This is a genomic window from Clostridioides sp. ES-S-0001-03, assembly GCF_020676075.1.
Taxonomy (GTDB): domain Bacteria; phylum Bacillota; class Clostridia; order Peptostreptococcales; family Peptostreptococcaceae; genus Clostridioides.
This window is the reverse complement of the sequence record NZ_JACVWJ010000010.1, coordinates 1-56,126: the sequence shown is the minus strand read 5'-3', so window position 1 is coordinate 56,126 and position 56,126 is coordinate 1. Positions and strand designations below refer to the sequence as shown.

74 protein-coding genes, 1 pseudogene and 1 riboswitch (1 of these 76 running past the window's edge) are annotated in these 56,126 nt (G+C 28.1%); of the genes and pseudogenes, 65 read left to right on the top strand and 10 right to left on the bottom strand.

The window, feature by feature from the left end:
• A protein-coding gene (locus IC174_RS17220; RefSeq protein WP_227483542.1) for a sigma 54-interacting transcriptional regulator crosses the window boundary here: on the bottom strand, positions 1-919 show its start. It extends 1,094 nt beyond the left edge of the window; the window shows 919 of its 2,013 coding nt (coding positions 1-919); the start codon lies at positions 917-919; its stop codon lies off the left edge, out of view.
• A gap of 612 nt (positions 920-1,531) precedes the next feature.
• On the opposite strand from IC174_RS17220, the gene IC174_RS17215 reads away from it, so the two are divergent.
• A complete protein-coding gene (locus tag IC174_RS17215) occupies positions 1,532-2,182 on the top strand; it encodes a Crp/Fnr family transcriptional regulator (protein WP_227434583.1) in 651 nt (216 codons plus the stop codon).
• 149 nt (positions 2,183-2,331) lie between these two features.
• On the opposite strand, the gene IC174_RS17210 is transcribed toward IC174_RS17215, so the two are convergent.
• On the bottom strand, positions 2,332-3,708 hold the full coding sequence (locus IC174_RS17210; RefSeq protein WP_227483541.1) for an MATE family efflux transporter: 1,377 nt from the start codon (positions 3,706-3,708) through the stop codon (positions 2,332-2,334).
• A 15-nt stretch (positions 3,709-3,723) separates the two neighbouring features.
• A complete protein-coding gene (locus IC174_RS17205) occupies positions 3,724-5,637 on the bottom strand; it encodes an ABC-F family ATP-binding cassette domain-containing protein (protein WP_227483540.1) in 1,914 nt (637 codons plus the stop codon).
• 135 nt (positions 5,638-5,772) lie between these two features.
• Here IC174_RS17205 and IC174_RS17200 point away from each other — a divergent pair, with 135 nt between their 5' ends.
• The gene (locus tag IC174_RS17200; protein WP_227434586.1) at positions 5,773-6,405 is read left to right on the top strand and encodes a redox-sensing transcriptional repressor Rex; all 633 of its coding nucleotides are present in this window, start codon (positions 5,773-5,775) and stop codon (positions 6,403-6,405) included.
• A gap of 147 nt (positions 6,406-6,552) precedes the next feature.
• Positions 6,553-7,098, top strand: a complete 546-nt coding sequence (locus IC174_RS17195) for an FmdE family protein (RefSeq protein ID WP_413926949.1) — start codon at positions 6,553-6,555, stop codon at positions 7,096-7,098.
• Positions 7,099-7,311: 213 nt separating this feature from the next.
• Here the strand turns inward: IC174_RS17195 and IC174_RS17190 are convergent, their stop codons facing one another.
• Positions 7,312-7,482, bottom strand: coding sequence for a DUF362 domain-containing protein (locus IC174_RS17190; RefSeq protein ID WP_009888017.1), 171 nt, complete (start codon positions 7,480-7,482; stop codon positions 7,312-7,314).
• Positions 7,483-7,766: 284 nt separating this feature from the next.
• On the opposite strand from IC174_RS17190, the gene IC174_RS17185 reads away from it, so the two are divergent.
• The 4 genes from IC174_RS17185 to IC174_RS17170 all read left to right on the top strand — a co-directional run bounded on the left by IC174_RS17185 (position 7,767) and on the right by IC174_RS17170 (position 12,573).
• Positions 7,767-8,834: a CapA family protein gene (locus IC174_RS17185; RefSeq protein WP_227483538.1), complete on the top strand. Its 1,068-nt coding sequence runs from the start codon at positions 7,767-7,769 to the stop codon at positions 8,832-8,834.
• Positions 8,835-9,004: 170 nt separating this feature from the next.
• Complete coding sequence (gene cooS, locus IC174_RS17180) at positions 9,005-10,906, top strand: anaerobic carbon-monoxide dehydrogenase catalytic subunit (RefSeq protein ID WP_227434598.1); 1,902 nt, start codon at positions 9,005-9,007, stop codon at positions 10,904-10,906.
• The gene (locus tag IC174_RS17175) at positions 10,899-11,372 is read left to right on the top strand and encodes a 4Fe-4S dicluster domain-containing protein (protein WP_227434599.1); all 474 of its coding nucleotides are present in this window, start codon (positions 10,899-10,901) and stop codon (positions 11,370-11,372) included. The genes cooS and IC174_RS17175 overlap by 8 nt, the downstream gene beginning before the upstream one ends.
• On the top strand, positions 11,347-12,573 hold the full coding sequence (locus IC174_RS17170) for an NAD(P)/FAD-dependent oxidoreductase (protein ID WP_227434600.1): 1,227 nt from the start codon (positions 11,347-11,349) through the stop codon (positions 12,571-12,573). Before IC174_RS17175 ends, IC174_RS17170 begins: the two co-directional genes overlap by 26 nt.
• Positions 12,574-12,716: 143 nt before the next feature.
• Here IC174_RS17170 and IC174_RS17165 read toward each other — a convergent pair whose 3' ends face one another.
• A complete protein-coding gene (locus IC174_RS17165; protein WP_227434601.1) occupies positions 12,717-13,904 on the bottom strand; it encodes an SAM-dependent methyltransferase in 1,188 nt (395 codons plus the stop codon).
• Positions 13,905-14,174: 270 nt separating this feature from the next.
• Here IC174_RS17165 and IC174_RS17160 point away from each other — a divergent pair, with 270 nt between their 5' ends.
• The 11 genes from IC174_RS17160 to IC174_RS17110 all read left to right on the top strand — a co-directional run bounded on the left by IC174_RS17160 (position 14,175) and on the right by IC174_RS17110 (position 25,844).
• Positions 14,175-14,999, top strand: a complete 825-nt coding sequence (locus tag IC174_RS17160) for an ATP-binding protein (RefSeq protein ID WP_227483537.1) — start codon at positions 14,175-14,177, stop codon at positions 14,997-14,999.
• Positions 15,000-15,126: 127 nt separating this feature from the next.
• Entirely contained in the window at positions 15,127-16,392 is a 1,266-nt protein-coding gene (gluD, locus tag IC174_RS17155) for a Glu/Leu/Phe/Val family dehydrogenase (protein ID WP_227434603.1), read from the top strand.
• 574 nt (positions 16,393-16,966) lie between these two features.
• On the top strand, positions 16,967-18,097 hold the full coding sequence (locus IC174_RS17150) for a M56 family metallopeptidase (protein WP_227483536.1): 1,131 nt from the start codon (positions 16,967-16,969) through the stop codon (positions 18,095-18,097).
• A gap of 440 nt (positions 18,098-18,537) precedes the next feature.
• Positions 18,538-19,566 (top strand): NlpC/P60 family protein, encoded by a 1,029-nt coding sequence (locus tag IC174_RS17145; RefSeq protein ID WP_227483535.1) that lies wholly within the window; start codon positions 18,538-18,540, stop codon positions 19,564-19,566.
• A gap of 291 nt (positions 19,567-19,857) precedes the next feature.
• Positions 19,858-20,778: an aspartate carbamoyltransferase gene (pyrB, locus tag IC174_RS17140; RefSeq protein ID WP_227434607.1), complete on the top strand. Its 921-nt coding sequence runs from the start codon at positions 19,858-19,860 to the stop codon at positions 20,776-20,778.
• A gap of 40 nt (positions 20,779-20,818) precedes the next feature.
• The gene (locus tag IC174_RS17135; protein WP_227434608.1) at positions 20,819-21,511 is read left to right on the top strand and encodes a dihydroorotate dehydrogenase electron transfer subunit; all 693 of its coding nucleotides are present in this window, start codon (positions 20,819-20,821) and stop codon (positions 21,509-21,511) included.
• Positions 21,504-22,406 carry a dihydroorotate dehydrogenase gene (locus tag IC174_RS17130; RefSeq protein WP_227434609.1) on the top strand — a complete coding sequence of 301 codons (903 nt, stop codon included), beginning with the start codon at positions 21,504-21,506 and terminating at the stop codon, positions 22,404-22,406. The genes IC174_RS17135 and IC174_RS17130 overlap by 8 nt, the downstream gene beginning before the upstream one ends.
• Positions 22,407-22,499: 93 nt before the next feature.
• Entirely contained in the window at positions 22,500-23,084 is a 585-nt protein-coding gene (gene pyrE / locus IC174_RS17125; RefSeq protein WP_227434610.1) for an orotate phosphoribosyltransferase, read from the top strand.
• 219 nt (positions 23,085-23,303) lie between these two features.
• Entirely contained in the window at positions 23,304-24,230 is a 927-nt protein-coding gene (locus IC174_RS17120) for a ketopantoate reductase family protein (protein ID WP_227434611.1), read from the top strand.
• Positions 24,231-24,308: 78 nt separating this feature from the next.
• Positions 24,309-24,737 (top strand): hypothetical protein, encoded by a 429-nt coding sequence (locus tag IC174_RS17115; protein WP_227483534.1) that lies wholly within the window; start codon positions 24,309-24,311, stop codon positions 24,735-24,737.
• A 372-nt stretch (positions 24,738-25,109) separates the two neighbouring features.
• Positions 25,110-25,844, top strand: a complete 735-nt coding sequence (locus IC174_RS17110; protein WP_227434613.1) for an MBL fold metallo-hydrolase — start codon at positions 25,110-25,112, stop codon at positions 25,842-25,844.
• A gap of 236 nt (positions 25,845-26,080) precedes the next feature.
• Here IC174_RS17110 and IC174_RS17105 read toward each other — a convergent pair whose 3' ends face one another.
• Positions 26,081-26,977: a LysR family transcriptional regulator gene (locus IC174_RS17105; protein ID WP_227483533.1), complete on the bottom strand. Its 897-nt coding sequence runs from the start codon at positions 26,975-26,977 to the stop codon at positions 26,081-26,083.
• Positions 26,978-27,167: 190 nt separating this feature from the next.
• On the opposite strand from IC174_RS17105, the gene IC174_RS17100 reads away from it, so the two are divergent.
• The 8 genes and pseudogenes from IC174_RS17100 to guaA all read left to right on the top strand — a co-directional run bounded on the left by IC174_RS17100 (position 27,168) and on the right by guaA (position 37,221).
• Positions 27,168-28,199 (top strand): YeiH family protein, encoded by a 1,032-nt coding sequence (locus IC174_RS17100; RefSeq protein ID WP_227434615.1) that lies wholly within the window; start codon positions 27,168-27,170, stop codon positions 28,197-28,199.
• A 293-nt stretch (positions 28,200-28,492) separates the two neighbouring features.
• Positions 28,493-29,368 carry a DNA glycosylase gene (locus tag IC174_RS17095; protein ID WP_227434616.1) on the top strand — a complete coding sequence of 292 codons (876 nt, stop codon included), beginning with the start codon at positions 28,493-28,495 and terminating at the stop codon, positions 29,366-29,368.
• A gap of 19 nt (positions 29,369-29,387) precedes the next feature.
• Positions 29,388-30,878, top strand: a complete 1,491-nt coding sequence (gene cls, locus IC174_RS17090) for a cardiolipin synthase (RefSeq protein WP_227483532.1) — start codon at positions 29,388-29,390, stop codon at positions 30,876-30,878.
• Between the two features lie 192 nt (positions 30,879-31,070).
• Positions 31,071-31,355 carry a co-chaperone GroES gene (gene groES, locus IC174_RS17085; protein WP_227434618.1) on the top strand — a complete coding sequence of 95 codons (285 nt, stop codon included), beginning with the start codon at positions 31,071-31,073 and terminating at the stop codon, positions 31,353-31,355.
• A gap of 32 nt (positions 31,356-31,387) precedes the next feature.
• Positions 31,388-33,016 carry a chaperonin GroEL gene (groL, locus tag IC174_RS17080; RefSeq protein ID WP_227434619.1) on the top strand — a complete coding sequence of 543 codons (1,629 nt, stop codon included), beginning with the start codon at positions 31,388-31,390 and terminating at the stop codon, positions 33,014-33,016.
• Between the two features lie 268 nt (positions 33,017-33,284).
• Positions 33,285-34,025 (top strand): nickel pincer cofactor biosynthesis protein LarB, encoded by a 741-nt coding sequence (larB, locus tag IC174_RS17075; RefSeq protein ID WP_227434620.1) that lies wholly within the window; start codon positions 33,285-33,287, stop codon positions 34,023-34,025.
• Between the two features lie 47 nt (positions 34,026-34,072).
• Positions 34,073-35,298 (top strand): annotated as a pseudogene (larC, locus tag IC174_RS21470) (nickel pincer cofactor biosynthesis protein LarC).
• A 59-nt stretch (positions 35,299-35,357) separates the two neighbouring features.
• A riboswitch (purine riboswitch) is annotated at positions 35,358-35,459 on the top strand.
• A gap of 223 nt (positions 35,460-35,682) precedes the next feature.
• Positions 35,683-37,221 carry a glutamine-hydrolyzing GMP synthase gene (guaA, locus tag IC174_RS17065; RefSeq protein ID WP_227434621.1) on the top strand — a complete coding sequence of 513 codons (1,539 nt, stop codon included), beginning with the start codon at positions 35,683-35,685 and terminating at the stop codon, positions 37,219-37,221.
• A gap of 76 nt (positions 37,222-37,297) precedes the next feature.
• Here guaA and IC174_RS17060 read toward each other — a convergent pair whose 3' ends face one another.
• Together IC174_RS17060 and IC174_RS17055 are read right to left on the bottom strand one after the other, a co-directional pair.
• A complete protein-coding gene (locus IC174_RS17060) occupies positions 37,298-38,353 on the bottom strand; it encodes a tyrosine-type recombinase/integrase (RefSeq protein ID WP_413927204.1) in 1,056 nt (351 codons plus the stop codon).
• Positions 38,354-38,410: 57 nt separating this feature from the next.
• Positions 38,411-38,632, bottom strand: coding sequence for a helix-turn-helix domain-containing protein (locus tag IC174_RS17055; protein WP_227483531.1), 222 nt, complete (start codon positions 38,630-38,632; stop codon positions 38,411-38,413).
• 656 nt (positions 38,633-39,288) lie between these two features.
• Here IC174_RS17055 and IC174_RS17050 point away from each other — a divergent pair.
• Entirely contained in the window at positions 39,289-39,426 is a 138-nt protein-coding gene (locus IC174_RS17050; protein ID WP_227483530.1) for a hypothetical protein, read from the top strand.
• Between the two features lie 28 nt (positions 39,427-39,454).
• On the opposite strand, the gene IC174_RS17045 is transcribed toward IC174_RS17050, so the two are convergent.
• On the bottom strand, positions 39,455-39,847 hold the full coding sequence (locus IC174_RS17045; RefSeq protein WP_227483529.1) for a helix-turn-helix domain-containing protein: 393 nt from the start codon (positions 39,845-39,847) through the stop codon (positions 39,455-39,457).
• Positions 39,848-40,034: 187 nt separating this feature from the next.
• Here IC174_RS17045 and IC174_RS17040 point away from each other — a divergent pair, with 187 nt between their 5' ends.
• The 3 genes from IC174_RS17040 (at position 40,035) to IC174_RS17030 (ending at position 40,730) form a co-directional block, all read left to right on the top strand.
• Complete coding sequence (locus tag IC174_RS17040; RefSeq protein WP_021359705.1) at positions 40,035-40,229, top strand: helix-turn-helix transcriptional regulator; 195 nt, start codon at positions 40,035-40,037, stop codon at positions 40,227-40,229.
• 35 nt (positions 40,230-40,264) lie between these two features.
• Positions 40,265-40,471 carry a Rha family transcriptional regulator gene (locus IC174_RS17035; protein ID WP_227483528.1) on the top strand — a complete coding sequence of 69 codons (207 nt, stop codon included), beginning with the start codon at positions 40,265-40,267 and terminating at the stop codon, positions 40,469-40,471.
• A gap of 112 nt (positions 40,472-40,583) precedes the next feature.
• The gene (locus tag IC174_RS17030; RefSeq protein WP_161803432.1) at positions 40,584-40,730 is read left to right on the top strand and encodes a ribbon-helix-helix domain-containing protein; all 147 of its coding nucleotides are present in this window, start codon (positions 40,584-40,586) and stop codon (positions 40,728-40,730) included.
• Here the strand turns inward: IC174_RS17030 and IC174_RS17025 are convergent.
• Positions 40,704-41,021, bottom strand: a complete 318-nt coding sequence (locus IC174_RS17025; RefSeq protein ID WP_227483527.1) for a hypothetical protein — start codon at positions 41,019-41,021, stop codon at positions 40,704-40,706. The two genes, IC174_RS17030 and IC174_RS17025, sit on opposite strands and share 27 nt — an antisense overlap.
• A gap of 125 nt (positions 41,022-41,146) precedes the next feature.
• On the opposite strand from IC174_RS17025, the gene IC174_RS17020 reads away from it, so the two are divergent.
• The 35 genes from IC174_RS17020 to IC174_RS16855 form a co-directional block, all read left to right on the top strand.
• Positions 41,147-41,317 carry a hypothetical protein gene (locus IC174_RS17020; protein WP_227483526.1) on the top strand — a complete coding sequence of 57 codons (171 nt, stop codon included), beginning with the start codon at positions 41,147-41,149 and terminating at the stop codon, positions 41,315-41,317.
• A gap of 2 nt (positions 41,318-41,319) precedes the next feature.
• Entirely contained in the window at positions 41,320-42,111 is a 792-nt protein-coding gene (locus tag IC174_RS17015) for a phage antirepressor (RefSeq protein ID WP_227483525.1), read from the top strand.
• A 35-nt stretch (positions 42,112-42,146) separates the two neighbouring features.
• Positions 42,147-42,404 (top strand): hypothetical protein, encoded by a 258-nt coding sequence (locus IC174_RS17010; RefSeq protein WP_227483524.1) that lies wholly within the window; start codon positions 42,147-42,149, stop codon positions 42,402-42,404.
• 32 nt (positions 42,405-42,436) lie between these two features.
• Positions 42,437-42,661 carry a hypothetical protein gene (locus tag IC174_RS17005; protein WP_227483523.1) on the top strand — a complete coding sequence of 75 codons (225 nt, stop codon included), beginning with the start codon at positions 42,437-42,439 and terminating at the stop codon, positions 42,659-42,661.
• A gap of 127 nt (positions 42,662-42,788) precedes the next feature.
• Positions 42,789-42,977, top strand: a complete 189-nt coding sequence (locus IC174_RS17000; protein ID WP_227483522.1) for a hypothetical protein — start codon at positions 42,789-42,791, stop codon at positions 42,975-42,977.
• A gap of 11 nt (positions 42,978-42,988) precedes the next feature.
• A complete protein-coding gene (locus IC174_RS16995) occupies positions 42,989-43,204 on the top strand; it encodes a hypothetical protein (protein WP_227483521.1) in 216 nt (71 codons plus the stop codon).
• Between the two features lie 11 nt (positions 43,205-43,215).
• A complete protein-coding gene (locus tag IC174_RS16990) occupies positions 43,216-43,530 on the top strand; it encodes a hypothetical protein (RefSeq protein WP_227483520.1) in 315 nt (104 codons plus the stop codon).
• 80 nt (positions 43,531-43,610) lie between these two features.
• Positions 43,611-43,886: a hypothetical protein gene (locus IC174_RS16985; RefSeq protein WP_227483519.1), complete on the top strand. Its 276-nt coding sequence runs from the start codon at positions 43,611-43,613 to the stop codon at positions 43,884-43,886.
• Positions 43,879-44,781 (top strand): phage recombination protein Bet, encoded by a 903-nt coding sequence (gene bet, locus IC174_RS16980; RefSeq protein WP_227483518.1) that lies wholly within the window; start codon positions 43,879-43,881, stop codon positions 44,779-44,781. The genes IC174_RS16985 and bet overlap by 8 nt, the downstream gene beginning before the upstream one ends.
• Positions 44,782-44,795: 14 nt before the next feature.
• A complete protein-coding gene (locus IC174_RS16975; protein ID WP_227483517.1) occupies positions 44,796-45,725 on the top strand; it encodes a DnaD domain protein in 930 nt (309 codons plus the stop codon).
• Between the two features lie 64 nt (positions 45,726-45,789).
• Positions 45,790-46,239 carry a hypothetical protein gene (locus IC174_RS16970; RefSeq protein ID WP_227483516.1) on the top strand — a complete coding sequence of 150 codons (450 nt, stop codon included), beginning with the start codon at positions 45,790-45,792 and terminating at the stop codon, positions 46,237-46,239.
• Positions 46,240-46,357: 118 nt separating this feature from the next.
• Entirely contained in the window at positions 46,358-46,615 is a 258-nt protein-coding gene (locus IC174_RS16965; protein ID WP_227483515.1) for a hypothetical protein, read from the top strand.
• 12 nt (positions 46,616-46,627) lie between these two features.
• Complete coding sequence (locus IC174_RS16960) at positions 46,628-47,002, top strand: hypothetical protein (RefSeq protein ID WP_227483514.1); 375 nt, start codon at positions 46,628-46,630, stop codon at positions 47,000-47,002.
• A 9-nt stretch (positions 47,003-47,011) separates the two neighbouring features.
• Positions 47,012-47,152 carry a hypothetical protein gene (locus IC174_RS16955; protein ID WP_021382013.1) on the top strand — a complete coding sequence of 47 codons (141 nt, stop codon included), beginning with the start codon at positions 47,012-47,014 and terminating at the stop codon, positions 47,150-47,152.
• Complete coding sequence (locus IC174_RS16950) at positions 47,149-47,322, top strand: DUF3797 domain-containing protein (RefSeq protein ID WP_227483513.1); 174 nt, start codon at positions 47,149-47,151, stop codon at positions 47,320-47,322. The genes IC174_RS16955 and IC174_RS16950 overlap by 4 nt, the downstream gene beginning before the upstream one ends.
• Positions 47,322-47,447, top strand: a complete 126-nt coding sequence (locus tag IC174_RS21180; RefSeq protein WP_255625531.1) for a hypothetical protein — start codon at positions 47,322-47,324, stop codon at positions 47,445-47,447. Before IC174_RS16950 ends, IC174_RS21180 begins: the two co-directional genes overlap by 1 nt.
• A complete protein-coding gene (locus IC174_RS16945) occupies positions 47,440-47,763 on the top strand; it encodes a hypothetical protein (RefSeq protein ID WP_227483512.1) in 324 nt (107 codons plus the stop codon). The genes IC174_RS21180 and IC174_RS16945 overlap by 8 nt, the downstream gene beginning before the upstream one ends.
• Positions 47,763-47,951 (top strand): hypothetical protein, encoded by a 189-nt coding sequence (locus IC174_RS16940; protein ID WP_227483511.1) that lies wholly within the window; start codon positions 47,763-47,765, stop codon positions 47,949-47,951. The genes IC174_RS16945 and IC174_RS16940 overlap by 1 nt, the downstream gene beginning before the upstream one ends.
• Entirely contained in the window at positions 47,944-48,117 is a 174-nt protein-coding gene (locus IC174_RS16935; protein ID WP_227483510.1) for a hypothetical protein, read from the top strand. The genes IC174_RS16940 and IC174_RS16935 overlap by 8 nt, the downstream gene beginning before the upstream one ends.
• Entirely contained in the window at positions 48,117-48,365 is a 249-nt protein-coding gene (locus tag IC174_RS16930; protein WP_227483509.1) for a hypothetical protein, read from the top strand. Before IC174_RS16935 ends, IC174_RS16930 begins: the two co-directional genes overlap by 1 nt.
• Before the next feature lie 95 nt (positions 48,366-48,460).
• The gene (locus IC174_RS16925) at positions 48,461-48,751 is read left to right on the top strand and encodes a hypothetical protein (protein WP_227483508.1); all 291 of its coding nucleotides are present in this window, start codon (positions 48,461-48,463) and stop codon (positions 48,749-48,751) included.
• 19 nt (positions 48,752-48,770) lie between these two features.
• The gene (locus IC174_RS16920; RefSeq protein WP_227437387.1) at positions 48,771-48,932 is read left to right on the top strand and encodes a hypothetical protein; all 162 of its coding nucleotides are present in this window, start codon (positions 48,771-48,773) and stop codon (positions 48,930-48,932) included.
• A 2-nt stretch (positions 48,933-48,934) separates the two neighbouring features.
• The gene (locus tag IC174_RS16915; protein WP_227437389.1) at positions 48,935-49,243 is read left to right on the top strand and encodes a hypothetical protein; all 309 of its coding nucleotides are present in this window, start codon (positions 48,935-48,937) and stop codon (positions 49,241-49,243) included.
• Positions 49,244-49,336: 93 nt separating this feature from the next.
• On the top strand, positions 49,337-49,522 hold the full coding sequence (locus IC174_RS16910; RefSeq protein WP_074105478.1) for a hypothetical protein: 186 nt from the start codon (positions 49,337-49,339) through the stop codon (positions 49,520-49,522).
• Positions 49,523-49,535: 13 nt separating this feature from the next.
• Positions 49,536-49,775, top strand: a complete 240-nt coding sequence (locus IC174_RS16905) for a zinc-ribbon domain-containing protein (protein ID WP_227437391.1) — start codon at positions 49,536-49,538, stop codon at positions 49,773-49,775.
• 72 nt (positions 49,776-49,847) lie between these two features.
• The gene (locus tag IC174_RS16900) at positions 49,848-50,063 is read left to right on the top strand and encodes a DUF3850 domain-containing protein (protein WP_227483507.1); all 216 of its coding nucleotides are present in this window, start codon (positions 49,848-49,850) and stop codon (positions 50,061-50,063) included.
• Between the two features lie 12 nt (positions 50,064-50,075).
• The gene (locus IC174_RS16895; protein ID WP_054270882.1) at positions 50,076-50,489 is read left to right on the top strand and encodes a DUF1064 domain-containing protein; all 414 of its coding nucleotides are present in this window, start codon (positions 50,076-50,078) and stop codon (positions 50,487-50,489) included.
• A gap of 56 nt (positions 50,490-50,545) precedes the next feature.
• Positions 50,546-50,842, top strand: coding sequence for a hypothetical protein (locus IC174_RS16890; protein ID WP_227483506.1), 297 nt, complete (start codon positions 50,546-50,548; stop codon positions 50,840-50,842).
• Positions 50,843-50,949: 107 nt separating this feature from the next.
• Positions 50,950-51,456, top strand: a complete 507-nt coding sequence (locus IC174_RS16885; protein ID WP_227483505.1) for a hypothetical protein — start codon at positions 50,950-50,952, stop codon at positions 51,454-51,456.
• 167 nt (positions 51,457-51,623) lie between these two features.
• A complete protein-coding gene (locus IC174_RS16880; protein WP_227483504.1) occupies positions 51,624-52,766 on the top strand; it encodes an ImmA/IrrE family metallo-endopeptidase in 1,143 nt (380 codons plus the stop codon).
• 328 nt (positions 52,767-53,094) lie between these two features.
• A complete protein-coding gene (locus IC174_RS16875; RefSeq protein WP_227483503.1) occupies positions 53,095-53,586 on the top strand; it encodes a ParB N-terminal domain-containing protein in 492 nt (163 codons plus the stop codon).
• On the top strand, positions 53,586-54,353 hold the full coding sequence (locus tag IC174_RS16870; RefSeq protein ID WP_227483502.1) for a hypothetical protein: 768 nt from the start codon (positions 53,586-53,588) through the stop codon (positions 54,351-54,353). The genes IC174_RS16875 and IC174_RS16870 overlap by 1 nt, the downstream gene beginning before the upstream one ends.
• Positions 54,347-54,985 carry a queuosine precursor transporter gene (locus IC174_RS16865; RefSeq protein ID WP_227483501.1) on the top strand — a complete coding sequence of 213 codons (639 nt, stop codon included), beginning with the start codon at positions 54,347-54,349 and terminating at the stop codon, positions 54,983-54,985. Before IC174_RS16870 ends, IC174_RS16865 begins: the two co-directional genes overlap by 7 nt.
• Before the next feature lie 44 nt (positions 54,986-55,029).
• Positions 55,030-55,767: a phage terminase small subunit gene (terS, locus tag IC174_RS16860; RefSeq protein ID WP_227483500.1), complete on the top strand. Its 738-nt coding sequence runs from the start codon at positions 55,030-55,032 to the stop codon at positions 55,765-55,767.
• Positions 55,760-56,126, top strand: a 367-nt coding sequence (locus IC174_RS16855) for a DEAD/DEAH box helicase family protein (RefSeq protein WP_227483499.1), incomplete at its 3' end; no start/stop codon positions are given. The genes terS and IC174_RS16855, both read left to right, overlap by 8 nt.

Sequence of the window (56,126 nt, the reverse complement as noted above, 5' to 3'; positions counted from 1 at the left end):
CTTGTAAACTGTAATATGTACCCATTTTTTCATCTTTATTGTATATGTTTTTTTTATTTACATTTATATACTTTTTATCAAATATAATAACCTTGTCCAATATCTCTTTTTCACTTAATAAAACCTTTAAACTATCTATAAACACTTCTTGAATATATTTACCATAGATATCCTCTTTTATGTTTAAGATGTCTTTTACTTTACTATTATATGTATTTATTACACCATCTTTTGAAGTAAATAATATTCCATCTTTTGATAAGTTCAATATTGTATCTAATTCTTCTATCTTTAAAAACAGTTCTTTATATTTATCTTTTATACCTGTGTCTAAACTTATTATTTCTTCTGAGTATTTAACCAGATTAGACTGTATTTCTTTTGAGTCTATTTGTAATAAGTTTATTATTTCTATAAAGGTAGAAATATCTATATATCTATGACCTAAATCAAAAATATCTGAGATAGAACTAGGGACTTTTTCTGGAACTCCTGGAGTTATAGCTATCTTTATATCTTTATAATTATTTTCGTTCATATATGGAACTGGTCTAATATTAGTTACTCCAATCTTATAAAATAAGCTTATAGTCTCTAAAGTAGTTTCATCAGAATCATTTACAATTAAAGCATTTGTACCTTGTGGTAAGGATAATAAATCATATACTTTATCTTCCTTAAAAGTTCTTCTTATTACAATAACTTTTTTCTTGTCTAATATATTATTTATAATTTTTTCTAATCTTTCTACAGACATTACCAATATTACATCATCATTTATAATATCATCATTATTTATTTCATCTATAAAGTATCTGTTAATTTTTATGTAATCTCCAAAAACTAACTTTAAGTTATTTTCCAAAAAATCTATTAAATCTTTTCTGCTATCATTTACTAAAGCTACTGATTTTTTCATTGATTTCTCCTTATTTATATAATAAATAGTTTTTAATAATATTTACAGGAAGGTTATTTCCATAATCAATATATCTTATTGTATCTAAAATTGTACAAAACTTATATAATATTAACACTTAAACTATTAAACATTATTAATACTATAAAATAATTTAATTTTAATATCTTTTTTATATAACATCAATAACTTTATATCTAACCTTTTAAATTTAATAGCGTTTTATACAAAAAAGAAGGTGCCTAGATATGATTTTTTGAGAATCATACATAGAAACCTTCTTCCTTATAATTAAATCTTGTCACCAAATCCCCCTAATTGTTGCTTAAAATTCAAAATGTATGTATATTTTTCATTTCTATTCGATTAAATTATAATATACATCTAAAAAATTTATTTTAACAAATTCTATTGATAATACAATTTCATAAATATAGAATTATATTAAAATAAATAATATATGAAAATATATATGTATAAGTTTATTCTGCTTGAGTAGAATAGATTTGTCAAGATTAATTTAATTGTTATATTATCTTTTGTTAAAAATTAATCTAAATTAAAATATATAAATAGAATATTTTATACAATATATCATAAAAGGAGAATTTAATGAAAGCAGAAGAGACGAGCATATACCCAATTATTAAAAATAATTTAAATCAAGTATCCATTGTTGAATATAAAAAAGGGCAAAGATTTGTAGCATCAGATGAAGATTTGCAAGAAGTCTTTTTTATAATAGAGGGAGTTGCATTAGTAGAATGTTCCACTAGAGGAGGAAATAAATTTCTTGTTGATATTGTACCAGAAAATGAATTTATAGGTAAAATTAGTTATATATATGAACATAACTTGAAATGTGATATATTTGCAAAAACTAATATAAGATTATTTAGATTTAAAAAAGATGTATTTGATGAGTTATATCTTAAAAGAGATTTTATTGAATTATTTCACAGTAAATGTACAAGAAGAATATATGAGTTGTACAAAACTAGAATGGTAAGAGAATTATTTTCTTGTACGGAAGTTATTGCTTATTGTATCTTAAAAAAACAAGAGCATAGTATATGTAAAGCAAAGCATATTCGTAATTTTAGTGAAATTTATTCAATCAGTAGAAAAAGTAGATACCACTCCCTATTGAATTTAATTGAAAAGGGTATAATTAAAAAAATAGATAGCACATATGAAGTTTTGAATTATGATAAATTACATAGATTAGCCTTTGAAGTAAAGGAATTTTTAGAAGATAAATAGTTATTAATATTATTATTATTTAATTAAAATATAATATAATAATTTATATAAAAAATAAAAAATAGCTTCACTGAAAACTAGAAATAATTTAGCTGTTTTCAGTGATACTATTTTAAAGTATTATATACTACTAAAATACACTATTGTTATTAATCAATTTCCTTAACTATGTTAATAGCCCATTTTTTAGATAATGCTCTAGGTACCCCAAATATAAATTTTACAACTTCTTCACTGTAAGTGAGTAGAACAAGGATGAATATAGGTGCACCTTTAAATGCAGCTATAAAAGTTAAAGGAAGTGAAGCTAACCACATACATCCTAATTCTAAAAATAGAGCATATTTAGTATCTCCACCACTTCTCAAAATACCAATTATAATTAATGTATTAAATGATTTTAGAGCCATTAGTATACCCATTATAAAAAATATTTTAGTTATATCAGAAGACAAGCTATCAGAAACACTGAACATCTTTAATAATAATGGGATATTTAAAATTAAAATAACTCCAAGTATTAAACCAGCTAAAAACACTAGTATAGAAAATTTCTTAGCATATTCAATGGCTCTTTTGATATGGTCAGCACCAAGTTCATTACCAAGCATAATAGATGCACCAGATGCAATACATACAGCAGTCATTATAAAGAAGTTACCTGTACTAGTTGCTATTTGACTTGCTGCTATAGCAGATGTACCTGCTCTTGAATAAGCAACAGAATACAGGACAGTTCCAACTGCCCATGCAGAGTCATTTACAAATATAGGGAAACTCTTTGATGAAAAAGATTTGATAAAAATCTTATCGATAGCCTTTAGATTTTTCAACCCAAATTTTAATATATAGTCTTTTTTATAAAAATACACATAAGTAAGTATTAAAATTAATTCGCATATTCTTGCAATTACAGTTGCTAAAGCAGCTCCTTTTACACCTAATGCAGGAAGCCCTAAATTACCAAATATAAATCCATAATTTAAAATAACATTTGTTACAAGAGCAAATGCACTGCAAATCATACCCAACTTAGGATTCCTAACACCTCTAGAACCAGTACTAAATACTGTACTTATAGCTATCAATGGATAACTAAATACTGCGATACTAAAATAGTCTATACAAAGTCTTACAACCTCTGAATCATAAGAAAATATGTGTATTATTGGTTTTGGTGTTAGTAGAGCAGGGATAACAAATACAAAGCTTAAAGCAAGTGCTAATATACAGGTAAGACCTGTAACCTTTCTTATATTACTAATATCTTTTTTTCCATAAAACTGTGAAATAAAAACTCCAGCCCCGCCTGTAATACCAGACAGAGACATATTAAAAAGAAAGAAAAATTGGTTTGCAACTCCAACTGAAGCTACAGATACTTCACCTAAACTACTTATCATAACTGTATCTATTACATTTACAGATGTAGAAATTAAGTTTTGTATGATAATAGGTATACATAAAGATAGAAGTATCTTGTAAAACCTTTTATTTTCATCCTTTAAAGAAAACAATGCTTGCAAATAATCCTCTCCTTTTTACATAAACTCTTCCCACTCATCATATAGAGAGGAAAGTTCATTTTCTAAACTGATTTTTTCTTGACTGACTTCTTTAGCTTTCTCAGGATTAGAGTATACTTCTTCTTGACACAATAGCACATCTAATTCTTCAATTTTAAGTTCTAGTTTTTCAATTTCTTTTTCTATACTTTGCCTTTTTATCCTATTTTTCTTTTCTGATTCTCTTTGTTCTCTTTCTTTTCTTTTTTCATCTTTTATTTGAGTCCTTGTTTTTTCTTCTTTCTCTTCAACAATACTCATTTCTTGAACTTGTCTTTTCTTATCAATATAATAATCATAGTTACCTAAATATTCAGTAACTCCATCTTCATCTAAAACAAGAATCTTATCTACAACAGTATTTAGAAAATATCTATCATGTGATATTGTAAATATAGTACCATCATAATTAGTTAATGCTTCCTCAAGAACCTCTTTAGAATCAATATCTAGATGGTTAGTAGGCTCATCTAACAATAAGAAATTTGCATTTGATAATATAAGTTTAAGTATAGCCACTCTAGCTCTTTCTCCACCACTTAATGTAGAAATTTTCTTGAAAACTTCTTCATCAACAAATAAAAATGCTCCTAACATATTTCTTAAAGTGGTTTGAGTAAGATGATTATTGTTTTCCCAAATTTCATCAATTATAGTGTTATCCAAATTAAGAGTTTTTTGTTCCTGATGGAAGTAAGAAACATGGACATTAGTTCCAAATTTAATATTACCATTAATAGGTTGTAGCTCATTAGTTATTATTTTAAATAATGTAGACTTACCAATGCCATTTGCACCTATGAGAGCAACTTTCTCTCCTCTATATATGTCTAAGTTTAAATCTTTAAAAAGTATTCTTTTTCCATATCCCATAGAGACGTCTCTAATTTGAAGGACATCATTCCCACTTTGAACAGATGGAGTAAATTGTATACGAGCTTTTTTTCTATAAGCTTCTGGCTTATCTAAAACATCCACTTTATCCAATGCTTTTTCTTTGCTTCTTGCACGTTTTAGGTGCTTTTCCCGACCATACGCCTTTAGTCTTTCAATAGATTCTTCTTGTTTTTTTATTTCTTTTTGTTGGTCTTCGAATTTTTTTAGTTCTAGTTCTTTTTCTATTTTAGACAGTTCAACAAATTTAGAATAGTTACCATTATATACTCTAAGTCTTTTATTGTGAATTTCAAAAATTCTATTTACAGCTTGGTCTAAGAAATATCTATCATGAGATATTAGCATAACAGTACCTTTGTATTGTTTTAAAAATACTTCTAACCATTCTATTGCTTCAGAATCTAAGTGGTTAGTAGGCTCGTCAAGTAATAATAAAGTTGGTTTTTTAAGAAGTAATTTTCCTAAAAGAACCCTAGTTTTTTCACCACCAGAAAGTATACTTATTGGTTTATCCATATCATTGTCACTAAATCCTAATCCTTTTAAAACTCCCTTAGCTTCAGACTTATATCCATATCCATTTAAATCTGAAAATAATTCCAACTTATGTGAATATTCATCCATGATTTTTTCTAAAATTGGAGAGTTTGTTTTTGTGCTTTCCTCAGATATTTTAACTTCCAATTCTCTTAAATAGGACTCCATATCTATCAAATCTTTAAAAACTTCCAACACTTCTTCTAAAATGGTATTATCCGAATAAAAATTGGTATTTTGTTCTAAATATCCGATTTCACAATCTTTAGAAGTGTAAATATCTCCACTATCATAGCCATAAATTCCTGATATTATTTTAAATAAAGTAGTTTTTCCAGTACCATTAATGCCAATTATACCAATTTTATCGCCTTCATTTACTGTAAAACTAATATTTTCCAATATAGAATCTATACCAAAACTTTTATTTAAGTTGTTACATGACAAAACAATCATAAATTTCTACCTCCTTGAACTATCTAAAATTATAATGTTTTGATATAATATAATCAAGGTTATATGTATTAGTTTTGAAAAAGAAATATTTTATTGTGAATCAAACAAAAAAGAGGACACTTTTAGGAGGTGAAAATGTTGGGAAATAAAAATATATCAATGGCAGTTATAAGAAGGCTCCCAAAATATCATAGATATCTTGGAGACTTATTAGATAGGGATATACAAAGAATATCTTCTAAAGAATTGAGTGATATAATAGGTTTTACTGCTTCTCAAATAAGACAAGATTTGAACAACTTTGGTGGATTTGGACAACAAGGGTATGGTTATAATGTAGAGGCCCTTCATACTGAGATAGGTAAAATACTTGGATTAGACCGACCATATAATGCAGTTCTTGTAGGAGCAGGTAACTTAGGACAAGCTATAGCCAATTATGCAGGATTTAGAAAAGCTGGATTCGAGATAAAAGCTTTATTTGATGCAAATCCTAGAATGATAGGTTTAAAGATAAGAGAATTTGAAGTGTTAGATTCAGACACTTTAGAAGAGTTTATAAAAAACAATGATATAGATATTGCTGTATTATGTATACCTAAAAATGGAGCACAAGAAGTTATTAATAGAGTTGTAAAAGCTGGAATAAAAGGTGTATGGAATTTTGCACCATTAGATTTAGAAGTTCCGAAAGGTGTTATAGTTGAAAATGTAAACCTAACAGAAAGCTTATTTACTTTATCATATTTGATGAAAGAAGGAAAGTAGACAACTTAAACATATTAATAATAAGTAACTATGAAGAGTATTGAGAAAGTCAGAAGATTTAATATTAAATCATCTGGCTTTTTAAAATATTAGGATAAAAGTTTAAATAATGTATGCAAATAAATAATATTAGGGAGCGTGAGTTTTGTGGAGGAATTATGGAAAAAAGCAATTGAATTTCATGGTCATGAATGTCCAGGTTTAGCTATAGGATTTAAAGCGGCACTTGCAGCAAGAGAATATTTAGGATGTAAACAATCAGGAGATGAGGAAATTGTATGTATTTCTGAAAATGATGCATGTGGAATAGATGGTATACAAGTTGTATTAAGTTGTACAATGGGTAAAGGGAATTTGCTGCTTAGAATGACAGGGAAATCAGTATACCATTTTTTTAATAGGGAAAATGGAAAGTCTATAAGAATATATGTAAAGTCAAAACCATTTGATATGGATAGAGAAGGGTATAAAAAATACTTATTGGAAAGTGAATTTGAAGATATATTTGAAATTACAGACACAAAATTAAGACTTCCAGAAAAGGCAAGAATATTTAAGTCTCTTAAATGTGAAGTGTGTGGAGAGTTTGCACCTGAGCAATATATAAGAATTCAAGATAGTAAGAAGGTATGTCTTGATTGCTTTAGCAAATACGAAAGATTTTATGAAGAGGGAAAAGAAACATCAAATTAAAGATATTAGGTTTATACATAACAATAAAAGAGTCAAAGAAAAGGATTATATACAATACTATTAAATTTATACAATAGAAATAAATGCTTTATTTCAATGGAGTAAAGTAATGATATTTAAAAGTAAATATTATTTAATTTATATATAATAAAAAGAGACTGATTAATATTGATAAAATCAAATTAAGCCAGTCTCTTTATGAATAACCAATTATTATTCTGGTTGAGGTGCATCTACAGGACAAGCTCCTGCACAAGAACCACAGTCTATACAAGAACCAGCATCTATAACATATGCGTCGTCTCCAGCTGATATACAGCTAACAGGGCATTCAGCCTCACAAGCACCACAGCTTATACAAGCGTCAGTAATTTTATATGCCATTTTGAAATCCTCCCTTTTATATGTATTGTAATTCAATAACATTATAACAAATATTATTGAATATAACAATTAAATTAATTCTACAACAAAAACTTTATTATGATATTCTTATTTTAAAGTTTTACAATAAAGTTTAATCTGCTTATATTTTTATTTATCTTAGAGAAGTTTACCTTAAAAATAAAATTAAAGTTTAAAAGCTATGTATGGAGTACATTTAAAAATGTTATACTTTTAAAAGAGTATATTTTATTAAGAATTTATTGCTTTAAAGGAGATTTAACATGAAAAATAAGTTAGTTTACATATGTATTATGAGTTTATTGTTATTTGTAGTAGGGTGTTCTAATAATTCTGAGAAGGAAAATAACATTAAAAAAGATTCTAATAATAATCAAAGTCAGGTTGAAGAACAAAAAAGAGAGCCTGTAAAACAAGATATAACTATAAGTTTTGCTGGTGATGTAACTATGGGAAACTATAAAGGTTCATCATACTATGGTAGTTTCGACCATGAATTTGAAAGACAAGGAAAAGATTATGATTATTTTCTTAAAAATGTAAAATCTATATTTGAAAAAGATGATTTAACAGTAGTTAACTTAGAAGGTCCTCTTACTAATGCATCAAAGGCGAAAGAGAAGAAGTTTGCATTTAAAGGCAAACCAGAATATATAAACATTTTGAAGTCTGGAAGTGTAGAGGCAGTAAGTGTTGCAAATAACCATTCAGAGGATTATTTTGAAGAAGGTATGAAAGATACAAAGTTCATACTGGATGAAAATAAGATAAATTATTTTGGTTTAGGTAAAGACGCAGTAATAGATGTTAATGGAATTAAAGTAGGTTTATTGGGATATAATGGATTGTCAACTGAATACAATGAAAAAAACTTAAAACAAATGGAAGATGATATTAAAGCCATAAAGGAGAAGTCAGATGTTGTTATGGTTTATTTTCACTGGGGAATAGAACTGGAATATTCTCCAGATAAAAAACAAAAAGATTTTGCTCATTATGCAATAGATAAGGGTGCAGACCTGGTTATAGGTTCTCATCCTCATGTAGTTCAAGGGATAGAAAAGTATAAAGATAAGTATATAGCTTACAGTTTAGGAAATTTTTGTTTTGGAGGAAATAAGAATCCTTCTGATACAGATAGCTATATATATCAACAAACTTTTACCTTCTCAGATAATAAACTATCTTCAATTAAAGAGCCAAATATAATACCAACAGCAATAACATCTAGTAGTTCTAGGAATAATTATCAACCAAAAGTACTAGATGGAAGTGAGAAAGATAGAGTTTTAAATAAGCTAGAAAAAATAAGTAAAGATTTAAATAATTAAAAGTGTAAAAAAAAATAAATATATATATTTATTTTAATAATTTATATTTTGTTTTAAAGTTGGGAAAACGTGGTATTAAATAAGTAGATTTTAATAGTTAAATTATAGTCAATTGCTATAATACTATCAAATCTACTTTTTTAATATAAAAATATAAGGGGGAATTTGTAATGGCTTGTAACACTTGTAAAATGTGCGAAAGTGCGGACAAGAAATTAGAAAGTTTTGTAGCTTCAAAGGATGTTGAAACAGCATTTCATAGAACAGAAGATCAAAAGGTTAAATGTGGTTTTGGACTTCAAGGAGTCTGTTGTAGACTCTGTTCAAATGGACCATGTAGAGTAACTCCAAAATCACCAAGAGGTGTATGTGGAGCAGATGCAGATACTATAGTAGCAAGAAACTTTTTAAGAGCAGTAGCATCAGGAGCAGCTTGTTATTTACATGTGGTAGAAAATACAGCTAAGAATTTAAAAAATGTTGGAATAACTAAAGGTGTTATTAAGGGAGAAAAAACATTAAATCAATTAGCAGAGATGTTTGGAATAGAAAGTGATGAAAAATACGATAAATGTATAAAAGTAGCTGATAAAGTTATAAATGATTTATATAAATCAAGAGATGACAAGATGGAATTAGTAGAAAAAATAGCTTATGCACCTAGAGTAAAAAAATGGAAAGAGTTAGGCATAATGCCTGGTGGTGCAAAATCAGAAGTATTTGATGCAATAGTAAAATCATCAACAAACTTAAACAGTGACCCAGTAGACATGTTAGTTAACTGTTTAAATTTAGGAATATCAACAGGGTTATATGGTCTTACTCTAACGAATCTTTTAAATGATGTTATGTTAGGAGAACCAGTTATAAGAATGGCTCCTGTAGGATTTAATGTAATAGATCCAGACTACATAAATATAATGATAACAGGTCATCAACATTCAACATTTGCAAATTTCCAAGATAGATTAAAAGATGAAGATGTTATAAAGTTAGCTCAATCTGTTGGGGCAAAAGGATTTAAGTTAGTAGGATGTACATGTGTTGGTCAAGACTTACAATTAAGAGGAGAACATTATCAAGAAGTATTTGCTGGTCATGCGGGTAATAACTTTACAAGTGAAGCTGTTTTATCAACTGGAGCAATAGATATAGTTCTTTCTGAATTTAACTGTACTATACCTGGACTTGAGCCAATAGCAGATAAGTATAAAGTAAAAATGGTTTGCTTAGATGATGTTGCTAAAAAAGCAAATGCAGAATATATAGAATTAGATAGAAGTAATTTAGATGAACTTAGTAATTCATTAATACAAAAATCACTAGAATCTTATAAGGAGAGAAGAGGAAGTGTTGAAATAGATATACCAAAAGACCATGGATTTGAGCAGTCTTTAACTGGTGTAAGTGAAAAGAATTTAAAAGCATTTTTAGGAGATTCATGGAAACCTCTTATTAATTTAATTGCAGAAGGAAAAATTAAAGGGGTTGCAGCTGTTGTAGGATGTTCAAATATGACAGCAGGAGGTCATGATATAAATACTGTTGAATTGACTAAGGAGTTAATTAAAAAAGATATTATAGTACTTTCAGCAGGATGTTCTACTGGAGGATTAGAAAATGTTGGTCTTATGTCACCTGGAGCAGAAGAATTAGCAGGGGAAAACTTAAAAGAAGTATGTAAGACTTTAGGAATACCACCAGTATTAAATTTCGGGCCATGTTTAGCTATAGGTAGACTTGAAATAGTAGCAACAGAGTTAGCGGCTGAGCTTGGAATAGATTTACCACAATTACCATTAGTGCTTTCAGCTCCACAATGGTTGGAAGAACAAGCATTAGCTGATGGAGCTTTTGGACTTGCTCTTGGTTTACCTCTTCATTTAGCATTACCTCCATTTATAACAGGAGGAAAGTTAGTAACAGAGGTATTAACAGAAAAATTAAAAGACTTAACAGGAGGACATGTTATAGTGAATCCAGATCCTAAATCTTCAGCTGATCAATTAGAACAAATAATAATAGACAGAAGAAAAAATTTAGGGTTAAAGGATGTGGAATGTAATGCATAGAATTTTTATAAATAAAGATTTATGTACAGGCTGTAAAAGTTGTGTATTAGCTTGTATGTTAAAGCATAATAAAGATTATAACATGTATACTCTTGATTTAGAAAATGTAGATAATGATAGTAGAGGGCATATAGAACTAGATAGCAAACATAATAATCCAGTTCCAATTCTTTGCAGACACTGTGATGAGCCAGAATGTGCTTTAGCATGTATGAGTGGTGCAATGCATAAAGATAGTCAGAGTGGAATCGTTTCATATGATGAAGAAAAATGTGGTTCATGTTATATGTGTGTAATGTCTTGTCCATATGGATTATTAAAACCAGATGATAGAAGCAAGCAAAACATACTTAAATGTGATTTATGTAAAGATGAAGAATATCCTAGATGTGTAGCTAATTGTCCAAGTGGTGCAATTGAATTACAGAAGGAGGAAAATGATGAATTATGTAGTGTTAGGGGCTAGTGCTGCTGGTATAAATGCAGCAAAAACATTGAGAGAATTAGATAAAGATTCTAATATAGTGGTAATTTCTAAAGATGAAAATATATACTCAAGATGTATGCTACATCATGTTATATCTGAACACAGAACTTTAAAGCAAATAAACTTTGTTGATGAAGACTTTATGGAGAAAAACAACATAAACTGGATTTCAGGTAAAACGGTTAAAGGAATAGATACAGATAAAAAACTAGTTCAAATGGAAGACATCGCTGTAAATTATGATAAGCTTTTAATAGCTACAGGTGCATCTTCTGCTATTCCTCCTATAAAGAATTTAAGAGAAGGAAATTTTGTATACTCTGTAAGAAACATAGATGATATTTATAAAATAAAAGAGAAGGCAGAAAAATCAAAGAAAGTTGTTATAATAGGGGCAGGATTAGTTGGAATAGATGCTTTAATTGGTCTATTTAAATATGAACAGCTGGATATTTCAGTGGCCTTTATGGAAAAATATATTCTAGATAGACAATTAGATGAATATACAGCATCAGTATACGAAAATAAATTTAAAGAAAAAGGCGTAAAATTTTATCCAAGTGCATCAATACAAGAAATTGTTTTAGATGATAGTAAAGATGTTAAAGGTGTTGCATTTTCAAATGGAGAAATTCTTGATGCAGACATGGTAATCGTAGCTACAGGAGTGAAACCTAATGCTGACTTTTTAGATGAAACAGGAATAGAATATGATAGAGGCATAATAATAGATGATAGATGCCAAACAACGCAAAAAGATATCTATGCAGCAGGGGATGTTGTAGGTAAAAATGCTATCTGGCCTATAGCTGTAAAACAAGGAATTATAGCTGCACACAATATGGTTGGAAAAGATAAAAAGGTAGAAGATGAATTTGCTTTTAAAAATAGTATGAATTTTATGGATATACCAACCATTTCTATAGGCATGAATACACCTGTAGATGATAGTTATAAAGTATTAACTAGACATGGAAATGATTGTTATAAAAAGTTTATTTTTAAAGATAATATAATCTATGGAGCAGTTATACAAGGAGATATTTCATATGTAGGTGTATTAACTTATTTGATAAAAAATAAGGTTGAAATATCTGATTTAGAAAATAGGATATTTGATGTGTGTTATGCAGACTTCTTTAACATAAAAGAAAATGGAGAGTTTTGTTATAGTGTATAATACATAGCTGAATAGAAGCTTATAAAGAATATAATAAATAGAGCTATTTTAATATAGAGAATTTTTACTTTATAAAAATCTTTACTTAAAGATAGCTCTATTTTTATAATTAAGTTCAAAATTTGATTAATTTATAAAAATATCTATTTTGAACAAGAATACATGTAATCTCTAGTTAGAGGTAAATCATTTTTTATGCCTTTAGTGAAAAGTATTTGATGTATATCTATAATGCCAGTATTAAAAGCAGCAGCACAAGAACAAAGATATAAATCCCACATTCTTATAAATTTATCATCAAACATTTCTTTAATCTTAGGAAGATTATCATAGAAATTTTCATGCCAAGATAATAAAGTTTTTACATAATGTAATCTTAAACTTTCAACATCTATAGTATGATAGTTATAATCGCTACAAATATGTATCATTTCTCTTAAGCTAGGGATAACTCCACCTGGGAAAATATATTTTTTTATCCAAGGGTCTCCATAAGATTCTTTTAAGCCACTTATATAGTGAAGCAAAAATAATCCACTATCTTTTAGGACAGCATTTACATTTTTAATAAAAAGTTCATAGTTTTCTCTGCCAACATGTTCAAGCATACCAACGCTAACAACTCTATCAAATGTAAGGTTTGATTCTTTAAGTTCTCGATAGTCCATAAGTTTTACTTCAAGGTAATCTTGAAGATTCTCTTCTTTAATTCTAGTATTAAACTCTTTAAATTGTTCTTCGCTAAGTGTAATTCCCACACCATGAATTTTATATTTTTTTGCAGCTTCTATTAATAGAAATCCCCATCCACAACCAATATCAAGAAGACTCATACCTTCTTCTAAATTTAGTTTAGTTAATATGTGATGAACTTTATTAACCTGAGCCTCGTAAAGATTATCATTATCATCTTTAAAATATGCACAAGAATAACTAAGTGTTTTGTCTAGCCATAAACTATAAAAATCATTTCCAATGTCATAATGAGCGTGTATTTCCTTCTTTTGATGTCTCATCGAATTAGATGAATGTAGCAAATGTTTTACAGCTGAGTTATCAATACTAAATTTGTCTATTTGTTTTAGAAGTAGATTTAAGGTTAAAAATAAATCTCCTTCAATTTCAATGTCTCTATTTATATAGGCCTCTCCAAGTGCTAAAGATGTACTTTTTAATAATTCAGATTTGCTAATATCATTATTTACAATAACTTTAAATTGAGGAGAGCTATCTCCAACTAGAAATTCTTCCCCGTCTTTAAGCCTAACTAGAAATGGTGTTTCATTAAATTTTTCTAAATAGTCTTTTAAAAAATTTTTTGTAATGTTCATATTACCAGCTCCTTTTAATGTAAATCCAGTAAGTTTTCCTTGCTTTAAAGTATATTATATTCCTTTTTTTTAAAAAGTAAAATTTTTTTTGTTGATTTTTCGTTGAATCAACTTTTTACTTTATAAAGGAATCTTATCTTTTAGTATTTTATTTATTTTATAAATTTTAGTATTGGATATAATATTCAATTAGTAGTGATATAATAACTTTAATTAATAATAAAGTTTTGAAGCAATTAGTCTGAAACTATTTAATAAAGGAGATATCAAATGGAAGTATATGCTTTAGTTGGGTCAAGTGGTACAGGAAAAAGTTATAAGGCACTAGAGTTTGCATATGAAAATGACATAGATTATATAATTGATGATGGTATTTTAATATATAGAAATAAAGTTTTAGAAGGTATATCAGCAAAACAAGCAAAGACTACTGTTGAGGCAGTTAAAAGAGCTATTTTTTATAATTTAGAACATCGGCAGAAGGTTAGAGAGGTAATAGAGAAGGAAAATATAAATAAGATTCTTGTTATAGGAACTTCAAAAAAAATGATTAATCAGATTGTAGATAGATTATCAATCGGAAAAGTTTATAAATTTATAAATATTCAAGATATAAGTACTAAATATGAAATAGAAATAGCAAAACAATCTAGAAAAGAAGGAAATCATGTAATTCCTGTTCCAGCAGTTGAAATAAAAAATATGACAAGTGGTCTTAGTATAAATCCATTAAAAAGGCTTTTTAGAAAAGGAAATAATATAAATATGGTCGTTTTAGAAAAGACAATTATAAGACCTACTTTTAGTTATATTGGCAAAGTTTATATTGATGCAGATGTAATTAAACAAATAATTGAATATGAAGTGTACAACTTTGGAAGCATTGATAGAATAAATAAAATCAATATAGAGAATTGCAATAATTTTATGAATATTTTTGTAAGTATAAATATCAATGATTTAGAAATTATAAAAAAAATTGAAAGTATGCAACAGATAATAAAAAAGTCTATTGAGAGAATGACTTTAGTTAATGTACAAAAAATAGATATTAACATTCATAAAATTAAAAAAATAAACTTCCTCCCATGTTAAAAAATAAACTGAAAAAATGATATACTAATTTGCAATAAAGTGTGCTATAATTAAACTGTAAATTTAGGAAATGGTTTTTCTAAATGGAGTATACATAATTATAACGTATTTATAAGGGGGCTTTCAAATGTCAGGAAAAGATGTAAATGTCTTCGAGATGGCGCAATCTCAAGTAAAAAATGCATGTGATAAATTAGGTATGGAACCAGCAGTTTATGAATTATTAAAAGAACCTATGAGAGTTATTGAGGTTTCAATTCCAGTAAAAATGGATGACGGTTCTATAAAAACTTTTAAAGGATTTAGATCACAACATAATGATGCAGTAGGGCCAACAAAAGGTGGAATAAGATTCCATCCAAATGTTTCAAGAGACGAAGTAAAAGCTTTATCTATATGGATGACTTTCAAATGTTCTGTAACAGGTATACCATATGGTGGAGGTAAAGGTGGAATAATAGTAGATCCATCAACTTTATCTCAAGGTGAATTAGAAAGATTAAGTAGAGGATACATAGATGGAATATATAAATTAATAGGTGAAAAAGTTGACGTTCCTGCACCAGACGTAAACACTAATGGACAAATAATGTCTTGGATGGTTGATGAATATAATAAATTAACTGGACAAAGTGCTATAGGTGTTTTAACTGGTAAACCAGTTGAATTTGGTGGTTCTTTAGGAAGAACAGCTGCTACTGGATTTGGTGTTGCTGTAACTGCAAGAGAAGCTGCTGCTAAATTAGGAATAGATATGAAAAAAGCTAAATTAGCTGTTCAAGGTATAGGAAACGTTGGTTCTTACACAGTTCTTAACTGTGAAAAACTTGGTGGTACTGTTGTAGCTATGGCTGAATGGTGTAAATCAGAAGGTTCTTATGCTATATACAATGAAAATGGTTTAGATGGTCAAGCTATGTTAGATCATATGAAAGAGCATGGTAACTTATTAAACTTCCCAGGAGCTAAGAGAATATCTTTAGAAGAGTTCTGGGCTTCAGATGTTGATATAGTAATCCCAGCTGCATTAGAAAACTCTATAACTAAAGAAGTTGCTGAATCTATAAAAGCTAAATTAGTTTGTGAAGCTGCTAATGGACCAACTACTCCAGAAGCTGATGAAGTATTTGCTGAAAGAGGAATAGTTCTTACTCCAGACATATTAACTAATGCTGGTGGAGTTACAGTTTCTTACTTCGAGTGGGTACAAAACTTATATGGATACTACTGGTCAGAAGAAGAAGTAGAGCAAAAAGAAGAAGTAGCTATGGTTAAAGCATTTGAATCTATTTGGAAAATCAAAGAAGAGTACAATGTTACAATGAGAGAAGCTGCTTATATGCATTCAATTAAGAGAGTTGCTGAAGCTATGAAATTAAGAGGATGGTACTAGAATTTACTCTTAATAAATAATAGGATATAATTATTTAATATATAAAAAGGGCTGTACTATGTACAGTCCTTAAAAGTTATATGACTCAAAGTGATTTGGGTCATTTTTTATTTTGTAGAACATATTAATGTAACTTATGAAAAAAATTAAATACAATTAGAAGCAATAAAACTAAAGTTGATGCAATTAAAATTATTTACTTTCAAAACATTTACAATGTAATATTAATGGGTTTTAGATAGAGTCTATATTTATGACTTAAACTAATTCTTGTCAATTGACGTGCTAATTATGAATAAGCTATAATTAAATAAAAATAGTTTTATAAACTTAATTGAAAAAATATTAAATAAAAATAAATATATTTCTAAAATAAATATGATTTAAATAAAAGAGGTTTTGTAAAGGAAATCAAAAACTAGTTTAACTTTAGTTAAATCTCCATGTTTATATAGAATCAATACACATTGAAGTAAGATGGACATTTATTATTACATAAAAAGTCATAGAAAGAACTTAGAGAGCTAATTAAATTCAAATACAAAATACTAATAAATAAGTTAGGTGAAAATATATGGTTAATTCAATTCTAAATGGTATTTTTAGAACTGTTATAGTAAGTAGTTTAAGTATTCTTCTGATATTGATTTTCAAGAAAAATGTATTTAAAAGATTTAGTAAAAAATTTAATTATTACATATGGATGATAGTTGTTATTAAGCTGTTATTGCCCTTTACATACTATACCTTTACAATAAACATCTTGAGAAGCAAAGAAAATATCAATATTAATAATATTAATTTAGAGGGATTCAATAATATTTCAACTTTAAAGAATAGCATCTTATTGTATGCTTGGCTTATAACTGTAGTAATATATTTAATTTATAATATCTTTAAATACATAAAACTTAAAAACTTAATAAATGATTTATCCTATGATGTTGAGGATGAAGAAGTAATAAATCTTTATAAAGATATATTAAAAGAATTTAATATAACAAAAGATATAAAATTAAAATATTCTTATGAAGTTGAAACACCAGCATTTTTTGATTCATGTGTACTTTTACCACCACATGACTATAAGCTAAAAGAACTTGATTGGATTTTTAGGCATGAACTTATGCATTTCAGGAGTAAAGACCTTTGTCTAAAGTATGTAATGATATTTTTGAAAATAGTATATTGGTTTAATCCATTTGTATATATAATGGACAAACATATAGATTTAGATTGTGAACTTTATTGTGATGAAAGAGTTTTAAAGAATCGTAGTGAAGAAGAAAAACAAGATTATGCTCTAACAATTATAAATGCAATGAGAAGAGGTTCAAACATTTCAAATAAATTTGTGGCTGGATTACATAAACAATCTGATATTAGAAAAAGAGTAATGAATATGTTTAATGAAAAATATAAAAATGGTATTTTGATGGCATTAATTTTATGTTTATTATCTTCTATTACTTTTTTAAAGGTCAATTCAACTAGTATTACTAATTTAAATGTATTACCTGAAGAAGTATACTATTCAGAAACTACTAATAGAGCAATCATTGGATTTGTATCATTTACATATGCAGATGCTCCTGAAAAGGTTAGAAAAGAGCATAAAGAAAACTGTGAGAATTTAGGGAAGATTCCAAAAGATTCTGATAAAATAGAAGTTCATATAAAATTCTATAATAAATTAAAACCATAATCAAATTTAAAACAAATTATAATCAAAAAGTCACTTTTATATAAGTGACTTTTTACTTAGAATAAGTTAAAAAATTCACTATATTTCTAACTTTATAGAAGTTTTATTAAAAAATATACGATGCATAAAAACGCACAAAAAAACACATAAAACAATATTTATGCGTACTTTAGCTTCAAAAGGTACAAAATTCTTTACTTTTACAAACTCATATTATATAATGAAGTAAATAATGTATATTTAGGTGACATATTGGATAAACTAATTAATTATTATTTATTAATATAATGATACTATAAAAGTTATATAAAGAGGTTTACAAAAAAGTTACAGATAGAGCTTTTATTAATGTATTGTGTATTAGTATTTTATCCTTAGGTACTCTTCACCTACAAAATAGAATCATAAGATAATTATGGGAAAATTTTAGGAGGTTTATCGTGAAGAAAAAGATATTAATACCAGTATTTGCATCAGTTATGGCATTATCAGTAAGTTCAATTGTAAATGCAGATGAAATAAATGATTCATCTCAAAATAAAGATGATAAAACAAATACTGAATTAAATTTAGGCGAATATAAAGAAGTAAAATATAAAGTTGCAAGAATAAAAGATGGAGTAGCTATAAAGATAAGAGAAGAAGGTCAAGTTCAAAATATAGCTTATTCTGGAGATGAATTTACAGTTCTAGGAATTCAAGGAGAATGGGTTAAAGTTAAAGTTGAAGATGGCGAAGGTTGGTTAGCTACTAGATATGTAGATATATCTGAAGGGGTAGGATACACTAACGCTGATAAAGTAAACTTAAGAAAAGATAAAAGTGAAAATTCAGAAGTAATTGGAGAACTAGAAAAAGGAAGCTCTTTATTGGTTTTAGAGGAAAATGGAGATTGGTTGAAAGTTAAAGATGGAGAAACAGAAGGATATGTAAAATCATCTTATGTAACTGATAAAGCTCCAGTAATAGAAGAACCGCAAGTAGATCAAAATGTTACTCAAAATGGAGATTCTACAAACACAAATAACACTCAACAAAACAACACAAATAATAATCAACAAAATAATAATTCAAATGTGCCAACAGCTAACTCTAATGCAGTTCAAGCTGTACTTAATTTGGCTTATTCTAAGCAAGGTTGCCCATATGTTTGGGGAGCAGAAGGGCCAAATACTTTTGACTGTTCAGGATTTACACAATATGTGTACAGAAATGCAGTAGGAAAGAAGATACCAAGAACATCTAAGGCACAATCTAATTATGGACAAACTGTAAGTAAGGCAAATTTACAGCCAGGAGACTTAGTATTCTTTACAACTAATGGTTCTGGTTCTGTTAGTCATGTTGGTATATATGTAGGTGGAGGTAATATGATACATTCACCATCAACAGGAAAAACAGTTCGTGTAACTAGTATAAATTCAGCATACTATACAGCGAGATTTGTTACAGCAAAAAGAATCTTATAATCTATTTGTACTATAACAAATTGATAAATACATAAATACAAATGCTCTATATTATATTTAATTTAATCAGGAAATATAAAATGATTATATGTTAAATGCAATATAGAGTGTTTTTGTATTATCTTAAATTTTGATGTGGATTTATATTAATATTACTATTAAATAGTATTCTTTCCAGATAATGATTATTTGCGCAATACCTTGACAGGATAAGGTAAAGGTGATAAGCTACTAACAGTACAAAAATACTTTTAATTTTAGTTCAGAGAGGCTAAAAAAGGAGGACGAAAGATGTTAAAATCAAGAAATTTAATCCAACCAGAAGACTTTTCTATAGAAGAAATAGATGAAATATTAGAATTAGCTCAAAAAATAATTGACAATCCGTCAAAATATTCTCATATATGTGAAGGTAAACTATTAGCTACATTATTTTATGAACCATCAACAAGAACAAGATTAAGTTTTGAATCTGCTATGAACAGACTAGGAGGTCGTGTCGTAGGTTTTTCAGAGCCAAATTCATCATCTGCATCAAAGGGTGAAACTTTAGGTGATACGATGAGGATAGTATCTAGTTATGTTGATATAATAGCTATGAGACACCCTCAATCAGGTGCAGCTACAGAAGCATCAAAATTTACAGAAGTACCATTTATAAATGCAGGAGATGGCGGAAATCAGCATCCAACCCAAACACTTACAGATTTACTTACTATAAAATCATTAAAAGGAACTTTAGAAAATCACACAATAGGATTATGTGGTGATTTAAAATATGGAAGAACTGTACATTCTTTAGTTAAGGCTATGGCGAGATACAAAAATACTAAGTTTGTATTTATAGCACCTGAAGAACTAAAAATGCCAGACTATATAAAAGAAGCTATAAAGGGACATGCTTACTATGAAACTAATAATTTAGATGATGTTATAGGAAGTTTGGATGTTTTATATATGACTAGAATTCAACAAGAAAGATTTGAAGATAAATCAGAATACGAAAGACTAAAAAACTATTATATTTTAAATAAAGCTAAATTAGAAAAAGCATCTGAAAGTATGTTAGTAATGCATCCACTACCAAGAGTAAATGAAATAGATGTTGATGTAGATACAGATGATAGAGCTGTTTATTTTAAGCAAGCTAAATATGGAATGTTCGTTAGAATGGCATTAATAATAAAGCTTCTAGGTGTAAATGAAGGTTAGTAGTTACATTATATAATAGTGAAGTAAAGGAGATTTTGGGATGTATAAAATTCTAGAAAATATATACATAGGTGAAGATATGTATAGAATGAAAGTAAAAGGCGCTTTTGAAGGTAAGATGGGGCAATTTTATATGCTAAGAGCATGGGATACTTATCCAGTCCTTTCAAGACCTATAAGTATACATGATATAGATGAAGAAGGTATAACTTTTCTTTATAAAGTAGTAGGAGAAGGAACTCAAATTATTAGTAATCTAAAAGTAAACGATACTATAAAACTAGAGGGTCCTTATGGAAATGGATATAGTAAAGTTGATGGAAAAGTAGCTCTAGTAGGTGGTGGAATCGGTATAGCACCATTATATTTAGTTGCTAAAAACATAAAAGACTGCGATGCTTATCTTGGATTTAGAGAAGATGTTATATTAGAAAATGAATATAGAGAAGTTTGCAATGAGGTATATACAACAGTAGGAAATAAGTTTGTAACAGACATAATTGATGTAGAAAAATATGACTATATATTAACATGTGGGCCAACTCCAATGATGGAAAAATTGGTTAAAATGGTAGAAGGTACTAAAACAAGGATTATGGTGTCACTTGAAAATCATATGGCATGTGGAGTAGGAGCGTGTTTAGTATGTACATGTAAGACTACTAAAGGAAATAAAAAAACTTGCAAAGACGGTCCAGTATTTTGGGGAGAGGACGTGATTTTTAATGGCTAATTTAAACGTAAAATTTGGAAATATTGATTTTAAAAATCCAGTAATAATGGCGTCTGGGACTTTTGGATTTGGAAGAGAATATAATGAAATTTATGATATACAAAAACTTGGTGGTATAAGTAGTAAAGGTCTTACTTTAAATAAAAAACCTGGTAACAATGGTATGAGAGTTCATGAGACACCATCAGGTATGATGAACAGTGTTGGACTTGAAAATCCTGGAGTTCAAGGATTTATAGACAGTGAACTTCCTTTCTTCAGTGAGTTAGATTTAGTTAGAATTGCTAATGTTGGAGGTGGAACATTAGAAGATTATCTACTTGGGGTTAAGCTGTTAAATGATAAACCTATAGATATTATTGAATTGAACATATCTTGTCCAAATGTCAAAGCAGGAGGAATGGCTTTTGGTATAAAAAATGAAGTGGCAAGAGAAGTTGTTCGTGAGGTAAGAAACGCAACTAAACTACCTCTAGTAATAAAATTATCACCTAATGCTGAAGATATTGTGGGTATGGCAAAAGTTTGTGAAGAAGAAGGTGCTGATGGAGTATCTTTAGTTAATACTTTTAAAGCAATGGCAATTGATATAAAAAATAGAAAGCCAGTATTTGAAAATGTATATGCTGGATTATCTGGACCAGCTATAAAGCCTATAGCTCTTAGAATGGTACATGAAGTTTGTAAAAATGTAAATATACCAGTAATGGGAATGGGTGGAATAACTAAAGCTACAGATGCGATAGAATTTATAATGGCAGGAGCTACTTGTATTCAAGTTGGAACTGCAAATTTCATGAATCCTAAAATTGGGCTTGAGATAATAGATGGAATCAATGAATTTATGGATAGAGAAGGAATAAAGAATTTAGAAGAAATAAGAGGAATTATATAGGTTACAGGTATGACAAATAAGTACAATTAAAGCAAAGAATATAAATTAAAATAAATATAATTTTATAATATTTAACATGGAGGAAAAAATAATATGAGTAAAGTAGATGTAGTAGATATATTAAAGAAAAGTGATGCATTATTAGAAGGACATTTTTTATTATCTTCAGGAAAGCACAGTAACAGATATGTGCAATGTGCAAAGCTATTAAGATTTCCAGAGTATGCAGCTGAGGTATTAAATACAGTTGTTGAACAAATAAAAGATTTAGATATAGACTTAGTAGTTGGTCCAGCTATGGGTGGAGTAGTAGTTTCTTATGAGCTAGGAAGACAATTAGGAAAAGAAGCTATATTCACTGAGAGAAAAGATAATACAATGGAGTTAAGAAGAGGATTTGAAGTTAAAAAAGGTGCAAAGATAATAATTGCTGAAGATGTTGTTACTACTGGTAAGTCAACTATGGAAACAAAAAGAGTATTAGAAGCGTTAGGTGGCGAAGTTATAGGTGTCGCTTGTATAGCTGATAGAACTAATCATGACATAGGTATGCCTATATATAGTGCAATAAAACTTGATATTCAAGTTTATGAAGCTGATGAATGTCCTTTATGTAAAGAAGGAAAATTACCAGTTGTTAAACCTGGAAGTAGAGAATTTAAAGAATTAGGAATGTAATAACCAATTAATTAAATTTAACATTATTTTAGTAAATACAAATTTTTTTACTAAATAAATATCAATTTAAATATATAAATAAGATATAATAAACAGCTAGCTTTCATTTAAAAAGCTAGCTGTTTTTTGTTAAAAATATATTTACAAAACAGTAGCTGGTAGCAGTACAATATAATTATAAGATAAAAAATTATTATATATATTGGGGAGGGTTTCGGTATGAGTAATCAATTAAAGAAAAATCAAAAAAAGGTTGTATTTTTTGGTGTTGGTGCTGTTGGAGCTACCTTTGCAGAACAATTTTTAAATTCTAAATATGATTTTAAAATTCTTTGTGACCAAAAAAGAAAAAAAAGATATTTAGAAGAGGGTTTTATAATAAATGGAAAAAGATATGACTTCGATTATATAACTAAAGATGAATATAAACAAGAAGCTGATTTTATAATTATAGGTTTAAAATATAATAACCTAAAAGAAAATATAGAAGAGTTAGATGGATTAGTTGGAAAAGATACAGTACTAATGTCTTTACTAAATGGAGTTAATAGTGAAGAGATAATAGGGGAAAGATTTGGAATTGAAAAAATGGTATATTCATATGTAACAAATATAGATGCAAAAAAAATAGAAAATAATATTATACATACTACAGATGGAATAATTGTATTTGGAAATAAAGATAATAGTGAAGATAGAAAAACAGATATAATAACTGAAGTTTTTGATAGTGTAAATATAGAATATGTATTATCAAAAAATATTCAACGAGACATGTGGTGGAAATACATGGTTAATATTGGGGTGAATCAAACTTCAGCTATACTTGGCGCTTCTTATGGAGTATTTCAAGATTCTGAATATCTAAGAGAGTTAGCAAAATCTGCAATGAGAGAAGTGGTTGATATAGCTCGAGTAAAAGGTATATGCCTTACAGAAGATGATGTAGAAAATTCATTACATAGAATACTAGAACATTCAAGAGAAGGTAGAACATCAATGCTTCAGGATGTAGAGGCTCATAGACTTACAGAAGTAGATATGTTCTCTAAGAATATTTGTGAGCTTGGAAGAAAGTATAACATACCAACTCCTATAAATCAGACTTTTTTTTATATGATAAAAGTAATTGAAAGTAGATTTTAGAAAATTTTTAGAAAAAATTGAGGCTGTAAGTAAATCTGTGCAAAACAAATTTATCTACAGCTTTTTTAGTAGACATAATTGGTAAAAATGGAAGCAAACTGTCTTTTAGTAGAGTATCATGAAGCAAAAGTAAAAATCAAAGGTTTTATCAACATGGTTGTGTTCGCAGCTGTTATTCCTTCTTTAGCAAAAGTTTCTTTGACAGATTTAATCAGTCTTTTTGTACCAATTGTAGGTATGTTTGCAGTTTCTATTATTGGTATATTCCTTATGATGAAGGTGCTTCCAGGTTGGAAAATCATTGGTTCTAAACCTCTTGCTTTTGGAGTAGGATTCTGTCAGATGTTAGGATTCCCAACAACATATTTGATTTCAAATGAAGTATGTAATGCTATTGGAGAAACAGAAGAAGAAAGAACATATTTGATGTCTAAAATAATGCCTAAGCTAGTAGTTGGTGGTATGATTTCTATAGTGGTAGCTGGTATTATTGCACCAATGTTATAAATAAATTTTGTAATTGAATAGGAAGTAAGAAAAGGGATAACTATTTATTGAGGATAGGTTACAATATAAAAAGGATTCTAAAAGTCATAAAAGGCTTGTAGAATATTTTTTTATGTTAACTTAAATAATGAATATATCAAATGCGAATTAAAAAATATTTTTAATAGCTACAACTATTGGGATTACTTATTTTTATATTAAATACTATATCATAAAATAACAAAAAAATCAAGTCGAGTAATCTCTCTATTTCAGTGATATACTAGGTTTTAATAGTTTTTGATAAATATAATGTAACTAGAGGACAATCTATGTTTTTTAATTTTTTTGATTAAATTTACCTCTAGTTCAATACTTATAAGGAGAAATATTATGAATTTAAAAAAAGGATTAGATATTTTAGAAATTCCATCAAGTATATTAGGCAAAGATAAAGTTATATATATTCCAGTAATCTATACAGAAGATGAGGTAACTCTTGTTGATACTGGACTTCCAGGTCAAGGAGATTTAATAATTGATGCTCTTAATAATAGTAATACAAGTTTTAATAAATTAAAAAATATAGTAATAACTCACCATGATATAGACCATATAGGAAATATAAAATATTTAAGAGAAAAATCTAAAAATGATATAAAGGTATATGCATACAAAAGTGAAGTCAACTATATAACAGGGGAAGAAACCCCATTTAAACTTTGCATGTTAGAACAAGAAATAGATAGTCTTAATGATAAAATGCTTGATATGTTAAATGCTATGAAATTTGGATTTAAGTCATCATATACTACAGTAGATGTATCTTTAAACAATCATGAAGTTTTAAATTTAAGTGAAGAAGTAGAGGTTATACACACAGGTGGTCATACTAGGGGTCATATATGTCTTTATTTAAAAAAATCTAAAGTACTTATTGCTGGAGATTTATTAGAGATAAAAGATGGTAAACTTAGACCAGTTGATGTAATGCATAGTGATAAGCAAGAATTGATAAAAGCTATTAAAAAATTAAGTAACTATGATATAGAGGAAATAGTTTTTAGTCATGGTGGATTATATAAAAAAAACATAATAGAAACATTAAAAAATATAGTTATTGAATAATGTTACATGATTGAAAATACTATCCAGTTCTTTATGAAAAGTTTATTTAAACAATAATTAAATATGAATAGGAAAGAAACAAAAAATTTATAAATAATTACTTACTTAATATTTTGAGAATAAAAATATTACTGGAATCAGAAATTTCCAGTAATATTGAGTAAGAAAAAATATATTTACACAAATCTATAAACATTCTCAAAAAACTTATAATTTATTGTTAGCTTTAAATTATATTAATCTTTTATGCTATTTAAATTACTAAATACTTTTAACTCTTCAATGAAAATACTTGCTGCTTTTGATAAAGTTATATCTTTTGGAAAGATATATGAAAAATGTCTGTTATAGTTGCTTCCAAGTTCTATGACAGACAGTTCGTTGTTTAAAACAGGTAAGCTTGTTACGAGATTAGATACTATTGTAATTCCTAAATTATTTCTAACTGATTCTTTGACAGCATAATTACTTCCAAAGACCATCATACTTTTTGGAATAATTTCCTTAATGCTTAAAAACATATCTAAATAATCTCTAGTTCCAGAACCGTCTTCTCTAACTATCCATTTTTGATTTTGAAGCTTATCAAAACTAAAATCTTTTAATAAAGGGCTATTATACGGAAGTGCTAAAACCATCTTATCTTCAAAAAAATATTCTTGCATAAATGAGGGAGAAGAACAAGTCCCTTCAATAAGTCCAATATCTAAAATATAATCCTTAACATGAGAAGATACAATGGATGTATTTTCTATGAAAATTTCTACATCTATATCAGGATACTTTTGAGAAAATAGTGCAAGAAAATTAGGAAGAATATATTCTCCAATAGTTAAACTTGCGCCAATCTTTAAACGCCCAGTTATAGCATCTGAAACCTGATTTACATCGTGATATGTAACACTTAAAAGATTTAGTATTTCCTTGGCTCTTTTATATAATATTTGTCCACTTTCTGTAATAAAAATAGTTTTCTGTTTAATAGATCTATTTATAAGTACAACCTTAAAGTAATTTTCTAAGTTTTTAATATGTTTACTTACACTTGGTTGTGATAAATTTAGGTATTCACCAGCTTTGGTGAAGTTTTTATATTCAACAACAGCAACAAATGTTTTTAATTCTTCAAACAATTTTTTACATCTCCTTTGCATAATAAAAATTTTGTATTTTTTATCAGTTACTTACAGATAATTGTAATATATACATTAATCATTAAAATTATTAATCATTACGATATTATATATTTATTTTACTTATGGTTATTACAATTATATACTATTATTGTAAAGAAAACTATATTAATTAGAAGGTAGGTATATTATGTTAAAGAATAAAAGCAGTTTTACATTAAAGAATATAAAAGAAATATTACCTGGGTTGGTTGTATCTGTATTAGTAGGTTATATTAGTATATTTATTTCAACATTAATACCTAAAGTAGGAGCAGCATCAATTTCTATATTTTTAGGTATGTTTGTAGGAAATTTATTTTTAAATCAGAAAGTCTTTCAAAGGGGCTATAAATTTTCAGAAACAGATTTGCTATCATATTCAATAGTATTATTAGGAGCAACCCTTAGTATATCTACTCTAATAGATTTAAAAATTTCAGGTATATTGTTTATAATATTACAAATGACAATAACAATAGTATCAGCACTTTATATAGGTAAAAAGCTAGGTTTTGGTGAAAACTTTAGATTTCTTATGGCAAGTGGGAATGCAGTATGTGGTTCTTCTGCTATAGCAGCAACAGTTCCAGTAGTTAATGCTACAGACAAAGAAAAAGGAATAGCAATAACTATTGTCAATGTTACTGGTATATTTCTTATGTTTTTACTTCCAATAATATCTCAATTCTTATATAGTCATGAGCTTGTAAAAACATCAGCAATGATAGGTGGAACATTACAATCAATTGGTCAAGTTGTGGCAAGTGGAGCTATAGTTGGGGAAAATGTAAAGGATTTAGCAACTATTTTCAAAATAGTGAGAGTAATATTCTTAGTTGTAGTTGTTTTAGTATTTGGACATTTGAAAAATAAGTCTAACAGTGAAATTATTGAAGAAGAAAAAGATGAAATAAAAAAGAAAAAAATAAATATACCATGGTATGTAATTGGTTTTTTCATAACTTGTGCACTTTTTTCAATTAATATTATACCAAAAGAAGTATCTGTATTGTGCAAAGAAATAAGTAATAAATTTGAAATAATAGCACTAGCAGCAATTGGATTAAAAGTTAATGTAAAAGACTTAGTAAGACAAGGTAAAGCAGTTTCTTTATATGGTCTATTTGTAGGAACAATACAAGTTATATCAGCGATAGTTTTGATAAAAATATTTATATAGAATAGAAGTATTGATTATAATATCAATTTACTTAATCAAAATAATATGTTATTAATAACTGATAATATAAATAAAAAATGAATTCTAATAAGTGTAGATGGGTATAAGCTTATTGGAGTTCATTTTTTATTTATAGTGAAAATTTAAAGTAAAATATTATTTTACATAATAATAACATTATAAATTTTGAAATTACTTATCTTTGTGTTAAAATAAGAAAAATGCACATATCACAGTTAAGTATTTAAGTAGATAAATAAAATAAAAATATAAATATTAAGGAGATTTTTTATATGAATGTTTATGAAAAGAATAATGTAGTTATACTAGAAGGAGTAACAGATTTTGATCCAAAACATATATTTGAGTGTGGTCAATGTTTTAGATGGCATAAACAAGAAGATGGCTCATACACAGGAGTTGCAAAAGGTAGAATATTAAATGTAAAAAAAGAAGATGATAAAGTATATTTAAATAATACAAATTTAGAGGAGTTTAATAGCATTTGGTATAATTACTTTGATTTAGGGACTGATTATACAGAAATAAAAAACAATCTAAAAAGTATGGATGAATATTTAAATAAAGCTACTGAATTTGGATGGGGAATAAGAATTTTGAGACAAGATGGATGGGAAATGCTTATATCATTCATAATTTCTTCTAATAATAGAATTCCTATGATACAAAGAGCTATAGAAAACTTATCAAAAAGTTTTGGTAAATACATAGGTGAGTATGAAGGTAAAGAATACTATGCATTTCCAACACCAGAAGAGTTAAATAAAGCCTCACAAGAGGAAATAAGAGCATGTCAAACAGGTTTTAGAGACAAGTACATAAAGAGTACTACACAGGCAGTTATAGAAAATAATGATAAGGTATCTGAATATGTAAATTTAAGTACAGATGATTGTAGAAAAGAGCTTTTAAAATTTAATGGAGTAGGTCCAAAGGTATGTGATTGTATTGCGTTATTTGGTATGCAAAAATATGATTCTTTTCCAGTTGATGTGTGGGTTAAGAGAGTTATGCAAGAGTTCTACATAAATGAAGATATGAGTTTACCTAAAATGAGAACTTATGGGATTGATAAATTTGGAGAAATGTCTGGGTTTGCACAACAATATCTATTTTACTATGCAAGAGAGTTGGGTATAGGAAAATAGACTTAAGGGGGAAGGAATTATGGGAGTGATAGGCACAATATTTCTGTTCTATTTAATTATATCATATCTAGCTGGAGCCATAATTTCTGTAATTATATTACTTGAAAATAGAGATCCTGCAAAAACAATGTCTTGGTTATTGATGTTTATCATATTTCCTGGGATAGGGTTAATTATATATGCTATTTCGGGTAGAAATATTAGAAAACGAAAATTATTTAAAACTCAAAAACTAGCCAATAATATAAAAGAAAAGAAACTTTTTGATACATTAGAAAAGATAACAGAAATTGTTGAACTAGAAAAAGAATCTATAAGGCAAAATAAGCTTTTAAGAGATGAGGAAGATGGTAGCTATAGAAAAAGAGTCATAAGTATGCTACTAAAGACTGGGATGTTTCCATTTACTAAGAACAATAAAGTAGATGTTTTTGTAGATGGAAATGAAAAATTTAAGAGACTTATAGAAGATATAAGAGAAGCTAAAGACCATATTCATTTAGAGTACTTTATAATCAAAGACAGTGAAATAGGTAGGGTGTTAAAAGAAGAGCTTATAAAAAAAGCTAAGGAAGGTATTAAAATAAGAATTTTATATGATGATGTAGGGTGTTGGAGATTTTGGTTTAATAGAAAATTTTTCCGAGAAATGAGAGAAGTAGGTATAGAAATAGCAGCTTTTTTACCTACAAAATTCCCTATAATAGGAGGAAAGTTAAACTATAGGAATCATAGAAAAATTGTTGTTATTGATGGAATAATTGGATATACAGGTGGAATAAATATAGGAGATGAATATTTAGGAAAAAATGAGAAGTTTGGGTATTGGAGAGATACTCATATTAGAATTAAAGGAATTTCTGTATATATGCTTCAAATGACATTTTTGATTGATTGGTACTATACAACAAAAGAGGTTTTAGTTACTAAAAATTACTTTCCAAGTGTCGGAAATGTAGGTGAGAGTATGATACAAGTTGTAGCTAGTGGACCAGATAGTGATTGGGAAGACATTCATTATGCTTATTTTTCTGCTATATGTCAAGCTAAACAAAGTGTTTATATAGAGACTCCATATTTTATTCCAGATGAGAGTCTGCTGAAAGCTATAAAAAGTGCTGCGCTTAGTGGTGTAGATGTAAGAATAATATTTCCTAAAATTGCAGACCACAAAATAGTTAATATAGCATCTTATTCATATTTTGAAGAAATATTAAGAGCAGGTGGTAAAGTTTATTTGTATAAAAAAGGATTTATACATTCCAAAGTCGTAATAATAGATGATAAAATTGCTTCTGCAGGTACAGCAAATATGGACCTAAGAAGTTTCATGCTTAATTTTGAAGTAAATGCTTTTATCTATGATGAAGATGTTATTAAAGTAATGACAGATGATTTCTATGAAGATTTAAGTCATTGTGAAGAACTTAATTTAGAGGTATTTAAGAACAGAAATATTGTACAAAAAATTAAAGAATCTGTAGCCAGATTGTTTTCACCAATATTATAAAAAATTATTAAAAAAGGTATTGAAAATTATGTGTGATTGGTATATTATAATAATTGTTAGCACTCTAGTAGATAGAGTGATAATAAATAAAAAGTATATATATAAATCTACATATAAAAGTAGTATTAATTTAAAAATAACTAAAAACATAGGCAAACTAGTCTATACTTAATATTTTAGGAGGCGTGAATAATGAAAATAAGACCATTAGCTGACAGAGTAGTAATTAAAAAAGTGGAAGCAGAAGAAAAAACTGCAAGTGGAATAGTTTTACCAGGAGCAGCTAAAGAGCAACCTCAAATAGCTGAAGTTGTAGAAGTTGGACCAGGTGGGATAGTTGAAGGAAAAGAAGTAAAAATGGAATTAGCAGTTGGAGACAAGGTTATATTCCAAAAATATTCTGGAACAGAAGTTAAAATAGAAGGACAAGAGTATACAATACTAAGACAAAGTGATGTATTAGCTGTTATTGAATAAATATAGAATAAATTTATTAGGAGGGGTTTAAAATGGCTAAAGAAATTAAATTTTCAGAGGAAACAAGAAGAGCTTTAGAAGCTGGTGTAAATAAATTAGCAGATACAGTAAAAGTAACATTAGGACCTAAAGGAAGAAATGTTATATTAGATAAAAAATTTGGTTCTCCACTTATAACTAATGATGGTGTAACTATAGCAAAAGAAATAGAATTAGAAGATAGATTTGAAAATATGGGTGCTCAGTTAGTTAAAGAAGTAGCAACTAAAACTAATGATGTAGCTGGAGATGGTACTACAACTGCTACAGTTTTAGCACAAGCTATAATCAGAGAAGGTTTAAAAAATGTAACAGCAGGTGCTAACCCAATACTTTTAAGAAAAGGAATACAAAAAGCAGTAACAGTAGCAGTAGAAGAATTAAAAAATCAATCAAGAATAGTAGAAACACAGGAAGCTATATCTCAAGTTGCTTCTATATCTGCTGGTGATGAAGAAGTTGGAAAATTAATAGCAGAAGCTATGGAAATAGTAGGTAAAGATGGAGTTATAACTGTTGAAGAATCTCAAACTATGAATACTGAATTGGATGCTGTTGAAGGTATGCAATTTGACAGAGGATTTGTTTCTGCATATATGGTTACAGATGTAGACAAGATGGAAGCAGTTTTAAATGACCCATATATATTAATTACTGATAAAAAAATATCTAACATACAAGAGCTATTACCAGTTCTTGAACAAATAGTTCAACAAGGTAAAAAGCTACTAATAATTGCTGAAGATGTAGAAGGTGAAGCATTATCTACATTAGTTGTTAATAAATTAAGAGGAACATTTGATGTAGTAGCAGTTAAAGCTCCAGGATTTGGAGATAGAAGAAAAGAAATGCTTCAAGATATAGCTATACTTACAGGTGGTCAAGTAATATCAGAAGAATTAGGATATGATTTAAAAGAAGCTGATTTATCTATGTTAGGTAGAGCTTCATCTGTTAAAGTAACTAAAGAAAACACTACAATAGTAGATGGTTCTGGAGATAAAAAAGCTATAGAAGATAGAGTAAATCAAATCAAACATCAAGTAGAGCAAACTACTTCAGATTTTGATAGAGAAAAATTAATGGAAAGATTAGCTAAACTTGCTGGTGGAGTAGCTGTTGTAAAAGTTGGTGCTGCTACAGAGGTTGAGTTAAAAGAAAGAAAATTAAGAATAGAAGATGCTCTTAATGCAACTAGAGCTGCTGTAGAAGAAGGAATAGTAGCTGGTGGAGGAACTGCTTTTGTTAGTGTTATACCAGCAATAGGAACACTAGTTGAGAGTTTAACTGGAGAAGTTAAACTAGGTGCTCAAATAGTTAAAAAAGCATTAGAAGAACCATTAAGACAAATAGCTATAAATGCTGGTCTTGAAGGTGCTGTAATTGTACAAAATGTTGTTAACGCTGAAGCAGAAACTGGATTTGATGCTTTAAATGAAAAATATGTAAATATGATAGAAGCTGGTATAGTTGACCCAACTAAAGTTAGTAGAAGTGCTTTACAAAATGCTGCATCAATAGCAAGTACTTTCTTAACTACTGAAGCTGCTGTTGCTGACCTTCCTGAAAAAGAAGATGTAGGAATGCCAGGAATGGGTGGCGGTATGCCAGGAATGATGTAATCTTAAAATATTTAAAAATATAAATTTTAAGATAGAGAACTATTTTGACTTAGATTTTAGTATCTAAGTTGAAATAGTTCTTTTGTATATATTTAATTTTTTTGTGCATTTACAATTTTAATATATATATTTGGATAATTAGTATCTGGATTATAATAATATCTTTGAAGTTGTATTGTTATTTTTTTAGGTTATGATGTTAGATATATATTAATTAAGGTATAATTGTTGATAGAGAATAAATCAAAGTTTAAAAGGATGCGATAATATGGACTTAAGAAAATTGCTTGAACAGGTTAAAAATGAAAACATTGATATAGATGTTGCATTAGAACAATTAAAAGATTTACCCTATGAAGACCTTGGATATGCCAATATAGACCATCATAGAGAATTAAGAAATGGATATCCAGAAGTAATTTATTGTGAAGGTAAAAGTGATGAACATATTTTAGGAATTATTGATAAAATGAATCAAAAAGGTTCTAATATATTGGGGACAAGATGTAGAAAAGAAACATTTTTAAAAGTTAAAGAAATTTATAGTCATGCTGAATACGAAGAATTATCTAAAATTCTTAAAATTCAAAATCATGCTATAGAGAATATTGGAAAAGGCAAAATTGTAATTGCAACAGGAGGAACTTCTGATATACCAGTAGCAGATGAAGCATATTATACAGCTAAATTTTTAGGTAATGATGTTGATAGAATATATGATGTTGGAGTGGCTGGTATACATAGACTTTTAAATAAGAGACACAAAATAGATAGTGCTAGAGTAGTAGTAGCTGTTGCAGGAATGGAAGGTGCACTTGCAAGTGTAATTGGAGGCCTAGTTGATGTTCCAGTAATAGCTGTACCAACATCTGTTGGATATGGAGCCAATTTTGGAGGATTAGCAGCATTATTGGCTATGTTAAATAGTTGTGCATCTGGAATATCTGTTGTAAATATTGATAATGGTTTTGGAGCAGGATATTTGGCAGCTATGATAAATAAATTATAATAGGTATATTGATATAAATTAAACATAAATTATACGATGTTAATCTAATGTTTATTAGATTTTTCATTATTAAAACTGAGGAGAAATATATGAGTGAAAAAATACTTTATTTTGATATAGTAAGTGGTATATCAGGGGATATGACCCTTGCAAGCTTATTAAATTTAGGTGTACCTGAGGAAATTTTTTTGGAGGAAATTCATAAACTAAAAATGAGCGATGAATTTAATATAAATATAAGCTCAAAAAATGAAAGTGGAATATCAGGTATAACAGTAAAAGTAATTACGAAAGAAACACATATGCACAGAAATTTAGTGGATATATTTGAAATTATAGATGAAAGTGATTTAAATGAAAATGTAAAATCTAATGCTAAAAAAATATTTATGGTAATTGGAGAAGCAGAAGCAAAGGTTCATGGAACTACAATAGATAAGATACACTTCCATGAGGTAGGAGCTATAGATTCAATTGTAGATATTGTAGGAGCATCTATATTAGTTGATTTACTTTGTATAGATAAGATTTATTCTAGTACAGTATCTGTTGGTTCAGGATTTGTAAAATGTGACCATGGAGTCATGCCTGTACCTGCACCTGCAACCATGGAAATATTAAAAGGTGTACCAATCAAATTAAATAATGTAAAAGGAGAATGTACGACTCCAACAGGAGCTGCAATAATAAAAGTTCTGTGTGATGAATTTGTAGAGGATTTTGAGTTTTCTCCAATAAAAATTGGATATGGAATAGGTCATAAGAAATTTGAAGTACCTAATATGTTAAGAACAGTATTAGGAGAAAAAAAAAAGAAGAATTAATTTATGAAATTAGTGCAAATATCGATGATATGTCTTCAGAAGTATATTCTTATTTGTATGAAAAAATATTAGACGAGAAAGCGTTAGATATTTATACAGAAAGCATTTATATGAAAAAGAATAGACCTGCAACAAAAATATCGATTTTATGTAATAAAGTAGATTTAGAAAAATTTATTGAAATATTGCTTTTAGAAACTAGCACTTTTGGAGTACGATATAATGCTTACAACAGAGAAATTTTAGATAGAAAGTTTGTAAAATTAGACACAAAATATGGATTAGTTACAATAAAACTAGGGTATTACAAAGATAAATTAGTTAAAGCTACTCCAGAATATGATGAATGTAAAACTATAGCAAAAAATGAAGATATTCCTATAAAAAAAGTGTTTGCTGATATAAATTTTAGAATAAAAGAAGAATTTAGTGAAAACTTATTGACATAAGTAATAAATTTTGATAAATTAATACTCAGCTTTAATAAATAAAAGCAAACAGAAAAAAATATATAAAATATAAACTCACTCGTATATGCTCAGAGATATGGTCTGAGAGTCTCTACCAAGATACCGTAAATATCTTGACTATGAGTGAAATTATTATACCAAAAGACCTAGTTAAGTAAATGTGTAGGCTGAGTTATACTCCCTATATGTTGGCTATAAGATAAGGGGCATTTTGGAAGCCTGTATAGTAATTTCACTTTTGCTAGAAATTATGGAAGTTACTATACAGGTTTTTTGTGTAAAAAGATTTAATATAATTTAGACTGTATTGTGTTAAAATAAATATATATAAAAACTATATTATACAAGGAGAGATGGAAATTTATGAAACATGAATTAGTACTTGTAATAGATTTTGGAGGTCAATATAATCAGTTAATAGCTAGAAGAGTTAGAGAAAACAACGTATATTGTGAAATACTTCCATGTACTGCAAGCATAGAAAGAATAAAAGCAAAAAATCCTAAAGGGATAATATTTACAGGTGGGCCAAATAGTGCATACTTAGAAGATTCTCCAACAATATCAAAAGAAATATTTGAACTAGGAGTACCAATACTTGGTATATGTTATGGAGTTCAAATAATGTCTCATGTATTAGGTGGAGTTGTAAGAAAAGGCAATAAACAAGAAAAAGAATATGGAAAAACATCTATAACTTATGGAAAATCATCATTATTTGAAGGGATTACTACAAATAGTGTTTGGATGAGTCATACTGATTTAATAGAAAAGGCTCCAGAAGGATTTACTATAGTTGCAAATACTAAAGATTGTCCAGTAGCGGCTATGGAAAATGTAGAACAAAAACTATATGGAGTTCAATTCCATCCAGAAGTAGAACATTGTTTAGAGGGAGATAAGATACTTAAAAATTTCTTATACAATGTATGTGAAGTAAAAGGTGACTGGACTACAGATTCATTCATAGAAGATAAAATAAAAGAATTAAAAGAAAAAATAGGTGACAAAAAAGCTTTATGTGCTTTAAGTGGAGGTGTTGACTCTTCTGTTGCTGCAGTTCTTATTCATAGAGCAATTGGAGATAACTTGACTTGTATATTTGTTGACCATGGTTTACTTAGAAAAAATGAAGGTGACGATGTAGAAAGAATATTTAGAGAGAAATTCGATATAAATTTAATAAGAGTTAATGCAGAAGATAGATTCTTATCTAAACTAAAAGGAATTTCTGAGCCAGAAGCTAAGAGAAAGATAATAGGTGAAGAATTTATAAGAGTATTTGAAGAAGAATCAAATAAATTAGGAAAAATGGATTTCTTAGTTCAAGGAACAATTTATCCAGATGTTATAGAAAGTGGACATGGAAATGGTGCTGCTACTATAAAATCTCACCATAATGTTGGTGGAATTCCTGAAGATGTAGATTTCCAAGAAATAGTTGAGCCATTAAGAGAACTATTTAAGGATGAAGTTAGAAAAATAGGATTAGAACTTGGTATAGAAGAAGGATTAATATTTAGACATCCTTTCCCAGGGCCAGGTCTTGGAATAAGAGTTATAGGTGATGTAACTAAAGAAAAATGTGATATATTAAGAGAAGCAGATGCTGTTTATATGGACGAGCTTAGAAAAGCTGGTTTATATAGAGAAATATGGCAAGCTTTTGCAACATTACCAGATGTTAAGACTGTTGGAGTTATGGGAGATGAAAGAACATATGCTTATTTAGTTGGTTTAAGAGCAGTTACTTCTTCTGATGGAATGACTTCTGACTGGTATAAGATGCCTTATGATGTGTTAGAAAAAATTTCTAATAGAATAATTAATGAAGTTGATGGAGTAAATAGAGTAGTTTATGATATAACTTCTAAACCACCTGGAACAATAGAATGGGAATAGTAAACAAAAAAGTCACAAACCTTGTATTTTCAAGGTTTGTGACTTTTTGAAATTTGATTGTGATACTAAAATGATACTATATATTTAAATTATCTAGTTTTTGTGCAACTTCAAGCTGTTTATTCGGATATAAATGAGAATATGTATTCCAAGTTGTTTCTGCTTTTTCATGTCCAAGTCGCTCAGCTATAGTTAATATATTTATATCCATGTTTACTAATAGTGAAGCATGAGAGTGTCGCAAGTCATGCACTCTAATTCTTTTTATGTTAGACAACTTACAACATCTATCTAATTCTTTAGAAAGATAGCTTTTAGCAAATTTAAATATTCTTTCATCTTCTTTTAAATCATATAGTTTAGATAAATAGTCTTTTATATTATTATATAAGAAATGTGGGATAGGGACAATGCGTTTGCTTTTAGGTGTTTTAGGAGAAGAAATAATTTCCTCTCCATTTAATTTTATATAACTTTTATCAATTTTTATTTTGTTTTCAAACACATCTTTTGGAGTAAGAGCCATTAATTCGCCTAGCCTCAGTCCTGTCCAAAATAAAATTTCAAAAGCCAATCGAGGTTCTGACTTATTTTCAAATTCCATAAATTTTCTAAATTCGTCCAAAGTCCAAAACTGCATCTCATCAGCATTTTTTTTACCAATAGAACCTGCTAAATGAGCAGGGTTGGAAGGTAAATTATAGTACTTTACTGCATAGTTTAATATAGCAACAAGCTGATTATTTATTGTTTTTATGTACGTTTGGCTATAATCACTTTGCAATAATTCATTTTGCCATTTTCTAATGTGTTTGGCAGTAATTTCATTTATCTTTAAGTTTTCAAAAAAAGGTAATATTTTTAAATTTATTAAATATTTTTTAATATCTATTGTAGACAACTTTAGTCTTGTTGACATATCTTGCATATATTCTTCTACAAGACTTTTAAAAATCATATCTGTACTCATTGTACTTTTATTTAAAAATTCTCTTTCAAATTCTAAAGCTTCTTTTTTAGTCTTAAAACCTCGTTTAGTTTTCTTTTTCTTTTCTCCAGTAAAATCCGTGAAATAAAAGCTAGCAAACCATGTTTTTCTCTCTTCATCTTTGTAAGCAGGAATTTTAGACACCCCCTCAATTATGTTATCTTAATATTACAATTATAACATGCTATATATATATTCTAACTAGTTGTTTTGTTTTTTTCTTCTTTTTATTTCTTGAAGTTTATAATATTTACATAATTCAGTAAAATCTTCTTCTAGTGCTATAGATAAATCTAATATTGTAGATATTCCTATATCCTTATATTCCCCATTTTCCAGCTTTGATATATAACTTCTATTACGACCCATTCTTTCTGCTAGTTCTAATTGCGTCATTCTTTTCTTTTTTCTTAATTTTTTCAATATTTATTAAAATCCACCTTTTAATTATTTTTTGATTATTTTTATAATTAATAGTTTGTGTAATTTATTGTAATAAATGTTCCTCGTTAGAACATTTTTTGTTGGAAAAATGTGTTAAAATGTAAGTAAGAAAAGCACATTAAAAGCACTATAAGAATAGTGCTGAGATGCTAGAATTTAAAGAAAGAATAAATTTTATTTAAAAGCTTATAAGTATAAAGTAAATAATTTGCAAATTAAATCTAAGAATAATGTAAAAAATGCAATAAAAAAATAAAAATTAAAGTTATGAAAAATAAAGCTAGGTGACTAACTAAAAATAGAAATATACAGATAGTCTAAAATACTAGAAATAAAAAAATAGAAGTGAATTTTTAAAATCAAAACTAAAATCTCTATATTAGTCAAGTTGCAAGATAATATAAATTTATATATAATATATTTACAAAGAAAATTTTAGAAATTTTAAATATTATATTTGTTGAAATAAATACATCAAGTCTATAAGTTAAGGAATTTTTATACCATTTTTTACGAACATAAGTTCTGAAAAGGGATATAAAATATAATATTATAAAAAGAAGGTGATTGGCTAAACATTTTACATATTCAAGGGGCAAGGAATAAATATTATAAATTATAAGAGGGTGACGCAAGTGGGAGATTCAGATTGTTCTAAAATGTTGGCATTTTATGAAATTATGAAAATGTTAGAGACTATTGATGAAGCTAAATTTTATAATTGTAAAGAAGAAATAAAGTCAGAGTTTAAACATATAAAAAAAGAGGATTGAATCCTCTTTTTTTTATATGTTTTTATGCTTATTCTTTATTTTTAGTATTTTGCTCCTCCAAAAAAAGTTTTGCTATCTTTAAAGCTTTATTTTTAGAATCATCATCAAGTTCACTAAAAATATTAAGTATTTCTCTCATATCATCAGATGGATTTAATTTTTGAATAAGTTCCTTTTCTGTGATATTAGAAATATTAATCTTGATATTAGTTCTACCTAATAAATAGTCAGTTGATATATCTAAAGTATCAGCTATATGTCTCACAACATCAAGCGCTGGGCTTCTTTTACCAGTTTCATATCCGTTATAAGTATTTGCTGGTAAACTTAATTTATTAGCCATCTCTTTTTGCATTAATCCGAGTTCTTCTCTCTCTTCTCTTAATCTTTTAGAAAATATATTGCTTTCATCTTTATACATTGCAATTGTCCCCCTCTTAAAAACTATAACGAATGTAATTACTCTTATTCTACTATAAAATACGCGTTTTGTGATTTTAATTCGCAAAAAGGAAGAAAAAAACAAAAAACGTATTGACAATTCACAAAACGGAGTATATTATATAAATATAGAAACTTCAAATTGAGAATAAAAGGAGTGATATATATTGAAAAATTATATATTGAAATCTCTTAGAGTAAGACAAGGATTGAGACAAAGAGATTTAGCAAAAATATTAGGAATGAATCCCAGTACTTACTCAAGTAAAGAAAATGGCGATAGGCGATTCACAGTAAGTGAAGCAATAAAAATATCAGATTTTTTTAATACAGATTTAAGAGATATTTTTTTAAATAAATAATTCGCAAAATGTGAATGACAAGGGGTTAGATAAACATGAATAATTTAACAATAATTAATCAAAATAATCAATTTTTAGTTGAGAGTAGAGAAGTTGCAGAATTAATAGAAAAGAAGCATGATAATTTGTTAAGAGATATAAGAGGATACAAGAAGATTTTAGAGGACTCATCAAATTTGAGGAGTCAAGATTTTTTCATAGAAAGTGCTTATATAAATATTCAAAAAGAGGTGATTAGATGATAAATAAAGAGGAAGAATTGTTATTTAGAGGGATTTTAATTGGAATTTTCTATTTTTTAGGAATTGTATTTAGTAAGACCTTCTTAAAATAACAAAATTAGAGGTGATTAGATTGAAACATGAGCAAACAACGCTTCGTATACCAAATGACTTGTACAAAGCGTTGACAGATTTAAGCAATGAAATTGGGATACCTATTACATATATTATAATTTCTGCGATATGGCAATATTTATCGAATGTAAGAAGACCAATGTAAAACATAAAACAGATGTATACAATGATTAACTAGAGTGTTAACAGAAATATCATTATCTTTTGCAATTTTTTCCAACAATAATTTTAAATGTTCAGGCATTCTCAATGTAAAACGTACATTTTCCTCATTCTTGTCTGTGACACATTCAAGTCCTTCGATTATTTCATTTTTTCTTAATGTGTCATTGAGAGCATATAGAATAAGTGAAGATTTTGGGATACCAGTTTGAAATGAAATCTTTTCTAAAGTTTCATTTAGTGGTATGAATATTCTTGCTGTAATAGTGGTCATTTTGACACCTCCTTAATGACATTATACAAAAAAAGTTTGGAAAAGTCTTGGCACCGAATAGGTGCAAGAATATAATGAACATATAGACACCGAATAGGTGTCAAAAAAGTAGGAGGGGAAACATAATGGAAAAAATAAGAATGACGATAAGACTCGTTCCAAAATTAAATCAAGATGTACAAAATATAGCCAAAGAATGTGGGAAAAGTAAGAATTCCATTATTGTGGATGCATGTTGGGATTTTGTTGAGAAAATAAAAAAAGAAAATAAATTTAATATAGAAAGTGAGGAATAAACATGAATGACTTGCAAATATTTGAGAAAATGGAATTTGGTCAAATAAGAATGATTGAAATTGGTGAGAAACCATATTTTATAGCAACAGATGTAGCTAAATGTTTAGGATATACAAATACAAGTAAAGCAATAAATGACCATTGCAAGTGGGTAACAAAAAGTTATATACCTCATCCACAAAATAAAAATAAAGAATTGGAAGTAAACATAATAACAGAAAGCGATATGTATAGGTTAATTGCAAATAGTAAGCTACCAAGTGCTGAGAAATTTGAAAGCTGGGTATTTGATGAAGTCTTACCAACAATACGTAAAACTGGTGGATATATACATACAACAGAAGATATGTCAGATGATGAAATAATGGCAAGAGCATTACAAGTAGCTCAAAAGACAATAGAAAAGAAAAGTAGAGAATTAGAAGAAAAAGATAAGGTAATTCAATTACAACAACCAAAAGTACTTTTTGCTGATGCAGTAGCATCTTCTGATGATTCTATATTAGTTGGAGAACTAGCTAAATTACTTAAACAAAATGGAATTAATACAGGAGAAAAAAGATTGTTTGCATGGTTAAGAGATAATGGTTACTTAATAAAACGCAAAGGTGAGGATTATAATACACCAACTCAAAAAAGCGTGAATTTGGGAGTTATAGAAACTAAAGAAGGTACAAGAGTTCATCCAAATGGATACATAAGTGTAACTAAAACACCAAAAATCACTGGAAAGGGTCAGGTTTATTTCATTAATAAATTTAAAAGTAGCAAACAAATATCAATGTTAAGTTAGAACTTTTAAAATTAAAAATTATGGAGGTAAAGACAATGAACGAAGATATATTTTATGGTATAAAAAGTACTCTTGATGAAATAGCAGAGGTTCATATTAAAAATAAACAAGGGATATTGAAAGAAGTTGGAATGTTAATAAATGGAGAAGATAATTCTTGTATTACTCACTGTTTAGATGAAGATTTAATTAAGTTTTACATAGAAGATAAGGAAGTATTGACAATAGATAAAGATAATCACTTATTATACATGCTTGATGCACTATTTTATAACTTTCTTGATAAAAATTAAATACAGAATATTCTTAAAAAGGAGTGAGATAATTGGCTAAAAAAGCAAATAATTCGGGATATTACAAAGTCGAAGAAGTGATGCAACTTTTAGATGTAGCTGAAAGCACAGCATATAGAATAATAAGAGATTTAAACAAAGAATTACAAAAAAAAGGATACTATACTTTTGCAGGAAAAGTTCCAAAGACTTACTTAGAAGAACGATTTTTATATAAGAAACAATCAAGTAAAAAAGCTAGAGAGGGGGTGATTTAGTTGGAACTGGCAACATACAGAAATGTGCTTTTTTTACTCAAAAATGGAGAAAAGATTGCAACTATAGAGTTAAAAAAGAAGTTTTTAAGAAATAGACTTAAATTAAAAATAAGATAGGAGAGATAAGTTGAAAACAATTTATAAAAACAAAATATATAAGGTAGAGCAGGGCAAAGAGTTATATAAGATTACATACTATGACGAGCAGAGAAGTAACAAGAAGTTTAATAAAGATAAGAAAGTTAAAAGAAGTGCATTAACAAGAGATATAGAGTTAGTTAACTTGTATTTACCATCAAATTTAAAAAATAAATAAAGGAGGTAATTATGAATAAATTCGATTTAAAGAAAGTTGAAGTAGGAAATGCAGTAAAAGTAAATTGTAAAAGACTTGGTTTTGAAATCGACTGCATAGTAGTAGTAGCAACAGAAAATGAGTTGAATTTAGCTTACTACGACAAAGAAAGAGGATGTATGGAGTATCAAGCACTAATAGTAGAAGATGTTAGATATGGTGATTATGAGATTGTATTTTTAAATTAGGAGGGTTTATTATGGAAAGTTTAAACAAAGTAAAGCAAATAGTTCAAAAACAATTAGATTTAGCTGAATTAGAGATAAGCAAAAATAGTGTGCTTTATGAGGAACTTAGAAATAAAGACAGGGATTTAATAGATGATGCACACATGAGAGATTATCTAAGAGAAATAGTTGCATGGCAAAGAGCAAAGTATGCTGTTGAAAATATTTTAGAAAGTATAAATATAGAGATTAAAACAATAGAACATAAGGAAAGTGAAGATTACAAGAGATTCGAATTGTTTTTAGAAGAAATCGAAAGAGATAGACCTATAGATGTGCAGATATAAGAAAAGAGCCACTGGTAATGGCTCTAATCAAAAACAAAAAATAAAAATATTAATGTATATTATAGCACAAGGGGGAAGAAATGAAAACTAGAAATGAAATAATAAAAGATTTAGAAGATAGATTATTTTTATTAAAATTCATAGCAGTGGATGAAATAGATGCAGATGAAAGGTTTGGACAAATATCAGCCGTAGAATCTTGCATAGAAAAACATAAAAAAGATTGGACTTTAGAACAGTTTAAAAAGCATTTAAAAGATAATGAAAAAGAAAATGAATACGGAGATTATATAGATGGCTTTATGTCAGTTTTAAGAAGAAATATAAAGGATATGGAGGGGTTAGAAAATGAATAACAAGGCTTTAGAACTAGCGACATGTACTTTAGAGTCAGGTCAAATACTTGATTATACAACAGTAAAGAATTATCTAGTAAGTGGTAGTGGAAATGTAACAGACCAAGAAGTTCTAATGTTTATAGAATTGTGTAAGGCTCAGAAACTAAATCCTTTTATAAAAGAAGCATATTTAATAAAGTTTGGTAATTCACCAGCAAATATAGTAGTTGGTAAAGATGTATTTGTAAAAAGAGCAAATAAAAATCCTAAATTTGAAGGTATGAAAGCTGGGATAGTAACTGTAAATAAAAATGGAGAAGTATTTGAAAGAGAGGGCAGTTTAAAGCTACCACAAGAGGAATTAATTGGAGGATGGTGTGAAGTATCAGTAAGAGGTATGAAGTTCCCTATAAAGTCTGTAGTGTCTTTAGAAGAGTATTCAAAGAGTCAAGCTACTTGGAAGCAAATGCCTTGTGTAATGATAAGAAAATGTGCAATTGTTACAGCTTTAAGAGAAGCATTTCCAGAAGACTTACAAGGATTATATGATAGTGCAGAAATAAAGACTGTACCTGATAAATTACCTCAAAAACCTATTGAAATAGGTAAGGCAAGTCCATCACAAAAACAAGGAATACTTAAGTTAGCGTCAATGAAAGGTTTGTATGATTATGAGAATAAAAAAGATACATCAAAACTAGAGGAGTTTTGTGAAAGTAATGGATTTGATTTAAAAGAGCTAAAATTTGAGGAAGTAGATGAATTAATTGAATTACTTAGTGAATATGAACCAAAAGATGATTTTATAGATGCTGAGTTTGAGGAAGTAAAAGAGGATGAAGTAGAAACAAAAGAAGAAATTGAAAATATAGATGGTCAAGTAAGTTTAGAAGAAACTATAAATGTTGATTAAGTAGGTGAGTCACCTTGAAGGAAGATAAGTCAGTTATAGAAAAGTTAAACATATTAAGTGATGGGTACGGGTTGATACCTAAATTAGTGACTAGAGATAGGTGGTTAACTGTTGGTGCTAGAATGCTATATTCATATCTAGCTAGCTTTACAGGTGCTAGTGGTACATGTTTCCCATCTAGGGATTTAATTTGTTACGAATTAGATATATCAAAAGATACATTTACAAAATATAAAAGAGAGTTAGAGATTAGTGGATATATAAGAATTCATAAAAATAAATCTAAACAAGGTAAAATGCAAAACAATATATATGAAATTGTATTTGATAGAACTTATATAGAGGAATGTATCTCTAATAGAGGTTTAAAAGTAGATAAAAAGAAGAAAAAACCATGTCCTAAAAAACAAGACACGGAACCATATCCTAAAAATGTAGACATGGAACCATGTCCTACTTTTCCGGACACGACTCAGCCGGACACGGAAAATATGGACACTATAAGTAACAGTATTATAAGTAACAGTATTAACAGTATGTATATAGGGAAGCAACCTGTGGATAACTATTTAAAAGAATTTAAGCAGTTATATGAAGAAAATATAGGAGTGATATATCCTGTCACAGCTGAATGGTTAATTGAAATTTCTAATGAGATAGATATAAGAGTATTTAAAAGAGCAATAGAGATATGTGCTGAAAAGATGAATATGAATCCAGCGTACTTAAAAGGTATCCTTAAAAAGTGGAAGGGTGCGAATATTACTACATATGAACAACTGGAATCATATAGATTACAGCAAGAAAATAAGAAAACAAAAAAAGTGGTTAATAGCCAGTTAAGTAAAAATAAGTTTGCTAACTTTGAACAAACATTTACTAAGTATTCAGAGGATGAGCTAGACGACATTATTAAGAAAAGTCAGAAGGAGAAGTTCAGTTAAATAATCTAGGGAGTAATTATACAATATTACTTCCTAGAAGTTAAAAATATTGGAGGGATTAGAAATGATAAAATATTGTAAAGAAAAGTGGATAAAAAATAAAACAAGATTACGTGAAGCATTATTATCATCTGATTTAATTAATAATGATAGTTATTGTAGTTATGAAGATTTGGTTAAATTATCAGTAAAATATATTTTGAATGATAATATAGATGAGGATGATGAGTGGGATAGCGACAATATAAGTGAAATAAATGATGGACATTATCAAGGTACTTTATTATATTTAATACCTAAAAAAACATATCAACCTGATGAACGTGAATATCTTATGACATATGTTGGTTATGGAAGTTGTAGTGGATGTGATGTATTAGAATGTATTTTAGATAAATCAGAAGATAAAATAAAAGACTATATGCTTTTATGTAAAGATATAATATCTAATATTATAAAACCATACAATTTCGGATGGAGAGAAGATGATAAATATAATATTGTAAATAATTAGAATTAAATTTAAAGATGAAACTTGCAGGTCGAAAAAAGTTCAGATGCTGGAAGGGCTTTAAGACTTTTAATAGATAAAATGTATGAGTTAGATTCAAATAAGGGTGGAGGTATTAAAAATGATAATAATTAGAAGTCAAGATAGATTAGATTTAATGAGAGTTAATAGAATTGAAATAAGCAATAAACAAGTAGGTGCAGTGTTTGAAGAGGAATCAAATGCTAGAGAAATAGGTAGGTATAAATCAGAAGAAAGAGCTATTGAAGTATTAAACAGAATACAGGATGCTATCATTGCAGGAACTAAGTTTGACATTATAAATAAAGATGGAGTTAGGTATTACAAAGAAAAAGTGTTTGAAATGCCAGTTGAATAGGGGGTTAAGGAAATGTTGAGTAAAACAGCTAGACAGAGAGCTTCTGAAATAGCTTATCAATTAGTAAATGAAGGAATGGTATGGGGTAGTGATTTAGAGTATTTTATAAAATCACAGGTTTATAGAAGAAAAGGTTTTAAAAATGATGAACATTATTTTGAGTTTGAAGATGCAGTATTGAGCTTTGCAGAGGAAAGAATTAAAAAGAAGAATGTAGAAGTTGTTGATATAAATACAAACAGAAGAATTGGGCTAGGGAATATGTCTCAATTATCTAAAATACTGAAATGCGCACCTACTACGATTAGTTATTGTTTGAATAAAAATACTCTATATGAAGGCAAGTATGATATTAAGTATGCAAAATTAAAATGGAATGAAATATAGGAGTGACAGATGGTATTAGCAAATGTAGAGCAAGTAATTAAATTAGCTGAAAAGATATTAAATAAGAAAAAGTGTTCTGTAAATAAAGCTATTGATATAGCTATAAAAATATTGAGTAGATATGAGTATGAGGGGATGTTAGAAAAATGAAATTAAAAGATATTATAAAACTTGGAGAAAAGTATTGTTATTGTCCTAGTTGTGGCAATGACAAGATTGGAAATGATGAAGGCAAGTTAATAGTTGAAGAACACACATATTATAGAGAATGTTCTTGTGGGTTTAATATATTGATTGATGATAGGAAGGATGAGATATAATGCATATCTTAACTAGTTTACTTTTGATAGGGATTAGTTTTGTAGCAGGTAGGATTTATGAGTATAGATTGAATCTAAAAGAGATTGAAAATTGCGATAATATGGGAGGATTTAAAAATGAGTAAAGTTATACAATGTGATTTTTGTAAGAGGATATTTGAAAAATATAATGGAGAATGTATTGAGCTATATAAAAAGGATTGTAGCAAAGGAGTACTTGGGATGGATAAACACATATGCCCAACTTGTTATGAAAAATTCATTAAAGGGAAAATAGAGAAAATAGAAAATGGTAAAGGATTTAAGGATAAATTAATAGACTTTTTGTTTGAACATGAGATTTGTGACTGTTGCGCTTGTGATTGTATGTTTGTTTCTGATGACGAAAAAAAATGCAGGGCAGGAATTAGAGAATGGGTTGAAAATGAGGTGGAAGAGTAATGAACGAACTCATACAGTGCGATTTTTGTAAGAAGACAATTAATGTTGAGAAACAAAAATATTTTATTAATAAAGAAAAGGGCAATACAAGTCTACTTAGGTATATAGACATACGTATCTGTGAAGATTGTTGGAATCTTGGAATAAAAAATTATTGTAAAAATAAAGAAGGTGCTAAGAATGACTAATTTTGAAATGATAAAAAGTTTGGATGAGGATGGAATGGCTAATTTTTTTGGAAGCACAGATTGTATTTGTGAGTATTGTATATATGAGGGAGAACCTTGTGGTTATATATGTTATGAAAGCCCCGAAGGGTTCAAAGAATGGCTTTATATGGAGGCAGAAGAATAATGAATAAGATTTATATATGCAGTCCGCAAGGACTAGAAGAAGTTGAAGTATTAGAAGAAACAAAAGGTAGATATAAAGTAGGAAGGAATGGTCAATTTTTAAGAGTTATTAACAAAAATAGGTTGGATATAGAGCATTTTGATTATGTTGTTTCTTTAAGTAGAGATGTGGCTGTAAAAACTTGGAATGATAGTCTAATTAAAGAAATAGAGAGATTAAAAGGACTTTTATATACAGAAAATATCTAACAAAAACAGTTTAGAGAGTTGCAAAATGTATTTTAATATAAATTACTGTTGAAGTGTTTTGCGACTCTCAAAAACGAAATAAAGGAGGATTTAAAATGAAAAATCAAGGTAGTTTTGTACTAAATAAACTTGGAACAGTAGATGAAGTAATGAAAAAAGTTGAAATGGATGAAAAAGAAATAAATGTTTATTTAAAAGAACTAAAAGAATGTGAAAAAGCAAAAGTTTTGATTATTGGTAAAGATGGAACTGAAATTCCAATAGTTTTTAAAGATGAAATTATGAACGAATGGTTAAGAAAAGAAATTGAGATAAGTTTTGATGAATTTAAAGATGAAATTATGCAGGTTAAACAAGTATTGCTTAAAATTACAGGAGATAATTAGAAAGCTGGAAGGTGCTCATATGACTAATAAGGAAATGTGCAAGTCGAAGAATCTTGATGAAAGAGAAGTGTATAAGGAATTTGGGAAAGAGATTTGTGCTAGTTGCATAAATGATAGGGTAGATTGCGAAAGCAAAGATTGTGATACAACATATAAAAATTGGTTAGAAAAGGAGATTTAAAAATGAAAATAAATTTAAATGATATTCCAGAAGGATATAAAGTAGCTGTTATTCCTATACTTGAGGCTATAAAGAGAGCGAAAGAAGATGAAAAAGAATTAAGAGAATATTTAAAGGAAATAGAAGAGTGTAAAAAAATAAATATATCAATTGTAAGAAAAAATGGTACTAAAATACCACTTACTTTTACAAATAAGGAATTAAATATTCGCTTAAAAGAAGAAATTAAACTAGCTATTAAATGTATAAAAGAAGAAGCTGCTGAAATAAAAGAATTATTAATTAAAATGGAAAGTGAAGGAAACAAATAGTCTAGGTTTAAATAATTTAAATAGTCAAGGTAAGTTTGTGAATGAAACTAAAAGTCTATAGACTTACTTTGACTTATAAAAGGAGCAGTCGATATGGTTATTACAGAATTTAAAGTAACTTGGCAGACAACAAGAGAATGGGAAAAAGGGAACATATACAGCTCTATATTTAATGATTTAGAAGAAGCAAGAGCTTTTAAAAAAGATGAGGAAAATATAAAAGAAAATTATAATGTAAAGCTTTTAAGTAGAGCTATAGTCGAAATCGAAATAGATTAGGCAGGTGTTTTTAATGAATACTTTGATATATAAATATATAGTTAATGAACATAGAGATGAAGCAAATGAGTTAGATAGAGACTATGGAGAATTTGAAATATTCAATGGAGGTAAATGTTTTGGTGGATGTGGTAGGAATTTCTATACATTAGCTAAGTTTAAAAAAATGATAGTTACTTGTCCCCATTGTGGAAAAAAATATCAAATAAAACTTTTTAAAAATGGAAAAGTGAATATGAGAGTAATTGAGTAAATTAAGGGAAGTGATTATATGAAAAGGAGCAGTCAAAAATTATAGACTAAAACTTTTAAAGGATGTGAGCTTATGATACATGAATTACAGATAGCTTCTAGTACTTTTAAAGATGTAATTAAGAATAAAAAACAAATTGAAGTAGAGTATACAGCAGATTTTAGAGCAGGAGATACAGTTATATTCCAAGCTTTTAAAGATGGAAAATTTACAGGAATTGAAGTAAATAAAGAGATTGAGTATTTTGTTAAGCTTGGAAATGGTTATGTTGAGTTAGGAATAAAATAGAGGAGAAAACAATTGAGCAAATACAATAATAAGAAAACTATAATAGATGGAATTAAATTTGATAGTAAAGATGAAGCAGAATACTATTTATATCTTAAAGATAAGAAAGCCAAAGGAGAAATTAAAGATTTTGGACTACAACAGAAATTTGAGTTGCAACCAAAATTTAAAAAGTTTGGAGTTTCTGAAAGAGCTATTACATATACAGTTGACTTTGCGATATACAAATGGAATGGAGAAGTTGAATATATAGATGTAAAAGGGTTTGGAACTCAGCAAGGAGAGATAAAAAGAAAGATATTTGATTATAACTTTCCTGAAAAATTGACATGGGTTTCTAGGAGTAAGAAATATGGTGTAGATGGTTGGATAGAGTATAAAGAATTGAATAAGAAAAAAAGAGACGCAAAAAAGAATAAGAAGTAAATGATACAAGATTGTAGAAAATCTTGAATAAATAATTGCTAAAGAGAGGTATTAGTATGGAAGAATATATTAAAAAACTTATTGAACATAGTAAAAATGTTAAAGAATTAAAAGATAGCATGGAAAAAACAATATATGAATTAGCTGACGAGGGTATTGGGAAAAGTGGTATTGACAGTTATATGAGAATAATGGATGAAGAAATACATAAAGAAACTATGAATGTATGTAAGTGTACTAGAGAAATACTCCTTATTAAAGAGGCGGAAAATGAACAGCAGATTAAAGAAGCGGAAAAAGATGAGAGCAAAGTTGAAAGTTTTTTCAAGAAAATAGGATTGAATAATAAATAGTATTTAAAAAGAAAAAAGGAGTGCTTTCACACTCCACTTGTCAAAAATATAAAACTTTTATATACAAATATTATTATAACATAAATAATTAATAGGAGTGTGTGAGTATGTCTAAAACTAAAAAAGAGTTTTTTAATGCAACTAAGAAACAACTTTCTAATTATAAACAATTAAATACAAATATAATAAAATTAAAAAACGAAATACAAATGCTTAGAGATAATTCAGTTGGAGATTTAACAAAAGCTATAAGTTATGATAGTGTCAAAACAGGAAAAACAAACAAAACTAGTAATATGATTGAGGATGCTATTGTTAATGTATCAGACTTAATAACAGAAAAAGAAATAGAGTTATATGAGTCAGAAATAATTAAATCTACCATAGATTTAGCTATAAGGAATTTAAAACCTATACACAAGCAAATTATTGAACTTAAGTATATAGATGGCTTAATGTGGCAGGAGATAGTTGATATAGTACATTTAGAAGAAAGACAATTAAGTATAAGAGCTGGTCAAGCGATAAGTTCAATATCAATAGCATTATTTGGAAAGAAAGCATTAATAGAACAAGAACCACTTTTTGAATTGTTAGATTACAAACTAAATTAACTATAGCCACTTTTGAGTGCTGAAAATGTGCAGGTTTTTTTGTTTTAGACATGAGATAATAGTATTGTGGAAATGAAAGATTTCCCTCTCAAAATTAAATAGTTGGCTAGAGTTGGGATTATCTGCACTCTAGCCAACATATAAAGATTTTGAATGGAGTATTAAATATGAATAATTTTAATGGAGAACGTCTAAAGAAAGCTCGTATATACAGAGAAATGACAGTAGTTGAATTAGCTCAAAAAATGAAATGTGAAAGACAAGTCATTTCTATGTATGAAAATAATAAATTAAAACCTAGCGATAATATAATCAAAAGGATAGCAAAAGAATTGTATTTTCCATCTAAATTTTTTTTAGAAAAAGAAAAGAAAATTATACAGGGTTCATCTTATTTTAGAGCATTGTTGACTACAAATAAAAAATATAGAAAAAAGCAAGTTGAAAGAATGGAATTTTTATCTCAAATATATTTCTTCTTGCAAGATTATATTGAGTTTCCAACATTAAATTTACCAAACTGCTTTTATAAGACACCCGAAGAAGCTGCTCTACTTTTAAGAGAAGCTTGGGGGTTGGGATTAAAACCTATTAATAATTTAATTTATGAGGTAGAAAAACATGGAATAATTGTTACAGGATTTCCTACTTCAATAGATTATATAGATACATTTAGTCAGATGATAGATATTGAAGGAAAAACTATGTATTTGATTGGGTATTCAAACAATAACACTTCTGCTTCTAGACTAAATTTTGATATAGCTCATGAATTAGGTCATATATGCTTACATGAGTGGAGTGAAGATGTAGAAGCTTTGGAAAAACAAGAGTTTAAAGATAGGGAGTCAGAAGCTAATCGTTTTGCATCGACATTATTATTACCAGAAGAGACTTTTAAAATTGATGCTAAGAGGACTCCTTTACGTATTCCAAACTATACAGAATTGAAACGTAAATGGAAAGTTTCTATACAAGCAATGATTCGTCGTTCATATTCTTTAGGAATTATCAGCATGGATGAATATCAATCTATGATTCGTACTTTACAACATAGAGGACTAAGAAAATCAGAACCATTAGATGATGAATTGTTAACTTCTCTACCAGCATTGTTAAAAACAGCAGTTTTGATGTTATTGAATGAAAAAATATTTACTCCAAAAGAATTTATGGATGAACTTTCATTCTCCTATAACTTTAGTTTAGAGCCAAAAGAGCTAGAAAATATATTAGATTTACCAAACAATACATTAAATTCTAGTAAAATTTTGTATTTATCAGATGTGAACAGACTAGGCAGGGCATGAGGATGCTGTAAGTTCAATTCTTACTATGTTCAAACTTATTAATACACTATATGTAGATATGTTGGATTAAATCCGAATTTAATTCAAATGTCTAAAAGGGTGGGGCTTGGTAACCTCACTCAATTTGCAAGTACTGGTGTGTAATCTTAGGTTCGATTCCTAAAACTTGCTCCCTTAAATAATATGTATCCCCCACTAAAAAGACTAAGTTCGGGTAAGCTTAGTCTTTTATTTTTTTAAAGAAGGAAAATATGAGTGTTTAGTTTGAAGAGCCATCTTTGTAGGTGGCTCTTTTATTATATTTAAATTTTAAAAAGGAGGTCTTAAAATGAACAAAAGAGAAGTTGTTTATCTTAATTTAGAAGATATAAAACCTTATGCAAATAATCCTCGAAACAATGAGTATGCAGTTGAAAAAGTAGTTAATTCAATTAAAAAATTTGGTTTTAACAATCCAATCACAATTGACAAAAATAATATAATTGTTACAGGGCATACAAGGTACGAAGCATCTAAAATACTTGATTTAAAACAAGTGCCATGTATGGTTTTAGAAGATTTAACAGATGAAGAAATAAGAGCATATAGATTAGCTGACAATAAAGTTGGAGAATTTTCAGACTGGGAGTTTGATAAATTGACAAAAGAATTAGCTGAAATAGAAAATATTGATATGAGTAATTTGGGATTTAACATACACATGTTTGAAGATTTAGGAGTTATTGATGCAGATTTTATATTGGATGAAGAATTAGAAGAAAAAGAGAAAAAAGCTAAAATAGTGAAATGTCCACATTGTAATGAGGAGTTTGAAGTATAATGAGGATTTTTCTTGCTGCAACAAAAAGTGGAATGAATAAAGAATTAAGATTAGAAACAATAGAGAAATGTAAACCTTTATATATCTTAGAAACTTTTTTTAATAAAGAGAAAACATGCCTAGAAGCTTTGCAAATAGTAGGAAATGAGAATTTTTTATTAGATTCGGGTGCTTTTTCTTTTATGAATGGCACAGAAATTTCAAAAGAAGAAATGGAAAACTATATTGATAGATATATAAAGTTCATTAAAGACTATAATATAAAATATTTCTTTGAAGTTGATGTAGATGTGATTTTTGGGCTGGAACAAGTAGAAAAATGGACTAAAAAAATAGAAAGTGAAGTAGGTAGACAATGTATTCCTGTATGGCATAAAAGTCGGGGAGTAGAATACTGGAAAAAGTTATGTGCAACATATAAATATATTGCAGTTGGAGGATTTGCAATAAATGATATAAAAAAACAAGAGTATCCTTTAATACAAAAAATGGTTGAGTATGCGTATCAGAAAGGTGTAAAAGTTCATGGATTAGGATTTACTAAGACAAAGATATTAAAATCATTTAAGTTTTATAGTGTTGACAGCAGTAGTTGGACTATAGGGGCAAGTATTGGTCAGCAATTATATACATTTAAAAATGGAGATATACATATAAGAAGGTTAGAAAAAGAAGGTAATAAGAAAACTGATTTAAAAAAATTAGTAGCTCATAGCATGTGCGAGTGGGTTAAATATCAAAAATATATGGATGGAGTGAGATGGTGAAAAAGACAGAAAGAAATTTAACATTATTAAATTGTGTATTTGTAACAAGTTTAGTGGTTTCTAATATTGTTGCAGGAAAAGTCGTTGATATATTTGGGCTTGTGGTTCCTGCCGCGGTTGTAGCATATCCACTAACTTTTTTGTGCACAGACATAATTGGAGAAATATGGGGCAAAGAAGAAGCGAACAGAACAGTCAAAAGAGGTATTTTAATGCAGTTATTTAGTCTTTTATTAATTACAATCGCAATAGCCCTTCCAAGTGCAAGTTTTGCGACAGAGTATAGTAGCAACTTAAAAGTAGTATTGGGGCAGAATGTAAGATTTGTATTAGCTAGTTTAATAGCTTATATATTAGCTCAAAGTAATGATGTATTTATATTTCATAAGTTAAAAGAGCGATTTAATGGAAAACATAAGTGGCTAAGAAACAATGCTAGTACTATGTTAAGCCAACTAATAGATACGGCTATATTTATTACTATAGGCTTTTGGGGTACTGTACCAAGCCTAATAACTATGATAATGAGTCAATATGTAGTTAAATTTTTCTTAGCTTTATTAGATACTCCATTCTTTTACTTGCTGACAAGAGAGAGTAAAGAAATAAAAGTGGATAAACAAGCTTCATAATAAAAAAAAGATTCAAACGAATATAGAAATAATGAGGTGGTGGTGTGGCAAAAGCTAGAAGCCCCAACAGGGATAAAGCACTTAATTTATATATAGAACGCAATGGAAATATAACAAACAGAGAAATATCAGAAATATTAAAAGAAAATGAAAAGACTATTAGCAACTGGAAGTGTAGAGACAAATGGAATGTAGTACTACGAAAAGGTGAATGTAGTACTACAAAGAAAAGAGGGGGACAAATTGGCAATAAAAATGCTGTTGGCAATGGTGCTCCAAAAGGGAATAAAAATAGATTAAAAGATGGAATATATGAAAAAATATTCTTTAACACTCTAACAGATGAAGAAATAGAGTTGATAAAAAGTGAAAATAAAGATGAAATACACAGACTTGAATTAGAAATAAGTCTGCTTACAGTTAGAGAACACAGACATATGAAAAGAATAAAGCAGTATGAAGAAAAAGTTGATAAAATTACGCTAGAAAGCATAGATAAAAGAACTTTAAAGATAGAAGGTAATTTACTAAAAGATAATGAGCAGACACAGACAGAAACTGTTACAAGAGCAGTTTCTATATTTGAAAGAGTACAAAAGCTAGAAGCTGAACTAACTAAGATACAAAAAGAAAAAGCTAAGAACATTGAAAGATTACAGAAGTTAAAAATGGATAAAAAGAGATTTGAATTAGAAATAGACAATAACAATAAAGATGACTCAAAAACTTGGGTTGAAGCTATACAAAATATTGCAATGAAACGTGGTGTTAACAATGAATAAAGCTTTATTAACACTATTAGACTGTTATTGGGATAATCCTGTTTGGTTTGCAGAAGATATGCTAAATTTCAAAGCTGATAAGTGGCAATCTGATGTTTTAATGTCTTTAGCTCAAAATGATAAAGTATCAATTAGAAGTGGTCAAGGTGTAGGCAAAACTGGCTTAGAAAGTGTTGCAACTGTATGGTATTTAAGTACTAGACCTTTTCCGAAAGTAGTTGCTACAGCTCCAACAAGACAACAACTGTATGATGTATTGTGGGCAGAAATAGCTAAGTGGCTAAGCAATAGCAAGGTTGAGAAACTTCTTGAATGGACTAAAACAAAAGTGTATATGAAAGGTTTTGAAGAAAGATGGT

What these genes read in the sequence shown, in the direction of transcription:
- IC174_RS17215 (WP_227434583.1), top strand. Translation starts at nt 1,532, where the DNA reads ATGAAAGCAGAAGAGACGAGCATATACCCAATTATTAAAAATAATTTA.
- IC174_RS17205 (WP_227483540.1), bottom strand. Translation starts at nt 5,637, where the DNA reads ATGATTGTTTTGTCATGTAACAACTTAAATAAAAGTTTTGGTATAGAT.
- IC174_RS17200 (WP_227434586.1), top strand. Translation starts at nt 5,773, where the DNA reads ATGTTGGGAAATAAAAATATATCAATGGCAGTTATAAGAAGGCTCCCA.
- IC174_RS17190 (WP_009888017.1), bottom strand. Translation starts at nt 7,482, where the DNA reads ATGGCATATAAAATTACTGACGCTTGTATAAGCTGTGGTGCTTGTGAG.
- IC174_RS17185 (WP_227483538.1), top strand. Translation starts at nt 7,767, where the DNA reads ATGAAAAATAAGTTAGTTTACATATGTATTATGAGTTTATTGTTATTT.
- cooS (WP_227434598.1), top strand. Translation starts at nt 9,005, where the DNA reads ATGGCTTGTAACACTTGTAAAATGTGCGAAAGTGCGGACAAGAAATTA.
- IC174_RS17175 (WP_227434599.1), top strand. Translation starts at nt 10,899, where the DNA reads ATGCATAGAATTTTTATAAATAAAGATTTATGTACAGGCTGTAAAAGT.
- IC174_RS17170 (WP_227434600.1), top strand. Translation starts at nt 11,347, where the DNA reads ATGAATTATGTAGTGTTAGGGGCTAGTGCTGCTGGTATAAATGCAGCA.
- IC174_RS17165 (WP_227434601.1), bottom strand. Translation starts at nt 13,904, where the DNA reads ATGAACATTACAAAAAATTTTTTAAAAGACTATTTAGAAAAATTTAAT.
- IC174_RS17160 (WP_227483537.1), top strand. Translation starts at nt 14,175, where the DNA reads ATGGAAGTATATGCTTTAGTTGGGTCAAGTGGTACAGGAAAAAGTTAT.
- gluD (WP_227434603.1), top strand. Translation starts at nt 15,127, where the DNA reads ATGTCAGGAAAAGATGTAAATGTCTTCGAGATGGCGCAATCTCAAGTA.
- IC174_RS17150 (WP_227483536.1), top strand. Translation starts at nt 16,967, where the DNA reads ATGGTTAATTCAATTCTAAATGGTATTTTTAGAACTGTTATAGTAAGT.
- pyrB (WP_227434607.1), top strand. Translation starts at nt 19,858, where the DNA reads ATGTTAAAATCAAGAAATTTAATCCAACCAGAAGACTTTTCTATAGAA.
- IC174_RS17135 (WP_227434608.1), top strand. Translation starts at nt 20,819, where the DNA reads ATGTATAAAATTCTAGAAAATATATACATAGGTGAAGATATGTATAGA.
- IC174_RS17130 (WP_227434609.1), top strand. Translation starts at nt 21,504, where the DNA reads ATGGCTAATTTAAACGTAAAATTTGGAAATATTGATTTTAAAAATCCA.
- pyrE (WP_227434610.1), top strand. Translation starts at nt 22,500, where the DNA reads ATGAGTAAAGTAGATGTAGTAGATATATTAAAGAAAAGTGATGCATTA.
- IC174_RS17120 (WP_227434611.1), top strand. Translation starts at nt 23,304, where the DNA reads ATGAGTAATCAATTAAAGAAAAATCAAAAAAAGGTTGTATTTTTTGGT.
- IC174_RS17110 (WP_227434613.1), top strand. Translation starts at nt 25,110, where the DNA reads ATGAATTTAAAAAAAGGATTAGATATTTTAGAAATTCCATCAAGTATA.
- IC174_RS17100 (WP_227434615.1), top strand. Translation starts at nt 27,168, where the DNA reads ATGTTAAAGAATAAAAGCAGTTTTACATTAAAGAATATAAAAGAAATA.
- IC174_RS17095 (WP_227434616.1), top strand. Translation starts at nt 28,493, where the DNA reads ATGAATGTTTATGAAAAGAATAATGTAGTTATACTAGAAGGAGTAACA.
- cls (WP_227483532.1), top strand. Translation starts at nt 29,388, where the DNA reads ATGGGAGTGATAGGCACAATATTTCTGTTCTATTTAATTATATCATAT.
- groES (WP_227434618.1), top strand. Translation starts at nt 31,071, where the DNA reads ATGAAAATAAGACCATTAGCTGACAGAGTAGTAATTAAAAAAGTGGAA.
- groL (WP_227434619.1), top strand. Translation starts at nt 31,388, where the DNA reads ATGGCTAAAGAAATTAAATTTTCAGAGGAAACAAGAAGAGCTTTAGAA.
- larB (WP_227434620.1), top strand. Translation starts at nt 33,285, where the DNA reads ATGGACTTAAGAAAATTGCTTGAACAGGTTAAAAATGAAAACATTGAT.
- guaA (WP_227434621.1), top strand. Translation starts at nt 35,683, where the DNA reads ATGAAACATGAATTAGTACTTGTAATAGATTTTGGAGGTCAATATAAT.
- IC174_RS17045 (WP_227483529.1), bottom strand. Translation starts at nt 39,847, where the DNA reads ATGTATAAAGATGAAAGCAATATATTTTCTAAAAGATTAAGAGAAGAG.
- IC174_RS17035 (WP_227483528.1), top strand. Translation starts at nt 40,265, where the DNA reads ATGAATAATTTAACAATAATTAATCAAAATAATCAATTTTTAGTTGAG.
- IC174_RS17025 (WP_227483527.1), bottom strand. Translation starts at nt 41,021, where the DNA reads ATGACCACTATTACAGCAAGAATATTCATACCACTAAATGAAACTTTA.
- IC174_RS17020 (WP_227483526.1), top strand. Translation starts at nt 41,147, where the DNA reads ATGGAAAAAATAAGAATGACGATAAGACTCGTTCCAAAATTAAATCAA.
- IC174_RS17015 (WP_227483525.1), top strand. Translation starts at nt 41,320, where the DNA reads ATGAATGACTTGCAAATATTTGAGAAAATGGAATTTGGTCAAATAAGA.
- IC174_RS17010 (WP_227483524.1), top strand. Translation starts at nt 42,147, where the DNA reads ATGAACGAAGATATATTTTATGGTATAAAAAGTACTCTTGATGAAATA.
- IC174_RS16995 (WP_227483521.1), top strand. Translation starts at nt 42,989, where the DNA reads ATGAATAAATTCGATTTAAAGAAAGTTGAAGTAGGAAATGCAGTAAAA.
- IC174_RS16990 (WP_227483520.1), top strand. Translation starts at nt 43,216, where the DNA reads ATGGAAAGTTTAAACAAAGTAAAGCAAATAGTTCAAAAACAATTAGAT.
- IC174_RS16985 (WP_227483519.1), top strand. Translation starts at nt 43,611, where the DNA reads ATGAAAACTAGAAATGAAATAATAAAAGATTTAGAAGATAGATTATTT.
- bet (WP_227483518.1), top strand. Translation starts at nt 43,879, where the DNA reads ATGAATAACAAGGCTTTAGAACTAGCGACATGTACTTTAGAGTCAGGT.
- IC174_RS16970 (WP_227483516.1), top strand. Translation starts at nt 45,790, where the DNA reads ATGATAAAATATTGTAAAGAAAAGTGGATAAAAAATAAAACAAGATTA.
- IC174_RS16965 (WP_227483515.1), top strand. Translation starts at nt 46,358, where the DNA reads ATGATAATAATTAGAAGTCAAGATAGATTAGATTTAATGAGAGTTAAT.
- IC174_RS16960 (WP_227483514.1), top strand. Translation starts at nt 46,628, where the DNA reads ATGTTGAGTAAAACAGCTAGACAGAGAGCTTCTGAAATAGCTTATCAA.
- IC174_RS16955 (WP_021382013.1), top strand. Translation starts at nt 47,012, where the DNA reads ATGGTATTAGCAAATGTAGAGCAAGTAATTAAATTAGCTGAAAAGATA.
- IC174_RS16950 (WP_227483513.1), top strand. Translation starts at nt 47,149, where the DNA reads ATGAAATTAAAAGATATTATAAAACTTGGAGAAAAGTATTGTTATTGT.
- IC174_RS21180 (WP_255625531.1), top strand. Translation starts at nt 47,322, where the DNA reads ATGCATATCTTAACTAGTTTACTTTTGATAGGGATTAGTTTTGTAGCA.
- IC174_RS16945 (WP_227483512.1), top strand. Translation starts at nt 47,440, where the DNA reads ATGAGTAAAGTTATACAATGTGATTTTTGTAAGAGGATATTTGAAAAA.
- IC174_RS16940 (WP_227483511.1), top strand. Translation starts at nt 47,763, where the DNA reads ATGAACGAACTCATACAGTGCGATTTTTGTAAGAAGACAATTAATGTT.
- IC174_RS16935 (WP_227483510.1), top strand. Translation starts at nt 47,944, where the DNA reads ATGACTAATTTTGAAATGATAAAAAGTTTGGATGAGGATGGAATGGCT.
- IC174_RS16930 (WP_227483509.1), top strand. Translation starts at nt 48,117, where the DNA reads ATGAATAAGATTTATATATGCAGTCCGCAAGGACTAGAAGAAGTTGAA.
- IC174_RS16925 (WP_227483508.1), top strand. Translation starts at nt 48,461, where the DNA reads ATGAAAAATCAAGGTAGTTTTGTACTAAATAAACTTGGAACAGTAGAT.
- IC174_RS16920 (WP_227437387.1), top strand. Translation starts at nt 48,771, where the DNA reads ATGACTAATAAGGAAATGTGCAAGTCGAAGAATCTTGATGAAAGAGAA.
- IC174_RS16915 (WP_227437389.1), top strand. Translation starts at nt 48,935, where the DNA reads ATGAAAATAAATTTAAATGATATTCCAGAAGGATATAAAGTAGCTGTT.
- IC174_RS16910 (WP_074105478.1), top strand. Translation starts at nt 49,337, where the DNA reads ATGGTTATTACAGAATTTAAAGTAACTTGGCAGACAACAAGAGAATGG.
- IC174_RS16905 (WP_227437391.1), top strand. Translation starts at nt 49,536, where the DNA reads ATGAATACTTTGATATATAAATATATAGTTAATGAACATAGAGATGAA.
- IC174_RS16900 (WP_227483507.1), top strand. Translation starts at nt 49,848, where the DNA reads ATGATACATGAATTACAGATAGCTTCTAGTACTTTTAAAGATGTAATT.
- IC174_RS16890 (WP_227483506.1), top strand. Translation starts at nt 50,546, where the DNA reads ATGGAAGAATATATTAAAAAACTTATTGAACATAGTAAAAATGTTAAA.
- IC174_RS16885 (WP_227483505.1), top strand. Translation starts at nt 50,950, where the DNA reads ATGTCTAAAACTAAAAAAGAGTTTTTTAATGCAACTAAGAAACAACTT.
- IC174_RS16880 (WP_227483504.1), top strand. Translation starts at nt 51,624, where the DNA reads ATGAATAATTTTAATGGAGAACGTCTAAAGAAAGCTCGTATATACAGA.
- IC174_RS16875 (WP_227483503.1), top strand. Translation starts at nt 53,095, where the DNA reads ATGAACAAAAGAGAAGTTGTTTATCTTAATTTAGAAGATATAAAACCT.
- IC174_RS16870 (WP_227483502.1), top strand. Translation starts at nt 53,586, where the DNA reads ATGAGGATTTTTCTTGCTGCAACAAAAAGTGGAATGAATAAAGAATTA.
- IC174_RS16865 (WP_227483501.1), top strand. Translation starts at nt 54,347, where the DNA reads ATGGTGAAAAAGACAGAAAGAAATTTAACATTATTAAATTGTGTATTT.